This is a genomic window from Allobosea sp. GW821-FHT09G06 (assembly GCF_059416005.1).
The window spans coordinates 112658-168647 of sequence record NZ_JBWKOI010000001.1 but is presented as its reverse complement, the minus strand read 5'-3'; the positions used below and the strand labels follow the sequence as shown (position 1 = coordinate 168647).

Sequence of the window (55990 nt, the reverse complement as noted above, 5' to 3'; positions counted from 1 at the left end):
GGCTGGCCTGATCGTCGCCGCCGTGATTGCGGCGCTCGCGATCGGCGTCCGGCTCGATTCATCCAATACGCTCTATGCGATCTTCGTCGACCCGTTCCAGCAGATGGTCCAGGCGCCGGACCTGCTGGTGCAGACGGTCTGGGAAGGCCTCGTCTCCGGCGTGCTCTACGCGCTGATCGCGCTCGGCTTCGTGCTGATCTTCAAGGCGTCGGGCGTCTTCAACTTCGCTCAGGGCATCATGGTGGTGTTCGCGGCGCTGACGCTGGTCGGCCTCTACGAGAAGGGCGTTCCGGCCTTCCTCGCGGTCATCCTGACGCTCGGCGTGATGTTCGCGCTCGCCGTCACCATCGAGCGCGTGGTGCTGCGTCCGCTGGTCAACCAGCCCGACATCATCCTGTTCATGGCGACCTTCGGCATCACCTATTTCCTGATCGGCTTCGGCGAGTCGCTCTTCGGCGGCAATCCCAAGCAGATGATCGCCGAGCAGCTCTACCTGCCGAAAGGCGCCGTCGACCTGCAGATCCTCGGCGGGCTGGTCTCCTTGCAGAAGATCGACATCGCCGCCGCCCTCATCGCCTCGCTGATGATCGCCGCGCTCGCCGCCTTCTTCCAGTATACCCGCATCGGCCGCGCGTTGCGCGCCGTCGCCGACAGCCACAAGGCCGCGCTCTCGGTCGGCATCTCGCTCAACCAGATCTGGGTCATCGTCTGGTTCACCGCCGGCATTGTCGCCCTGATCACCGGCATCATGTGGGGCGCCCGCTCGGACGTGTCCTTCGCGCTGGAGATCGTGGCGCTGAAAGCGCTGCCGGTGCTGATCCTCGGCGGCTTCACCTCGATCCCCGGCGCCATCGTCGGCGGCCTGATCATCGGCATCGGCGAGAAGCTCGGCGAATTCTACTGGGGCCCGCTGATCGGCGGCGGCATCGAGAGCTGGCTCGCCTATTTCATCGCCCTGGGCTTCCTGCTGTTCCGGCCGCAGGGCCTGTTCGGCGACAAGATCATCGAACGTATCTGAGGAGCCGGACGACATGCTTTACCGCGAGGCCGGCCAATACAAATCCACCTATTCAGCCGACATGGCGGTCTTCCCCTTGAAGGAGGACCGGATCGGCATCGCCGTCATCTTGGCGATCGCTCTCGTCGCCATCCCCTTCCTGGGCAGCGACTTCTTCATCGCCTCGGTGATGATCCCTTTCCTCGTCTTCTCGCTGGCGGCGATCGGGCTCAATATCCTCACCGGCTATACCGGGTTGATCTCGCTCGGCACCGCCGCTTTCATGGGGGTCGGCGCCTATAGCTGCTACAAGCTGACCACCTTCTTTCCGGGCGTGAACATCATCGTCCTGATCCTTGTCTCGGGACTGTTCTCGGCCGGCATCGGCGTGCTTTTCGGCCTGCCCTCTTTGCGCATCAAGGGCTTCTACCTTGCGGTCGCCACGCTCGCCGCGCAGTTCTTCCTGCAATGGGCCTTCGTGCGCGTGCCGTGGTTGTTCAACTACAACGCCTCCGGCGCGATCGAGGTGCCGCAGCGCACGCTGTTCAACATCCCGCTGACGGGCGCGGCCGCGACGCCGGAGACGCGCTATTTCGTCTGCCTCGGCCTCGTCGTGGTACTGACCTGGTTCGCCTCCAATATCGTCCACGGCAAGCTCGGCCGTTCCTGGATGGCGGTGCGCGACATGGACATCGCCGCCGAGCTGATGGGCATCAAGCTGCTCAACGCCAAGCTCGCCGCTTTCGCCGTCTCCTCCTATTTCTGCGGCGTTGCCGGCGCGATGATGATCTTCCTCTGGTACGGCGGCGGCGAGGCGGCTGACGTGTTCTCGATCCGCCTATCCTTCAACATCCTGTTCATGGTCATCATCGGCGGCCTCGGCTCCCTGATCGGCTCCTTCTTCGGCGCGGCCTTCCTCTCGATCCTGCCGACGGCGCTGAAATTCGGCCTGCCGGCGCTGGGCATCCCGATCGCGGGCGCCGCCGCCGAGCACGTCACCTTCATGCTGGTCGGCGCGCTGATCATCACCTTCCTGATCGTCGAGCCGCACGGCCTCGCCAGGCTCTGGCAGATCGGGAAGCAGAAATTGCGGACGTGGCCCTTCCCCTATTGAGGCTTAAGGGATGAGCCCAAGAAACGACCGGCGACAGTGAAGCGCCGGCGGATAAAGACCGATCCGACAGCAGTCTGGTCGGGAGGAAACGAACGGAGGAAGTCCATGAAGACCAGCAATCTGTTGAAGGGCGCAGCGCTCGGAGCCCTGTTAGCCACCGGCACGCTTGCCCCGGCCCTAGCGCAGGACAGCGTCTATTTCGCCAACAACGCCTATCGCACCGGGCCGTTCTCGGGCTCAGGGATTCCGATCGGCGACGGCATGCGCGACTACATCACGATGATCAACGAGCGCGACGGCGGCGTGAACGGCGTCAAGGTCATCTACGAGGAGTGCGAGACCGGCTACGACACCAAGAAGTCGATCGAGTGCTACGAGCAGGCCAAGTCGAAGAATACCATCGTCTACTCACCCTGGTCGACTGGCGCGACGCTGGCCGCGATCCCGCGCGCCCATGTCGACAAGATCCCGATCCTGTCCATGGCCTACGGCCTATCCTCCTCGGCTGACGGCACGAACTTCCCCTGGGTCTTCATCCCGCCGTTGACCTACTGGGACGGCGCCTCGCTGATGGTGAAGCACATGGCGGCCGAGCTCGGCGGCATGGACAAGCTCAAGGGCAAGAAGCTTGGTCTGATCCACCTCGACGCCCCCTTCGGCAAGGAGCCGATCCCGGTTCTCGAGAACCTCGCCAAGAAATACGGCTTCGAGCTCAAGCTCTATCCGGTGGCCGCTGCCGACATGCAGAACCAGGGCTCGCTCTGGCTCTCGATCCGCCGCGATCGGCCGGACTTCCTCTACAACCAGGGTTGGGGCGCGATGAACCCGACCGCAGTGAAGGAAGCGATCAAGAACAACTTCCCGATCGGCAAGCTGGTCGGCGTCTGGTGGGCCGGCGGCGACGACGATGCGCGCGCGGGCGGGCCTGAGGCCAAGGGCTACAAGTCGTTGAACTTCAACGCCGCAGGTCAGAATTTCCCGGTGATCCAGGACATCCTCAAGCACGTTGTCGACAAGGGCAAGAGCACGACGCCGAAGGATAAGGTCGGCGAGAACCTCTATAATCGCGGCGTCTACAACTCGATGCTGGTCGTCGAGGCGGTCCGCACGGCGCAGAAGCTGACTGGCAAGAAGGTGATCACCTCCGAAGACATGCGCCGCGGCCTCGAGAGCCTCAATGTCGACGAGGCCAGGCTCAAGGAGATCGGCATGGCGGGCTTCGCCTCGCCTGTGAAGATCAGCTGCGCCGACCATTCCGGGCACCACAAGGCCTATGTCGCCGAGTGGGACGGCAGCAAGTGGACGCAGAAGGGCGATTGGATCGAGCCTCTGAAGGACGAGGTCCGGCCGCTGATCGAGTCCAACGCCAAGGACTATGTCGAGAAGGCCGGCAATTGGCCGAAGCGCACCGAAGCCTGCGAGAAGTCGTCCTGATCTGACGGCAGCCGGCGGCGGCTCCCGCCGCCGCTCTTCCTTCTCCCCTCGGGGGAGAAGGTGTCTGCGAAGCAGACGGATGAGGGCAGACCTGCTCAGCTCTCATCCGTCATTTCCCTCATCCGACCCGGCTGACGCCGGGCCACCTTCTCCCCCGAGGGGAGAAGGAAGGAGCGTGAGATGTCGACCGCCACCCTCGAAAAACAGGCCGCCACGACCGCGAGCGACACCATCCTGTCGCTCAACAATATCGAGGTCATCTACGACCATGTCGTGCTGGTGCTGAAGGGCGTCTCGCTCACCGTGCCGCGCGCGGGCATCGTCGCGATCCTCGGCGCCAACGGTGCCGGCAAGACCACGACGCTGAAGGCGATCTCCAACCTGCTCAAGGCCGAGCGCGGCGAGGTCACCAAGGGCTCGATCGTTTTCGACGGCGAGCGCGTCGACAAGATGTCCCCGAACGAGCTGGTCCGGCGCGGCTGCATCCAGGTCATGGAGGGCCGGCACTGCTTCGGCCATCTCTCGATCGAGGAGAACCTGCTGACCGGCGCCTTCACCCGCCGCGACGGCAATGCCGCGATCAAGCGCGACCTCGAGAAGATCTACACGCTGTTCCCGCGCCTGAAGCAGCGTCGCTCGTCGCAGGCCGGCTACACCTCCGGCGGTGAGCAGCAGATGTGCGCCATCGGCAGGGCGATGATGTCGAACCCCAAGATGATCCTGCTCGACGAGCCCTCGATGGGTCTCGCCCCGCAGATCGTCGAGGAGATCTTCGAGATCGTCCGCCAGCTCAATGCCGACGAGGGCGTCTCCTTCCTCGTCGCCGAGCAGAACACCAACATGGCGCTGCGCTACGCGACCTACGGCTACATCATGGAGACCGGCCGCGTCGTCATGGACGGCGAGGCCAGGATGCTGCGCGAGAACGAGGACGTGAAGGAATTCTATCTCGGCGTCGCCGAGGGCAACAAGAAGTCCTTCCGCGAGGTGAAGAGCTACAAGCGCCGCAAGCGCTGGCTGTCGTGACCCCAAGCGATCCGGCACCGCACCCCGACAGACGAGACCCTGCCATGACAGAGCACCACGACGCGCTCGAAACCCGCTCGCCTGCCGCGCGCGAGGCCGATCTCTTCGCCCGCCTGCCGGCGGTGCTGGCCGCGGCCCTGAAGGCACCGGCCTATGCCGAGCGGCTCGCCGGCATCGACCCCGCCGCGATCGTCGACCGCAAGGCGCTGGCCAGCCTGCCGATCCTGCGCAAGGCGGAACTGCCTGCGTTGCAGAAAGCCGCCCTGCCCTTCGGTGGCTTCGTCGCGGAGCCGCCCGGCTCCTTCGGCCGGCTCTTCACCTCTCCGGGCCCGATCTTCGAACCCGAGGGCACCGCGATCGACAGCTGGGGCGCCGCGCGCGGCCTCTTTGCCGCCGGCTTTCGGCCGGGCGATATCGTCCTGAACACGCTGAGCTACCACCTGACGCCCGGCGGCTTCATCATGGATTCGGCCGCCCGTGCGCTCGGCTGCGCCGTGATCCCGGCCGGCCCCGGCAATACCGAGCAGCAGATGGAGGTGATCTCCGCCTATCGCCCGAGCGCCTATGCCGGCACGCCCGATTTCCTGAAGATCCTGATCGAGGCGGCCGAGACGCGCGGCATCGACATCTCCTCGCTCAAGCGCGCGGTGGTTTCCGGCGCCGCCTTCCCGCCCTCGCTTCAGGCCTGGGTCCGAGAGCGCGGCATCGACGCCTACCAGCTCTATGCCACCGCCGATGTCGGCGTCATCGCCTATGAGACCCCGGCCCGCGAAGGCATGGTGCTGAACGAGAACCTGATCGTCGAGATCGTCCGGCCGGGCACCGGCGATCCCGTCCCGGAAGGTGAGGTCGGCGAGGTCGTGATCACCAATCTCGACCCGCATCATCCCCAGATCAGGCTCGCGGTCGGCGACCTCACCGCCGTGCTGCCGGGCGCGAGCGCCTGCGGGCGCAGCAACACCCGGATCAAGGGCTGGATGGGCCGCGCCGACCAGACCGCCAAGATCAAGGGCATGTTCGTGCGCCCCGAGCAGGTCGCCGAAATAGCCAAGCGCCATGCCGAGATCGCCAAGCTCCGCCTCGTCGTCGGCCGCGCCAACGAGACCGATACGATGACGCTGAAGGCGGAGATTTATGCCGAGCCTGCAGGCTTCGTCGACGCGGTCTCCTCGACCTTGCAGCAGGTGACGAAGCTGAAGGGGGCCGTGGAAATCCTGCCGCTCGGCGCGCTGCCGAACGACGGCAAGGTCATCGCCGACGAGCGACCTATCGGGTGAACCTGGCCGTCATTCTCGGGCGAAGCAGAGCTTCGACCCGAGAATCTCTTGCCGGGTAAGGCGCCTTTCCTGCACGAGATGCTCGGGTCAAGCCCGAGCATGACGCTAGTGCGCTTCACCACGCAATTGGCCTCTCCCCCTCCTCCTCCAGCCAGGCATTGGCCCGGCTGAACGGCTTCGAGCCGAAGAAACCGCGCCGTGCCGACAGGGGTGAGGGATGGGCGCTGGCGAAGACCAGATGCCGGCTCTCGTCGATCAGGGGGCGCTTCGCCTGCGCCGGATTGCCCCAGAGCAGGAAGGCGACATGCGGCCGCTCGCGCGAGACCGCCGCGATTACCGCATCCGTCACTGCGCCCCAGCCGAGCGACAGGTGCGAACCGGCCTTGCTCGCCCCTTCCCGCACCGTCAGCGCCGTGTTGAGCAGGAGAACGCCCTGCTTCGCCCAACGCGTCAGGTCGCCATCGGCAGGAGCCGGCTCATCCAGATCGGCTACCCGCTCCTTGTAGATATTCACCAGCGAGCGCGGCAGCGGCGGCGGCCCGACATAGGAAAAGGCGAGCCCGTTGGCATGGCCCGGCGTCGGATAGGGGTCCTGCCCAAGGATGACCGCCCTGACCGTATCGAGCGGCGTCAGCGCCAGCGCGGCGAAGACGCGCTCGGGAGCCGGCGCCACCACCTCGCCGGCCGCCCGCTCGGCATCGACGGCGGCGCAAGCGCGCCCGGCAACCCCATCGGCAGCGAAGACCGGCAAATCCCGCCAGCCCTCCGAAGCCGCGCTCGCCAGAAAGGCCGCGAGCGCCTCGCTGCAATTCACTTCAAGACCGCCCGACCCTCGACCTTGGCATCGACCGTGCCGAGCTTGCGAACATAGACCATCACCTCGTTCGCCATCAGCTTGCCGTCGGTCAGGCCGAGCAGCGTCTTGCCACGGCCGAGTGCCGTATAGCCGTCGCCGCCTTCCAGCATGAAGTTGTTGGACGCGACGGTGTACTTGGCCGCGGGATCGATCTGCTTGCCGTCGACCGTGACCGCCGTGACGCGCGAACCCTGCGGCTGCTTCAGATCGGCCTCGAACTTGAGCCCGGAGACGACGGGGAAGCGGCCGGCACCCTGCGGCGCGTCGCGCAACCCGTTCTCGATCGCATCCTTCACGTCCTTGCCGGTGATCTCCACCATCACGGTGGCATTGCCGAAGGGCAATTCGCTCAGCACGTCGCGCCGGGTCAGCTTATGCCCGGCGGCATATTGCTTGTTGGCGCGAATGCCGCCGGCATTGGTGATAGCGAGCTGGGCGCCGGTCGCGGAGCGGATCGCGTCGGCGATCAGGTTGCCGATCGCGGTTTCCTGCGTGCGGATGACACCGGTGCGGGAATCGAGCGGCGCGGCGAGCGTCGCGATATCGATGTCGAGCTCTTTCGAAAGCTCTGCCTCATAGCCCTTCACGATGGCGGCGACATCCGGATCGGGCGTCGCCGAGCGGGAATCGTTGACGCGGAAAGTCGGCGTCCACGAGACCTGCCGCGCCGCGCCCTCGCCCCGGACGCTGACGGCGATGTCGATGGCGGTGACGTAATTGCCCTCCTCGTTCGACTCGACCATCACCACCTTGCCATCATAGGCGATGGCGAGGTCGTGATCATGGCCGGTGAGCACGATATCGACCACGCGCGAGCGTACGATCTCGTAATCCATGGCGCGGTCGGCATGGACCACGGCGACGAGGATGTCGGCGCCCTGCCCCTTCAGCGCCTTGGCCTCGCGGCGCAGCGCCTCCATCGTCGAGGAGAATTTCAGGTCGCCGGGATTGGAAAGCTGCGGCGTCGGATCATAGGTCGTGCCGATGACGCCGACCTTGATGCCGCCGAGCTCGAAGACCTGCGAATCCTTGTGCTGCGGCAGCGTGTTGCCGACGGCATCGCGCAGGTTCGCGGCGAATGTCGGGTAATTCTGCGCCGCCGTCAGCTTGAGATAGTTGTCCTTGCCGAAATCGAACTCGTGATTGCCGGGCACGAAGACGTCGATGCCCATCTTGTTCTGCATCGCGACGATATGCGCGCCCTGGTCGAAGCCCGACATCAGCGAGGGCGAGTAGCAATCGCCGGCATGGCAGAACAACACCGGCACGCCCTTGGCCCGTTCGGCCTTGGCGATGCCGGAAGCGCGGGCGAAGCCGCCACGGCCCTTGTCGTCGCTCATCTTGTAGATGTCGTTGAGCAGCAGCAGCGTGAAGCTCGGTGCCGGCTGCTGCGCCATCGCCACGGGGGCGGTCGCTGCGAGCGTGGCAGGCGCCGCCAGGACGCCGAGAGCCTTGCGGCGGGTGAGCTTCGTCATCGGGGCGCCCTTATGTCTTGAGAACGGCTCCAGACTAGCAAGACTGTGGCCAAGCTGGCCAGAGGCAGCTGCACCGGAAGAAGCCGGAGGCGGCAGTGTCGCACCTCGACTTTCGGAGGGTTTCGAGGCTGGACGAAAGCGCGAACTCGTCTAAATCACGAGGGCAGAGCATCGGACCGAAAAGTGGATTGCACTTTTCGGAGAAATCCGATGCTCACGAAAGAGATAGATCGCCACCGCGCACCCGCCAGGGCGCGCGACGATCTAGGGAGAGCATGCGCTCATGACTGCTGACATCGCCGCCGCGCCAAGCCGCGAAGCCGCTTCCCTGCCGCCGGATCATCCCAAGGTGCGCTACGGGCGCATCGGCGTGCTCCTGATGAATCTCGGCACGCCCGAGGGCACCGGCTACTGGCCGATGCGCGCCTATCTCAAGGAGTTCCTCTCGGACCGCCGCGTCATCGAGGAGCCCCGCTGGAAATGGTGGCCGATCCTCAACCTGATCATCCTGTCGACCCGGCCGGGCCGAAAAGGCAAGGACTACGCCTCGATCTGGAACAACGAGCGCGACGAGGGCCCGCTCAAGACCATCACCCGCTCGCAGACCGAGCAGCTCACGGAGCGCCTGAAGCCGCTGGCCGGCGACCGCGTCGTCTTCGACTGGGCGATGCGCTACGGCTTTCCCGATGTGCAAAGCCGCTTGAAGGCGCTGCTCGACCAGGGTTGCGACCGCATCCTGCTGCTGCCGCTCTATCCGCAATATGCCGCGCCGACCTCGGCCACCGCCTGCGACCAGGCCTTTCGCGCGCTGATGCAGATGCGCTGGCAGCCTTCGGTGCGCGTCGCGCCGCCTTATCACGACGACCCCGTCTATATCGGCGCGCTCGCCCGCTCGATGCGCGCCTCGCTGGCGAAGCTCGATTTCGCGCCCGAGGTCATCCTCTGCTCCTTCCACGGCATGCCGAAGGAATACCTGCTGAAGGGCGACCCCTATTATTGCCAGTGCGTGAAGACCTGGCGCCTGCTGCGCGCCGAGCTCGGCCTCTCCGAGGAGCAGTTCCCGCTGACCTTCCAGTCGCGCTTCGGCCCGGACGAATGGCTCCAGCCCTATACCGACGAGACGGTGAAGGCGCTGGCGCAAGCCGGCAAGAAATCCATGGCCATCGTCGCGCCCGGCTTCTCGGCCGACTGCCTGGAGACGCTGGAAGAGCTCGACGGCGAGAACCGCGAGATCTTCCTGCACAATGGCGGCGAGAAATTCGCCTATCTGCCCTGCCTGAACGATTCCCGCGAAGGCATCGACGTCATCGCCGAGGTCGTCCAGCGCGAATTGATGGGCTGGCTCTAAGCTAGCCCGCGCCGACCACGAAGCGGGCCACGCTCTCGGCCACCGGCCGCGCCTTCAGGATGCGGCGGTGGCCGAGCCCCTCCGTCACCTCCAACCTGACGAACGGGCCGCTCTCGGCCAGCGCTTCGGCATGCTGGAAGCCGAGTTCGCGATCCTGCCGGTCATGGATCACCAGCGTCGGCAAACCGATCGCCTTGAGCTGAAGCGGCCCCTCGAAAGCCTCGACCGGATTGCCCGCGACGACATGGATGCGCCGCTCCAGCGCCGCCTGCCCGCGCCGGCCGAGGCCAAGGGCATCGCCGAACTGCCGGGTGATCCGGGTGACCGATGACGGCGCGGCGATCAATACCAGCCTGTCAGCGCTGACCACAGGCTGCCCTCTGACCGAGCCCGCCAGCGCCGCAAGCGTGATCGCCCCGCCGAAGGAATGTGTGACGATCGCGTGGAACGGCCCGAACACCCGCGACACCGCGGCAAGGCTCGCGACGCCGAGCGGAATATTGAGCTCGCGCCCGGTCGAGGCGCCATGACCGGGCAGGTCGAAGGCGACGACCCGAAAGCCCACCGCCAGCAGCGGCTCGACGAAATCTGTCATCGACGCCGCATCGCCGGTCCAGCCATGGACCAGCAGCACCGTCCGGGTCGGCGCATGATCCTCGGGCTCGAAGACATAGGCCTGCACGCTCCCGCAGGGGAAGGGAATCGCGCGCGGACTCGCTTGCCGCAATCGCGCCGGCAACACCTGCCCCCCCGTGCCGCCGTTTCCGTTTCGCTTTGCCGGCCTCGGCGGGGTACAGAAGAGGCGGAAGGCGAGGCGGCCGGCCGTGCGTGGAGCTATAAGGCTCGCCGCGCGGACCAGCGGGCGCATGTAACGGAGGGCGGAAGCGCTCATGGCGAATATCCGATTTTGTTCAACGCTGAACTATTATGTTCAGCCATGAACAAAAAGCAAGAGCTTTCCGAGACGCAGACCCTGCCCTGGGACCTGCCGCGCTTCCGCAACTGGGTCTCCATCGCCCGCGCCCATAACATGTGGGAGAAGGTGCTCACCGAGTCGTTGGCGCCACTCGGGATCCAGCTCGCGCATTACGACGTGCTCGCCAACATCTTCCACGTTCCCGGCCTCTCGCAGCAGGCCTTGGCCGAGAAGCTTCTGGTCGGCCGCAGCGCCATGAGCATGTTGCTGCCTGTGCTGGAGAAGCGCGGCCTGATCGAACGCCGCAACGACGAGGCTGACCGGCGCCTGCGCCGCCTCTGGCTGACGCCCGCCGGCGAGGCGATCACCCGAAAGGCGATGGCGATCCATGTCGCCGAGATCGAGGCGATGATGCAGGTCCTCACCGACGAGGAATGCAATGCCGCGGGCGAGGCGATGCGCCGCGTCGGCAAGGCGCTCGAGGCGCGCAGCGCAGCGGCGAAGGGCACTATTTGAAGGGCGTCATTCCGTGTCTGCGCAGCGGCATGTTAATGCCGCTGCGCAGACACGGGACCGTTTTCCGATAAGGGCGACTTCACATGCAGGAAGGCGCCCTTCCGCTTGAAGAGAACCTCCTCGTCGTGCGATCCCGTGTCTGCGCAGCAGCACTCGCGTGCCGCAGCGCGCACGGGAAGACACCCAGGCGCGAAGCTAACCCTCAGGCCGGCTTCTTTTCCTCGCCGAAGGCCGAGATACCGCCATGCTTGGCCGACCAGGTCGCGGGGTCGTTGAGGAAGCTCTCCACCTCGGCCAGGATCTTCGGCTCGAAATGGCCGCTGTCCTTGGCAACGGCGAGCACGTCCCACCACGTCGTGAGATAGTGCAGGTTGATGCCGATCTCGTTCATCAGCTCGCGGCTCTTCGGGAAGATGTCGTAGTAGAACAGCACGAAGCAGTGCTGCACATCGGCGCCGGCCGTGCGCAGCGCCTCGGCGAAATTGACCTTGCTGCGCCCGTCGGTGGCGAGGTCCTCGACCAGCAGCGTGCGCGCGCCCTCGACGACCGAGCCCTCGATCTGGGCGTTGCGGCCAAAACCCTTCGGCTTCTTGCGGACATACTGCATCGGCAGCGAGAGACGGTCAGAGATCCAGGCGGCGAAGGGAATGCCCGCCGTCTCGCCGCCGGCGATGATGTCGAGCGACTCGTAGCCGATGTCGCGCACGATCGTCGTCGCCGCGAAATCGATCAGGGTCGAGCGCAGGCGCGGGTAGGAGATGATCTTGCGGCAGTCGATATAGACCGGGCTCGCCCAGCCCGAGGTGAAGAAGAAGGGCTTGTCGCTGTAGAAGTGCACGGCCTTGATTTCGAGCAGCATCTTGGCCGCTTCGCGCGCGATCTCGGTCCTGTCGGTGGGGGTGAACAGGTTGGACATGGGCGCGGTCTCTCCGGGCTGAGCGACGCCGCTCGCCGGGGACGGCAAGGGCGCTGGGACTGGTCGAATTGGCAAACGGCCCCTTCTGATCGCCCTTGCCCGGCAGGTCAATCCCTCCGCGCGGCGATTTTCACGACGGTCTGCGGGCCAATTCCGCCGCTCACACCGCTTCTGGCGCCAGCCAGAGGGCAACAGGGCGGCTGCGTTGCCCAAAAACGACCATTGCAGCGTTTCCCACGGCATCCACAAGCTGGCCCGCGAGGGATCATTGCGCCGGCTCAGATCGCATGAGATGGCAAAATCATTCGAATTTGGGCGGTGCCGTGCCGGCATCGTCGCTCCGCGCTTGGCCGGAGCAGCAGCATGGGGCTTGAATCATGAGTGAACTGCGAATGGCTGCCGCGCCATCGGCACCGACTGAGGTGGACAGCAAGGCGCGCAAGGCCCTGTGGGGCGCCGCGATCGGCTACGCCATGGACGGGTTCGACCTCTTGATCCTCGGCTTCATGCTGCGTGCGATCTCGGCCGATCTCCAGCTCAGCCAGGCGCAGGCCGCCTCGCTGGTCACCGCGACCCTGGTCGGCGCGGTGCTCGGCGGTATCGGCTTCGGCATGCTCTCCGACCGCCTCGGCCGGGTCCGCGTCCTGACCTGGACGATCGTCCTCTTCGCCGTCTTCACCGGCATGTGCGCGCTCGCCCAGGGCTACTGGGACCTGCTGTTCTACCGCACCATCGCGGGCCTTGGCCTCGGCGGCGAGTTCGGCATCGGCATGGCGCTGGTCGCCGAAGCCTGGCCGGCCTCGAAGCGGGCGCGCGCCTCCTCCTATGTCGGTCTAGGCTGGCAGGTCGGCGTGCTGGCAGCGGCGCTCGCAACCCCGCTTCTGCTGCCCTCGATCGGCTGGCGCGGCATGTTCGCCATCGGCATCCTGCCGGCGGTCGTCGCCTATTTCATCCGCCACTCCCTGCACGAGCCCGACGTCTTCGTCGCCCGCTCCAAGGACCGGCCGAAGGAATCGGCGCTGCGCCTGCTGGTCAAGGACCGCGAGACCACGAAGCTCAGCCTCGGCATGGTGATCCTCTGCTCGGTCCAGAACTTCGGCTATTACGGCGTGATGATCTGGCTGCCGAACTACCTCGCCACGCGGTTCGGCTTCCAGCTCACCCAATCGGCCTTGTGGACCGCGGTGACCATCGCCGGCATGGCGCTCGGCATCTTCGCCTTCGGCCATATCGCTGACCGGATCGGCCGCCGCCCGGCTTTCTTCGGCTACATGATCGGCGCTGCCGTGATGGTCATGGTCTATTCGCGCCTGACCGATCCCATGCAATTGCTGGTCGGCGGCGCGGTCATGGGCTTCTTCGTCAACGGCATGCTCGGCGGCTACGGCGCGCTGATCAGCGAGCTCTTCCCGACGGCGGCGCGCGCCACCGCCCAGAACGTGCTGTTCAATATCGGCCGCGGCGTCGGCGGCTTCGGCCCGGTCGTCGTCGGCGCGATCGCCGCGACGCATGGCTTCCAGACCGCCATCGCGCTGCTCGCAGCCCTCTACGTCCTCGACCTGATCGCGATGTGGCTCCTCATTCCCGAGAAGCGCGGCGCCGAGCTGGAATGAACCTGCAGGACGAGAATTGCGGATGTGAATGCAGGGGGCGCCAAGGGGCGCCCTCTTGCGTTTGAAGATTGAGGCCTGCCGAAAATGGGAACGGCCCGCCCGAAAAGCGGCAAGCGCCGAACCGACCGTGCCCGAGCCAGATCCGCATCCGGGTGGCGAAACCATAGACAGCCTTCCTCCCGGCATGCTGAAAAAGCCTGCACCTGGCGTGCGTCCGTCAGAGGCAAAATGGCGATCCGGCCATTCTTCCGTCCCGGATGTCCGGAGAGGCGGGATTCCACTTTTTCGTCCGATCCTCTAAGGAGCACCCGCTGTCCGCAGCGATGCGGCGCCGGCCGAACGAAATCCAAAGGGTCACGAGCGGAGTAGGCGATGTCCGATTTTCAACGACGCGGGCCGGAAGAGACCATCAACAAGTCCAGCGAACGGCAGTTCGGACTGGTCATGGCCGGTTTCTTCGCCATCCTCGCGCTGCTCGCACTCTGGCGCGGCCACCCTGGTTTCGTACTCGGCTGGAGCAGCGCCTCGGCGGCGTTCGCTGGCGCGGCGCTGCTGGTTCCGGCGTTGCTGAAACCGTTGAACGCACTCTGGTTCCGCTTCGGCCTTCTGCTACACAAGATCATGACACCCCTGATCATGGGGGCCATGTTCTTCCTTGTCTTCACACCGATCGCGCTGATGATGCGCCTGCTCGGCAAGCGTCCGATTCCGACGAGCTTCGACCGCGGCGCACAAAGCTACTGGATCGCGCGCGATCCCGCCGGGCCCGGCCCAATGACCAAACAGTATTGAGAGCAGGAGCCGCGCCCTTGTCCTTCCTCCGCGAAATCACCGAGTTTCTGCTCGCTCGCAAGAAATACTGGCTTATCCCGATCGTGATGATGATGGTGGTAATGGGTGGGCTCGTCGTGCTCACCAAGGGCTCGGCCGTCGCTCCCTTCATCTACACGCTGTTCTGACGGACGCGATGCGCATCCTCGGCATTTCCGCATATTATCACGACTCAGCAGCTGCGCTGGTCATCGACGGCGTGCCGGTCGCGGCCGCACAGGAGGAGCGCTTCACGCGCATCAAACATGACGCGGGTTTCCCCGTGCACGCGATCGGTTATTGCCTAACGCAAGCCGGACTGAAGCTATCGCAGCTCGATGCGGTGGTCTTCTACGAGAAGCCCTTCGTCAAATTCGAGCGGCTACTCGAGACCTATCTCTCGGTGGCGCCCCGCGGGTTCCGGCAGTTTCTCACGGCGATGCCGCTCTGGCTGCGTGAGAAACTGTTCCAGAAGAGCCTCCTGAGCGACGAGCTGAAGGCGCTCGATGCCGAATTCGATCCGGCGAAACTCCTCTTCAGCGAGCACCATCTCAGCCACGCCGCCAGCGCGTTCTACCCGTCCCCTTTCGAGCGAGCCCTGGTGCTGACGCTCGACGGCGTCGGCGAATGGCCGACGACCTCGGTCGCACTTGGCAACGGGGCCGCGCTCGACATCGTCAAGGAGCTGCACTTCCCGCATTCGCTCGGGCTGCTCTATTCGGCCTTCACCCACTATGCCGGCTTCAAGGTCAATTCCGGCGAGTACAAGCTGATGGGGCTTGCCCCGTACGGCCGGCCCGTGCATGCGCAGACCATCCTCGACCATCTTGTGGATCTCAAGCCGGACGGCAGCTTCCGGCTCGACCAGCGCTATTTCGATTATATGGGCGGGTTCACCATGACCAATGCCCGATTCGAGGCGCTGTTCGGCGAGGCGGCGCGGGCGGGCGAGGCGCAGCTGACGCCGTTCCACATGGACATCGCCGCCTCGATCCAGGCCGTCACCGAGGAGATCGTCCTGCGCATGACGCGCTCGCTCGCGGCCGAAACCGGGGAGCGCAATCTCTGCCTGGCGGGCGGCGTCGCGCTGAACTGCGTCGCCAACGGCAAGATCCTGCGCGACGGCAGCTTCGCCGAGATCTGGGTGCAGCCCGCTTCGGGCGATGCCGGCGGAGCGCTCGGGGCGGCGCTCGCCGCCCATCACAGACAATTCGCGCAGCCGCGAACGGTCGCCGCGGGCCTCGATGGTATGGCGGGCTCCTATCTGGGGCCGGCCTTCGCGCCGGAGGAGATCGCCGGACGCCTGCGTGCCGTCGGCGCCGTCTTCGAGGAGCACGACGAAGCCGGCATGCAGGCGCAGACGGTCGAAGGGCTCGTCGCTGGCAAGGCGGTCGGCTGGTTCCAGGGCCGGATGGAGTTCGGCCCACGCGCCCTGGGCGGCCGCTCGATCCTCGGCGACCCGCGCAGCCCGAGCATGCAGAAGACCCTCAATCTGCGTGTGAAGTTCCGCGAATCCTTCCGCCCCTTCGCGCCGGCCGTACTGGCAGAGGATGTCGGCGACTGGTTCGAGCACGAGGGTGTCTCGCCCTACATGCTGATGGTCGCGGAGGTCCGGCGGGAACGCCGCCGCGCCATGACCGCCGCGGAGGAGGCGCTGTTCGGCATCGACAAGCTCAACGTTGCCCGCTCCGAGATTCCGGCCGTGACCCATGTCGACTATTCGGCACGGCTCCAGACCGTGCATGCCGAGACCAATCCGCGCTTCCACGCCCTGCTGAGCGGCTTCAAGGCGGCGACGGGTTGCCCGGTTCTGGTCAATACCAGCTTCAACGTCCGCGGCGAGCCGATCGTCTGCACGCCGGAGGATGCCTTCCGCTGCTTCATGGGCTCGGATATCGAGATGCTGGTGGTCGGCACCTGCGTCCTGCGCAAGGAAAAGCAGGACCCGGCGCTGGCGCTCGACTACACCTCGCGCTTCGAGCTGGATTGACGTCGATGGCCGCTCGTCCCCGCTCACGCCTGCGCGGTCTGCTCGTCAATCTCGCGGTGATGGCGGGAAGCGTCGTCATATTCCTCGCTGTCTGCGAATTCGTGGTCTTTCGCTTCGTGCTGCCGGGCTCGGACGTGCCACGCAACGCGTTCATCAATGAGCTGGTGCGCTACGCTCCCGGCCAGAGCGGGCATTGGCGGGTGCGCGACGACGTCGATGCGCCATTCTCGATCAATGGAGAGGGCTGGAATTCGCCGCTGCCGACCTATCCACGCGAGCGCCGGCCGGGCGTGCGGCGCATCGCCTTCGTCGGCGACAGCTTCGTCGAGGCGCTGCAGGTCCCCTTCGACCGCAGCTTCGCCGAGGTCACGGCGGAGGCGCTTGGCTCCACCGGCCCGGCCGAAGCCTACCGCTACGGCATCGCCGGAGCGCCGATGAGCCAATATGTCCAGATGATCCAGCAGGAAGTCGGGCAGGCGCAGCCGGATACGATCGTGGTCATGTTGGTCCACAATGATTTCGACGAGAGCTTCGTCTTCAGGCCGGGCCGCTATACGTCGAGCTTCCGCAAGCTCGACGTCCAGAACGGCAAAGTCATCGGCGAACTGCCGCCGACGCCCTGGCGTCCGGGGTCAGTCGAGTTCCTCAGACGGACGGCGACGAGCAGCTTCTTCCTCTATCGCTGGCAGGTGCGTCCGCAGGCGATCGTCGACGCCATCCTCGGCCCGGCCCGCGCTGCGGAAGGCAACTACGCGGCCAATGTCGAGATCGGCGCGGTGCTGGTTCGGGAGGCTGATGTAAAGGCGGCGACCGACCACGTCGTTGGCCGCCTCAAGGCGCTGGCACAAGCGGCCGGCGCCCGCCTGCAACTGGTGATGGACGGCGACCGCGCCGCGATCGAGGCCGGCCGCGGCGATAGCCCGGCCCTCAGGCTGAATGCCATCGCCGCTGCGGCCGCCGCGAGACATGGCGTGCCTTTCCTCGACCTGCATCCGGTCTTCGCGGCTGAGTGGGCGGCCAAGCGCAAGCCCTTCGCCTTCGCCTCGGACGCCCACTGGAACGCCTATGGCCATGCCGTAGCCGGCCGGGCGGTCGCTGCGGCCTTGGCCGCGCAGCACTAGGTTTCGAAAGCCTCCCCGATAATCAAACGCGCCCGCGACTTGGGGACACCAGGGCGCAGCGCAGGCAGGAGGCCGGTCGAGCGCTCTTGCTCAACATGTGGACTGGTCGAGTAGGACCGCCGCTGCGAGCCCACGATCGCCCGCATTCACATTGCTAGCGGTGGGATCGGGAGAGTTCCTTCGATGAGAGGGTGCCTGTGACCCACGGCCAGAGCAAACTCGAAACCAGCAGATAACCAGAGGCTTTCGAGGCATCTCGAAAAGGGCGTCGGATCATCCGCGCCCAAAAGCAAAAAGCGCCGGAAAATCCGACGCTTACATGCTTCTCAAGTCCTGAGATTGTCTGGAGCGGGCGAAGGGATTCGAACCCTCGACCCCAACCTTGGCAAGCGATTTATCCTTCAGTTCCAATATCTTGAGCGCGTTCAATGTTGGCGTCTCCGACGGCACTGCTGCGCCTAGGCTCAAATTGAACGGGTGAGCCAAACTCGTAGGCTTTCGCCGATCTCGAAGACCCGCGAACCGCTCAAACTGCAACCGCCGTGTAACCCTGCCGATTTTCGCTCGATTTCCCATCCAAGGCGCCCAGCATGTTTCCGTTCTCACAGCGATCAACGCAGTTGAAGGAAACACGCTGTGGAAGCCCAAGAAAGCGAGAAGCTGATCGCCCTGAAAGATTTTGGTTGGTCCGCGACAACCCCACCATTCACCCCACCGGCTAAAAGCGCTTGCCCTTTCGGGGGCTCAATGCTGGCGAAGCGTCCTCGTCTTCGCGCAAACATTCGAAAGAAGCATGGCGCGGCTACCAGTCGGTAGTTCAGCTTAGTCCGGAGAATCTACTCCCAACCCTCCGCGTCCTCGTGGCGCGCTTCCCACTTCTCGATCGCCTCGATAAGGCCGATCAGCTCCATCTCCTCTGGCGTGCCTGCTTCCGGGTTCCCGAGCTCAAGGACTCGCTGCGTCGCTCGTTCATAGTCATCGACGCATCGAACGATTGCCCGTTTGGGATCTATGTCGCCTGCTTGGGCTGGCGTGAGGAAGGAGAACACCCGTACCTCCTTATTGTTCGGCAGGCGTCATAAGGCTCGCTTCGTACGCCACCATGGCGGCCGAGAGATCGAGGAAAGCGCCTTCGTCGCGCTCTTCGTCGGGCAGGTCGGCCAGCGACTTCAATCGTGCGATAGCTCGCTGATACTGGTCCTCGTTCTCGATCGTCACGAGACGCTACTCCATGTGATTGATCAAACTGCTGATCGCCGCGACGCATCAGACGTCAGACTTTCGGTGGAAGGCCCGCTCTGTCGAACACTGGTATCGACTCCGTAGAGCCCTCGGGCCTCTGCCCCAGTGGCACATCCTCCGCTGCCTGCCGCACCGCCTCTTCCGACTCCGTCAGGCCATCTGGAGTGTTATTCGCGTCACTCCCTTCATCATGGACGTTTGTCCTCTCGCTTACTCGGCGCCCGGTCTGGATAGGGTCGGCGGCTAGAGGGCTTTCCCCTGGCGTGGCGGGCTCACGCTCGTCTTCCAAAATCGCCGGATTTTCACGTTGCTTTGGCATGGTTGACTCCTTTGAAGAGCAAGCCATGCAGCTCATGTTTGTTCCGGCCTTTAGGCCTTGAGCCTTGATTTGGTCATCTCGATCTCGACGACCAAGCCGGAGGGAAGCCAGGCGAAGTGCATGCGTGCGCCCAACTGTGATTTGACCGCTCGATCGACAAGAAGGCTGCCAAAGCCTCGCCTTTGAGGCTCGCCGTCGACCATGGGACCGCCGAACTCTCCCCAGCGCAAACGGACATCTTCACCCGATGCCTGGACTTTGATCTCCACCGTTCCTCCGGGAACAGAGAGGGAGCCGTGCTTCACAGCGTTCGTCGCCAGTTCGTGAAGCACCAGTGCGATTGCCGTAGAAGCGGACTGGCCAACCCCCACCCCGTCCCCATTCATCGTGATCAAAGGGGTTGCGCCCGCGTTGTAGGGTGCAATCAGTCGCCCGATGAGTTCCAGAAGGGTGTCGGGCGCTCGATCACTGCTTTTCAAGACGATGCCGTGCGCCCTGTTCAGCGATGCAATTCGTTCAACGATGCCTTCTGCGAACTCAGCAGAAGCAGGCTCTGTCCGAGCGGCCATTGAAATGAGGCTGCCGACAACGGCAAAGATATTGCCGATGCGGTGCTGCAACTCGCGAGCGATGAGTTCCCGCTGCTCTTCGGCAGTTCTTCTGGCGGTGATATCGATATGCGCCCCGATGAGCTTGACCGGCTTGCCCAACTCATCCCGCTGGATTTCAGCTTTGGCTAGGATCCAGCGCACAGCGCCGTCCGACGGGCGAACGATGCGATACTCGGCCTCATACTCGACATCGGTGCCAAACACGCTCCGATGGAAATGGCTGACGACCCGGTCTCGGTCTTCCGGGTGGATGCGAGCAACCCACGCCTCGTGGGTTTCGTTCTCTGACTCCGGGGGGAGTCCGTGGACTGCGAGATACTCGGGAGAGCGCTTGTTCCGAAAGGCGCCTTCACGGAGGTCGACTTCGAGGCCACCGATCTGGCCAATGCGCTGGACGCGGGCAAGTTCTTCCTCCCGCAATCGCAGCCTTTTTAGAGCCTCGTCTAACGGCAACTCTATGCCCCCCGGCAATGTCGAAAGCCGCGATCCTCTGCCGCGTCTCAGAACATCGATACTTGCTCAAGGCGATCTGGTTCCAAGGCTTGCATCGCTTTTTTTGTTTAGTGGCCATCACACCTCAGCGCTCAGTATCAAGCGGCTTTTTGCGCACAAAGGAACGATCGGATCGAACCGCGGTTGAGCCTGCATGGCACGCATTGTGATCCGCAACGAAGATCAACTGAACGAGGCTCTTGACCGAGCGATCCACCTCGCGGGCTCTGCGAAGGGCGGCGACGAGGAGCGTCAATTGAACGCGATCAACGCAGCGGTGGAACGGTACGAGCGGTCGCTGGCCGTCACGGCCGCCTCCGGCCGCAGTGAGCCGAAAACCAAAGACGATGTCCCGAGCGGCACCGGATCGGAGTGAGGCGATGCCGATCGAGAATTCACACCCGCCGAATGTCGCCAAGAAAGTCGGCATCCGCGTCGTGGCGATTATCGCATTCATCATCGTAGCGATATTCATCGGCTTCAATCTGAACCACCTGCAAACGCAGCGCGAACTACAATCCGGCCAGGTCGATCCGCGAAATGCTCCCAAGAGCCCGACGGATCTACAAGCACCAAGGCGCTGAAGTGGGTGAAGCCGATGCTCACTCCGCCGGCGTAAGCTACATATTTGTTTTGCCGTTCGGCGACTAAGATGCGCCCGATCGCGCAGAGTGCCGCAACGAGGGTTCGTAGCCGCTTATGGCGAAGCTGTCGGACTGCACGCGTCTCGCCTTTAGCCAGTCACCATTGCGTCCCAATCGATACGGAGCGGATCGTCGTTCGCGATGATGCCTTCCAAACCCAGTTCACAGGCGAGCTTGAGGAACGGCGCGCCCTCGGCATTGATCTCTTCACTGACGCCGATTGAGCTGTGAGGCCAGCACGTCAGTGAGCATTAGCCACGGGCAGTTCGTTCAACATCCTGCCAGGCTACACATCGGCGATAGCAAGCTCATAGAACACGAGATTCTGAACGCCCAATCCCGCTGAGCCCGCGGATATATCGCAGCTGAACCTTCCTTCAGCGCACGCGTTGTTCGTTGTGTCCGTCGCATCGGGAGGGTTCCAATGTTTCACTCAGTACCCGATCATGGCGTGTTGGTCCGGCAATGGCGCTCTCGCCCTCCCACCGGGCGGCAGATGAGCATGGCATTGTGCAGTTTCATGTCCCCCGAGGACGTGGAAGCCCACCTCGCCAGCGCAGCCAATCGATCAGTGACTTATGTGAGATGGTGCTTGGACAGCGACGCCATCGTCCCAGCGAGCTTATTGGCCGCAGCCCTTCGGGTCGGCGCCGACCTTCTGCCGCCACTCGTAAGCTACGAGCCCGCTTCGAAGCGAACGCAGATTAGATCACACCTTCGATGAGGCCCAGATTTTTGGCCTCATTGGCTTCGATATACCAGTTCTCTGGTGCGAGTTTGAGAACCTGCTCCATCGTCACCGACGATCCAGCGATGAGGTTCTGAAACCCCTCGTTTTGAATCTGAATGGAGTGTTCGATCTCGTTCAGCTTCGCCTTGAGATTGGCGATGCACATCGTCAACGGACCATCCAGAATGATGTTCGCCTGGATTTTGCGCTCATGCACCATCAGCCGCGTGCCGCGCGTGAGATAGCGGTTCGGGCGGGCAAAGAAGCTCATGAAGGTGGCGCCGGCGGAGTAGATCGCGGTCTTGCCCAGAAAGACGAACCGCCGTGCCGGCTCCTGCTCGCTATGGAAGCGAATATCCTCTCCCATCATGCGCGCGACCTCAGGATCACCCCCAAGTGTGCTCAGCTCGATGACGACGCTTCCCTCGCGGGGCGCCGTCATGAGCCTATCCCGGAAAAACGCATACATCAGATTGTCGACGACCCCCGCCAGTAGAATCGGGGGGTTTAGGAAATCGATGGCTTGCAGGGGACGAAACAGGTCGTTCGGGGCGTCATTGGCCGCGAGTGAGTGCGAGTTCATGCTTGGTCCAGAGGTGGTGGCGATACTCGCGGCTGAACGCGTGCTGGACGCCGTAGTTCCCCGCAGATCGGTTTAATCGCGCGCCCGATATTGTCGCAGCGTGTGGTCGACCAGATCATTCTCGTTCAGCGCCAGCATCACAAAAGACGCCAGAATGTAGGCAAGCCGCGTACGTCCCGGTTCGCGTTCTCCGTCATCGATCAGCGATTTGACCTGACGCCGTGCCGCATCGCGTGCGGACCTGGGCGCAGGCAAGATCGACCGGGTTCTGAAGCGATGAGAAGGCATGGAGCTCAGCCTAGAAGTTGCTCCCACAACTCCGTCCTGCTCAAGACAATGGCCCCGCCAGCCAAGCTGGCGGGGCCTCCATCACGGCGTTCTGTGTTGGAGCGATCACACGACAGGCGGGCGATAGGGGCCCGCGGTCTCGTCGAACCGCTCCCAGCCGCTGGCGCGATACTCAGCTTCCCGCGTCGTTCGATCGATCGGCGTGGCTCCGTCGAGAATGGCCTGAACCGCGGCTTCACGCTCGGGCTCGGTGCGGACCGAAACGACGGAACCGCCGCGGCGAACCGTCTCGGCATAGTAATCCGCTTCGTTCTTGTCGTGACCTTCCTTCACGAAGGAGCCGACGAGGCCGCCGGCCGCGGCGCCCGCAACGGCGCCGGCTGCGGTCGATGCAAGCCAGCCGGCCGCGACGACCGGACCGACGCCGGGGATCGCGAGCATGCCGATGCCGGCAAGGAGGCCGGCAGCGCCGCCGATGCCGGCGCCGATGCCGGCGCCTTCCGTGGCATTCGTCTCGTCCGACGTACCGGCGCTGCCGACAACACTGATGTCGTTGCTGGAAACGCCTGCGGCCTCTAGCTGCTCGACCACCGAGCGGGCCGTTTCGTAGTTGTCATAGGTGCGAGTCAGGGTGCGGGTCATGTTTGCCTCCAAGAGTTGGGCTTAAGGGTCGAGATCAGTTGCGGGTGATGTTGCCGCGATAGTCGACGGAGACATTGACCTGCGCGCCGGCATGCGTGGCCGTACCCTTCCAGACGCCGTTGTCGTCCTTCTTCAGCGCGCCAACACTGGAATAGCCGTTGGCTTCGAGGCGGCTCTTGGCCTGGCCCTCAGTGAAGCTGTTGGCGCCCGGCAGCGGGGCGTTCTTGTCGGCGTCGGCCTTGGGTGCCGGCATGGGAGATGTGGTGCTCGTCTGAGCGATCGCACCGAACGAAATCGTAGCTGCGACGAGCGAAACGAGGATTGTTGTTTTCATTGTCCGACACTCCTGATGGGGAGCGGCTCAAGGCCGCCGAGTGTGAATCGAACGGCCCGCAGTGTGATTCTGTTCCACGCTCGCTGGTGCTTCCCGGACCTGCCGGCGAAGAAATTGATGTGGCTGGATTGTTGGAGACCTGGAGGCTGAGATTGGCCCGTGAAGTGGCTCAGATGCCGGCGGAACATCCGAAGCTCGACGATGTTCACGGAGTCTGCTGTTAGGGCCGCGAACACACATATTGAGAGGCGACCATGGCGCCGCGAGCGATCTGGAAAGGCGTCCTCAAGGTCGCCGAAGTCACTTGCCCGGTGGCGCTCTACACCGCGGCCTCGACCAGCGAGCGCATCTCCTTCCACACGCTGAACCGCAAGACCGGCAATCGCGTCCATCGCCAGTTCATCGATGAGGTTACGGGCAAGCCGGTCGAGAAGGACGACCAAGTCAAGGGCTATGATCGCGGCGATGGCGACTACATCGTGCTGGAGCCCGATGAGATCGCCGAGGCTATCCCGGAAAGCGACAAGACCCTCGATGTCGCGACCTTCCTGCCTTGCGACGAGATCGATGATCTCTTCTTCGACCGGCCCTATTACGTGACGCCTAGCACGCCGGTCGCGGCTGAGGCCTTCGCTCTGATCCGCGACGTCATGGCGAACCGCGAGGCTGCAGCCCTGGCGCGCACCGTGATCTTCCGGCGGATGCGCTCGATCCTGATCCGGCCGCATGATGCGGGGATGATCGCGACGACGCTCAACTTCGACTACGAGGTGCGTCCGGTGGAGAGCGCCTTCGACGATATCCCGAAGCTGAAGATCGAGGGCGAGATGCTGGAACTCGCCGAGCACATCATCCGCACCAAGGCCGGCCGCTTCGACCCCAAGGCCTTCGACGACCGCTATGAGAACGTGCTGGCCGAGCTGGTCAAGGCGAAGATCGAAGGCCGCAAGATCAAGCCGGTGAAACGGCCGGAGCCGGCGAAGGTCGTCAATCTGCTCGACGCTCTCCGGCAGAGTGCCGAGGCGGGGAAAAGTGGGAAATCGGCCGACAAACCGGCGGCGAAGCGCAAATCCTCCCGCAAGACGGCGGCCAAGGCCGAACCGCGACGCAAGGCAGGCTGATCATTTCCGCGGTTCGAGGCTGCGCTTGAGCGCATCCATGATGCTGACGACATTGCCCTCGCTAGCGGCCGGCTTGGCCTTTTTGGCCGGCTTGCGGCCTTTCTGCTTGGCCTTGATGAGGTCCAGCAACTCGTCTTGGACGGGATCCTGCGCGAGCTCCGGCGACCAGTCCTTGGTGCGCGATGTGATCAGCTTCTCCATGAGCGCGCGCATGTCGGGCTCGGGTTTCGCCTTCTTGATATCCGCGAAATAGTCCTTCTCGTCGCGGACCTCGTCGCCATAGCGCAGCGTCCACAGCACGATGCCTCTGTCGCGCGGCTCGAGCAGCACGGCCCGCTCGCGCCGATAGAGCACGACGCGGGAGATGCCGACCGTCTTGGTTGATTTCATCGCCTCGCGGATGACGGAAAAGGCCTCGTCGCCGATCTTGCCGTCCGGCACGAGATAATGCGGCGTGTCGTACCAGATCCAGCCGACGGAGGAGCGCGGTGCGAACAGCTCGATATCGATGGTCCGCGTGCTCTCCAGCGCGACGGCGTCGAGCTCGTCATCCTCCAGCATGACGTAGTCGTCGTCGCCCTTGGGATAGCCCTTGACCTCATCGTCATCGGCGACCGGCTTGCCGGTGACGGCATCGACGAAGCGGCTCTGGATGCGGTGGCCGGTCTTGCGATTGAGCGTATGGAAGCGGACCTTCTCGCTCTCGGAGCGCGCCGGCATCATCGCGACCGGGCAGGTCACGAGCGAGAGCTTGAGATAGCCTTTCCAGAATGTCCGCTGGGCCATAGGCGCTTCTCCGATCGGACGCGAAACGCATCGGCCGCCGATCCGTTCCGATACCGCGGGGCGCCGATCAGGACCGGTCGAGCTTCCTGATCGCATCCGCCAAGGGCCGCTCGGCTTCGTCATAATCCGCCCAGGCCTTGCTTGCGGCCCGCAGCTTCGGAACCGTGCGGATGGTGTAGCGGGCGGGATCGAGCCCCGCCTTCACCTGCGACCAGGTCAGCGGCATCGAAGCATGCGCGCCGGACCTCGCGCGTGGCGATAAAGGCGCCACCGCCGTGGCCATGCGGTCGTTGCGGAGATAGTCGAGGAAGATCCGGCCCTGGCGCAGGCGCTTCGCCATGTTGACGACATAGCGCTCCGGCTCGTCGGCCGCGATCCCTGCGCAGACGCGGCGCGCGAAGTCCTTGGCTGCCGGCCAGTCCGGGCCGCCACGGCGGGGCTTCGCCAGCGGCGTCACGACATGAAGGCCCTTGCCGCCGGTGGTCTTGCAGAAGCTGACAAGGCCCAGCGCATCGAGCCGCTCCTTCATCGTCCGGGCTGCCGCGATCACGGCGTCGAAGGACACATCCGGCCCAGGGTCGAGATCGAAGACTAGCCGACCGGGAATCTCTAGCTCGCCGGGCCGGCAGTTCCACGGATGCAGTTCGATCCCGCCGATCTGGGCAGCGGCGATCAAAGCTTCGATCCGGTCGATCTGAAGATAAGATTTCTTGTCGCCGGAAATCTTCACTAGCTCGAACAGGCTGGAGGTGCCGAGGCCGGCATGGCGCTGGAAAAAGATTTCGCCCTCGATCCCGTCGGGCGCCCTGAGCAGCGAGCAGGGCCGGCCCTTGATATGCGGCAGCAGCCACTGGCCGACGGTCTCGAAATAATGCGCGAGGTCGAGCTTTGTCGCGGGCTTGCAGTCCTCGGCATCGGGCCAGAGCGGCTTGTCGGGTTTGGACAAGGGCACGCCGAGCACCTCGACACGCCCGCTGCGCGTCGGCGCCGGCTTCGGGAGGGCGGTTTCCGCAGGCTGCGCCGGCAATTCGGTCTCGACTTCGGCCGCCGGCTTGTCCTCGCGCAAGCCCTTGAAGGCGGCCTGCCGGACCATGCCGTCGCCGGTCCAGCCCGCGAATTCGATCTCGGCGACGAGGGCCGGCTCGACCCAGTGCACACCCGACGCTCGCCGTGGCGCGCCCTTGCCGGTGAAGGGCGAGGTCTTGGCTTCGCGCTCTTTCAGGCGCGGCAGCAGCTTCTCGACCTTGGCCGCGCCATAACCGGTGCCGACCCGGCCGATATAGATGAAATGCGGGCCGCGATGGACGCCGACGAGCAGCGAGCGGAATTTGCCGGCCGTGGTTGCCCAGCCGCCGATGACGACCTCATGGCCGGCGCGGCATTTCGCCTTGGTCCAGCTATCGCTGCGGCCGGAGACATAGGGCGCATCGCCGCGCTTCGAAACGATGCCCTCCAGCGACAGGCGACAGGCGGATTTCAGCACCGCATCGCCGCCTGTCTCGAAATGCTCGACATAGCGCAGCGTCACGCCATCGGCCGCGTCACGCAGCAGCGCCTCCAGCCTTTGCTTACGGGCGAAAAGCGGCTGCTCGCGCCAATCCGCGCCGTCGAGGAACAGTAAATCGAAGGCGAAGAAGACGAGGTTTTCGGTCTTTTCCTCGGATAGCGCTGCCTGCAACGCGGCGAAATCCGGCGCACCATGGTCGTCGAGCGCGACGACCTCGCCATCGACGATGCAGTCCGGCAGGCCCTTGAACGCCTTGGCCACGACCCCGAACCGCTTCGTCCAGTCGAGCCCCTTGCGCGTCTTCAGCGTGACCTTGCCGCCCGCGACACGCGCTTGGATGCGATAGCCGTCGAACTTGATTTCATGGAGCCAGCCGCTGCCTGCCGGTGGCCGCTCCACGCTCCGGCAAAGCTGAGGCGGTACGAACGCCGGGAGACCGGCCGCAGCGGCGGGGCCTGCTTTCGAGGCCCGGCCTGTCGTCTGTTTCGGCGCCGGCTTTTCGGCGCGTGCTTCGGCTGCCAAGCCCTCTTTGCTGTCCCAGACCGCATCGGCTTCGACGGCCTGCTCAGCCAGCAGGAAGGGCTCGGGCGAGCGGCCGCGCCCAGCCGCGATAGCTTTCATTGTCCGGCCCGAGGCCACCGAGGCGTCAGCCTTCAAGACTGCATCGCCATCGGAAGCGACCGCATGATCATCGCGATGCTTGATCAGCAGCCAGTTGGTGCGCTTGCCGCCATCGCGATCGTGCTTCATGCGCACCAAGACGAAGCTGCCCTGCAGTCGCTTGCCGTCGAGCGCGAACTTGAGGTCGCCCTTTTCGAGCTGTCGCTGCGGACTGAGCTTCCCCTCGGGCTCCCAATAACCCCGGTCCCAGAGTTGAACCGTGCCACCACCATATTGGCCCTTGGGAATCGTCCCCTCGAAATCGCCATAAGCGAGCGGATGGTCCTCGACCTCGACGGCGAGGCGCTTGTCGTCGGGGTCGAGCGAAGGCCCCCTAGTGACGGCCCAGGACTTAAAGATGCCACCCAGTTCCAGGCGAAGGTCGTAATGGAGCCGTGTCGCATCGTGCTTCTGAATGACGAAGCGCAGGCGTTTCGATGGAGCGACTGCGCTCGCGTCGTTAGGCTCCTTCGTCTTCCGGAAATCGCGCTTCGCGCGATAGGTCTTCAGCTTTTCCACGGAACACCTTCCAATGCGACTTCGCGGAGAGAAGGTGGATGAAGGTCAGCCAGTACCGGGGTCGATATGACGAACGGGCTTGGTTGGGGGCAGCGCGCCGGAACCCGGCGTTGCCTCCTTGTTCGTCTGCGACTCCTTCGCATGCGGACCGGCCGGAGGAGTGTCCTGGTCCTTCGCCCGCTGCTTCTGATTGCCCTCGGAGATGATCTTCGCGCCCTTCATCGCATCATCAGCAGCGTCGTCGCGCTTTTCGGGCGGGCGCTGGTTCGGCTCGGTCGGGCCGTTGGTGCTGCCATTTCGTTCGTGGTTCCGGTCGATCATCGCTTGCCCTTTCTGAAAGTGCTGCCGGAGCAACGCTGCGGCGATCCGATCGTTTCGACAGATCGCAAAAAAGCCCGGCTCCAGGCGGAGCCGGGCTTTCGCAGGCACGATCATTCAGAGCGTCGGGTCGACTAGGCTCGAAACCCAATTGGGATTGCCGGTTTTAGATTTGGCTAGCTGTTGGAGGTGTTCAGATGGCGAGGAAACGCGGGATTTATTGGCTTTCGGATATACGGTCGCGCTGCCGTAATATGAACGCGAGGATTTTCACCAGCTCTGGGAATTGGCACACGACCGCGTGGAGATGCCGTCGGATTATGACGCATGGCATCGAAATGCGCTGGAGGTGATGAACGCCTGGCTCGCCCGTGGCCGAGCCCTTCAGATCGTGACGGTGAGGCCAAGTGAATATCTCGCTTGGCTGCGAGTGAAAGGCCTGCCGAACACAGCCAAGACACGGCTTCAGTATGTCGAGCAAAAGGCCAGCCGAACCGGTAGCGAGCTGGGCGGGATCGGCATTGCCGCAAGCCCTAAAATTATATCCAGCGCGGCCGCATAATATCCGGGGAACACTGCGGCAGAGCCTCTCGTTGAGACGTTATAGATGCGTCGCATAAGGTGGACCAATGGTCGCGTTTCAAACTCCTGTCGAGACGTCCCGCCGCCAACAGAGCACACGTCGCGAGTTCTATCGTGAACTGTGCCAGGACGACGAGGGCAATCGCTTCACCGTTATCGTCTGGCAGAACAAGCCTGGCCTCTCGACGGTCTCCTATTCCCTCGAAGACGGGACGCCTGTTCACTACGAAGACGAGTGCTATTTCGCGCTGCCGTCCGGCAAAATGCTGACGCGGTGCGAGGATTTCTGAGCAAGAACGCTCGCGCATCGCTCTTCACTCGGTTATTTCAGAAGCGGCTTGCCTCTCGAGCAGGGCCGTCTCATGCTGCTTTGCGCGGCAACACCTTCTCAAGGTCACGAGCAGGCATCGGCCGACCAAAAAGATAGCCCTGGCCTTCCTGGCAGCCCAGCGCCCTCAGAAGCTCGGCCACCGTCTCGGTTTCGATGCCCTCGGCGATGATCGATTTCCCCAGGGCCTTGCCCAGCTCGATCGTGGCCGCGACAATCGCGGCATTCTCGCTGCCCGGCTCGAGGCTTCGAACGAAGGTCTGGTCGATCTTGATGGTATCGAGCGGGAAGTCCCTCAGCGAGGTCAAGCTGCCATAGCCCGTTCCGAAATCGTCGAACGCGATGTGAACACCGAGCTCGTGCAACGCCCCCAGGATCGCCCTGACGCGGCTGATGTCGTCGAGAATGATATCTTCCGTGACTTCGAGTTCGAGCCAGGCGGGATCAAGCGTGTTAACCTCAAGAAGGCGCGCGACCTCCGCAGCAAGCGTCCCTGCCGTGAACTGGGACTGTGCGAGATTGATGCCGACGCGCAATGGCGTTCCCTGATGCTGCCAGATGGCAGCCTGGCGGACCGCGGTTTCAAGAACCCAGGCGGAGACTCCGTCAGCGAGCGAGCTGCTGTTGATCACCGGCATGAATTCGCCGGGCGAGACGTAACCGCGCTCTGGGTGATGCCAGCGGATCAAGGCTTCCGCCCCGACGATCGCGCGGGTCTGAAGATCCAATTGCGGCTGGTAGAAAAGCTCGAATTCCCCCGCAGCGAGCGCCTGGCGCAGCCGATTTTCGAGGTCGATCCGCTTCTCAACCTCCTCGCGCATCTGCGGCGCGAAGCCGATGGCGATCTCGGCCTCCTGCCGCTGAGCTGATGCGAGCGCGAAGCGAGCATTGCCAAGCCACATCTCCGGATCGGCGGCCTCCTCGGAGCCGGCATGGCCGAGGACAATCGGCACGCGTACAGCGCGGCCGTCTGCTTCGAGCGGTTCATTGCGGAACGTCTCGATAAGCGACGCGGCGAGATGCTCGACTTGGTTTGCAGGCAACAGGATCGCGAATTCGTCGCTGTCGCTTCGTGATAGTATTATCCCCTGACCAAGCTTGGATCTCAGCCTTGCTGACGCGGCGCGAATGAGCGCATCCGCGAAGGTCTGTCCTTCGAGATCACGCATCCGACGAAAGTGCCACAGGCTCGCGAGCATGAGGCGTTGAGGCTCGTCGCGCTCGATGGCGTCGTTCAGGGCGGCAATCAGGCTGTTGTTGTTGGGAAGATCCGAGACGGGATCGGTTTCCGCGAGATATCGAATACGCTCCTGCTGACGGCGGCGCTCGGAGATGTCACGCAGCACGACCCCGTATTGCCGACCGGAGGGTGTCTCCCAGACGGACCAACTACATTCCAGCGGGAAGAGCTCGCCGTTGGCGCGCCGCCCCGTCTCCTCGTGAACCTGGGCATTGATGTTCGGAAAGGCGCCGGGGACTTTTACGGCAGTTTCGCCTGCCAGCAGCTCGGCGAATTGCAAGCTCTGCATCCGCGAGGCATCGAACCCGAAAATCCGGCTCGCAGCTTCGTTCGACATCGAGATCCGGCCGTCTCGGTCGATGCAAACAAGTCCATCCGACAGCGACATGGCGACGTTGTTGAAGCGCTTCTCCGCCGTGAGGCGAAGCAGGCCGCGAAGGTCCACCTCCTCGACGAGCGCAATCAGCGCGTAAGCGAAAGCCGCAACATGGAGCAGTGAGGTGTCTATCGCGACGGGATAGACAGACTGGATCGCAATTGCCGCTGCTTCTGCCGCGATTGCCGCAGAGATCACCGCGACTATCCTGTGCCGCGCGCGACGCCGCCTCAGCACGAAAGCCACGAGGAGCGGCACGAGCAGCAGTGCAAGCGAAAGCGCGAACGTGGTCGTTCGCAGGGTTCTGCCCTGCAGCATCGATTCCGCAGCAAGGACTTGCAGCAAGGCTCCGGGGATGATCTGCCCACCAGGCACCACGAAACGGTCACCGAGTTCTGCGGCCGTTCCGGCGACGATGACCTTCTTGCCGCGCAGGACGGCTCCGAGATCCCCGTTCCCGCGGAGAATGTCGATATAGGGCACGCCGCGCACAGCGCTGCCATCGATGCCGAAATCGATCCGGAAATCCGGTGTGGCGGGTTCGTGCAATCCGGCCAGCAGCGAAGCGATCGAGGGAATGAACTGGCCGTCGATCGTTGCGCCGAAATTGAAGTCGCGCGCGACGCCGTCCCGGTCCGGCGCTACGTTGACCATGCCGAGCCAGGCATCCGCTTCGAACATGGCGAGCGGGCGGTTCACATAGCCTTGCCGAGCGCTGCTGGCACCAGAGGCGACCTGTCTGAAGATCGGCAGTATAACGCTGCCGCCAGCACCCTTCAGGGCCTCCGAGAACCTCCTGTCCTCCGCATCGACCGACCGGGCGCTGAAGTCGACGTCGAAGGCGATGTCGGTCACGCCCAGTTCGGCGAGCTTGCCGACCAGTTCGGCATGAAGCGACCTGGGCCAGGGCCAGCGCCCGACAGCGGCAATCGAGCGCGGGTCGATCTCGACCATGGCGATGCTGCCGGACGGCGCCCGCTTGACCACGTGAAATCGCCCATCCAGCACCGTCTCACGCAGGCGGGTATGCGCTCCAGCCAGAACGACAAGCGCCACGGCCAGGAGGGCGAACAGATAAGACCGGAATGGGAGCAGCATCCTTCCAACCCTGGCCTTCCAACCACGTGCTGCCCCCCGGTTCCCTTGCACGGCCACTTTAATTCTTCTTGCCCAGGCCCAGTGCCTTGCCGATGCCGTTCCCGCCCAGCAGGCCGTAGGCATTGCCGCGGCCGCGATTGTCGATGAGAGCGTCGAGGCCGCCCGTGACCTGCCCGACCACGCCTAGCAGACCGCCGGACGAGGCTCCCGAATTACCGCTGGCGCCGCCACCCTGACCGTTCTGGCCGCCGACACCGCCGCCTGCCGTCGCAGCATTCGAGACGATGGCGCCGGCGGCAGTGGAGCCTGAGGTTACGGCCGTGGAAACGGCTGATCCTGACGATGCGCCATTGCCGTTCGGCCCGGCCGATCCGCTATTGTCCAGTCGGATATCGTTGCCGCCGTTGCCAGGCTGAAGTCTGCTCGACAAGCTCTTCATCTTCGAGCCCTCGGCGCTTTGGTTGCGCGCCATTCCGTTGGTGACTTCGCGGATGTTGAGGTGCAGCTCTCCGATCGGAGCAACGATACGCGCGCCGCCTCCCGGCGTACGGGCGATGACGGGCTGGCCGGAGCCTGGCATGCCCGCCGACGTCGTGGGTTGAGCGTTGTTGCGAAGGGGTACCGAGCCGGCATCGGGCTTCAGCCCGCCGGCCGGGACCGAAAGCGGCTGCACGCGCGGGACCTGCGCCGGTCCGCGCGTGACGGCGCCAAGCTCTCCGCTACCACCAAGCTTCAGGCCGGGCGCTCCGGCACTGGACGATCGCGCGAATTGCTGCGGGTTCACCAGCGTATAATCGCCGGAGCGGAAATCGGTGACCTGAACCTGGCCGCGCACGACATCGACTTTCGTCTGGCCTCCAGCGATCGAAACGCGGAAACGCGTCCCTTTCACCACCGCCGCGAGATAAGGCGTCTCGACCTCGAAATGCTGCACGTTCCGCTTTTCGACGTCCAGCATGATGGTGCCGGCCTGCTGGATGACCGTCGACAGGCCAGACCGCCCAGCCTCGGGCAGGCTGATCGCAGAGTTGGGCGACACCAGGATGGTTTCCTGACCACGTATGAGGAGAACGCGTCCGTTGCGCCCGGTCCGGATGGAATCGCCCGGGCGCAGTTCGCTCGTCTGCGTCAGCGAAGCGGGATGACTTGCGGAGCCTATCCAGGCCTCCCCGGACGTTTTCACGACCTTCCAGGTGTTATCCTGCGCCGCAGCGGGCAGGCCGCCGATGCAGATTAATGCGGCAGCGGCTGCGAGCCAGAACGCGAAACGGCCCGTCATGCACTCATTCCTTGAGGCGGGAAGCTTCCGTGCTGGAAGCGTAGGGAATTCCACCTAAGCACGAAGCGATGAAGAGAAACTTAGCCGTCGGCCGCGGAGCAATCCTTAATACTTACTCTTCATTAACCCTTTCCGTTCACTCCTCATTAAAGAATAAAATCGGTCGGGTAGGCGTTCACGAATGACCAAAGGCTCGCGCATCAAGCGCAAAGCGGCCGCCGCGATGGTCTTATCGCAGTTCATCGCCGTGCCGGTTTGCGCGCAAGCATTGCCTCCCACGACCCCATTGCGACCGGCACCCTTGGGTGTCGAGACGCAGGCGCAGCGACGCGAGGCGGAGGAGCGCCGCAGTCCCGTCGCGCTTCCGTCCCTCGGCTCTGAAACGCAGCCTGAGGATCGGACGCCGCTGTTCCGGCTCAAGAAGGTCGAGCTGCAGGGCGCGACCGCGTTACCTGCCAGCGAATTGGCGGCCTCCTATCGGCCTTATATCGATCGGGAACTATCTGCTCAGGATTTGGCTGCGATCGCAGCCGCTATAACCGCGCGATATCGCGCGGCGGGCTTTCATCTCAGCCGGGCCCTGATCCCGCCGCAGGACATGCGCTCGGGAATGCTGAAGGTAACCGTCGTCGAGGGCGTGATCGAGCAAGTGAGTGTCTCCGGAGCGAATGCCGCCTTCGGGCTGGAGCGCCTGCTTGCTCCACTCACGGAGGAGCGGCCGTCGAGCCTCGCATCCTTGGAGCGCCAACTACTCCTGATCAACGAGCGGCCGGGCATCAAGGTCGTGGACACGACACTCGACGAAACATCGCCCGGGTCGGGACGGTTTCGTCTCGGTGTCAAGACCGAGAGCTGGCGCCTCTATGGCGCCACCGCCATCGACAACATGGGTTCCTCTTCGTCGGGCCCGTGGCAGGCATCGGGCAGCGTCGCAATCAATTCCATGTTGATGCCGGGGGACAGCCTCACGGTCAGCGGATCGTTCGTCCCCGGCTCACCGCGGGAGATGCGGTACGGCAGGATTGCCTACGACCTCCCGCTCGGCTCCGACAGTTGGCGGATCGGCGTCGCGGCTTCGCATAGCGAAAACTGGCCGGGCGATCTTCGCCGATATCTGAGGAACCGCTCGCAGGCCGACACGGTCGAGGCCAAGATCTCCTACGCTCCGATCCTCAGCCAGATGCAGTCGCTATGGCTGACCGCTTCGCTCGGCGTGACGCGCGCCTCAGAGCGGGATTTCATCGGGCCGATCTTCGCCGACCGGATCGGCATTGCCAGCTTTACCGCCGACTACAAGCTGCATCTGCGCCCCAGTAGTTGGACCTATGTTTCCGCGACGGCCCGCAAGGGCCTCGGCCTCATCGACGGCCAGCCGGATAGCGTCGATTGGCTATCCCGTCATGACGCATCTCCACATTTCGCGCTGATCAACGGCTCGTTGACGCATTACGAAAATTTCAGCGAGAACTGGTCGATCAAGCTCGCGGCAGGTGGTCAGTTGGCGTCCGGCCCCCTCCTTGCATCGCAGCAATACGCCCTAGGTGGGCTTTCCTTCGGCCGCGGCTTCGACGCCGGCTGGATCTCGGGCGACGACGCGATCGCAGGCTCGGCCGAACTGCGTTACGACCAATCCCTGTCCCTCAAATTCCTCAAGGGCTATCAGCTCTTCACGTTCATCGAGGGCGGCGCCGCGCGGATCAAGCTTCCCGGCCATGACCTCGACCAGAGCTTTGCATCAGTCGGCGCGGGCGTGCGTCTCTTCCTGACGGAAGATCTCCACCTCTCAGTCGGCATCGCCAAGCCGGTCATGGTAAACTCTCCGTTCGAGCCGAAGAAGAACGCCCGCCTCCTCTTCTCGCTTTCGAATATACTGAAGCTGTAGAAACGAGCCGAAGTTTGCGCTTAGGCCCAGACTATATCTCGTCGAAAGAAATTCCGACAAAGGTCTTATCACGCCACCTAACATGGCCCGCTCGCTCTCGCCCCAGAATCGTAGCCGTAACCTGGACGCGACCTTGAATACAAGATCACTCGCTTTGAACGAAGAGTTCTGTCAGAGGGGATTCGATAAAGCCCTGGGCGCGATCGATTTCGGCGCCCATCTTGGCTAGTGGTCAATTCTCATCCCTGATTGAATGACACCCATTGGCGCGCTTAAAATCCTCATCAAGCGTTGAGGATAGCTGTCACCTCCCGATGATCCTTGTAACCGCGATGTAACCACGGGCTTTCGGAGGCTCAGGGGAATGGCCTCGAGACCCTCAGGCCCAAAAGCAAAAAGCGCCGGAAAACCCGACGCTTGCATGCTTCTCAAGTCCTGAGATTGTCTGGAGCGGGCGAAGGGATTCGAACCCTCGACCCCAACCTTGGCAAGGTTGTGCTCTACCCCTGAGCTACACCCGCATCCGAGACAGTCGCGCCGTGTTGGCGGCGCGGTCGGGTTATTGCCCCAAAGCACCGCGAAGCGCAAGCACCCCGGTGAAAGTTTTTTGCCGCCTTCCACAAAAGCCCGGATTCACCGGTCCGATCTTGCTGCCAGTGTCTCACGGGGCTAGGCATTTTACAGTCTGTTCTGCCGTTCCGGCAGACATTTTCAGTGTGCTCCCGAATCCTGCCCTGTCTCCTGCCGATCGCCTCGCCATGACCGCGCCCGTCTCGCCCGACCAGCTCTGCGCCTATCTCACCGAGAAGGGCATCGCCTTCCATCGCACCGATCACCCGGCCGTGTTCACCGTTGCCGAGACCGCGCCGCATCGCGACGAGATGGTCGGCCATCACACCAAGAACCTGTTCCTGAAGGACAAGAAGGGGCGGATCTTCCTGGTCTCAGCCGAGGCTCACGCGCGAATCGATCTGAAGCGCCTGCACGAGCGGATCGGCGCCAGCGGCCGGCTCTCCTTCGGCTCGGCCGAGCTGCTGCTGGAGAAGCTCGGCGTCACGCCGGGCTCGGTCACCGCCTTCGCCGTGATCAACGACCGTGCCGGCGACGTCACCATGGTGCTGGATTCAACCCTCGCGACCGGCGAGGACGTCAATTTCCACCCGCTGGTCAACACGGCGACACTGCGGGTCAGCCGCGACGATCTGCTGGCCTTCTTCCGGAGCACGGGGCATGAGCCGCTGATCGTCGATTTGCCCGTCCCGCCCGATGGACAGAACGGCTGAAGCACCCCATCTATGGCGCAACTGCGCGGGCGGCCGTAAGGGCACGCCTTCGCCTCCAGAACAGATCACGAAGGACGACCCATGCTGGTCAATGGCGAGGCAGCCGGGCAACCCGGCCTGATCAAGGACACCACGACCCAGGGCTTCCGCGAGGACGTCATTGCCGAATCGATGAAGCAGCCGGTGCTGATCGATTTCTGGGCGCCCTGGTGCGGCCCCTGCAAGCAGCTCACCCCCGTCATCGAGAAGGTGGTCAAGGCCGCCGGCGGCAAGGTCAAGCTCGTCAAGATGAATATCGACGAGCACCCGCAGATCCCCGGCCAGCTCGGCATCCAGTCGATTCCCGCCGTCATCGCCTTCAAGCAGGGCCAGCCGATCGACGGCTTCATGGGCGCCCAGCCCGAAGGCCAGATCAAGGCCTTCATCGAGCGCCTTGTCGGGCCGATGGGGCCGGGCGAGACGGCCGAGCTGATCGAGGCCGCTGCTGCCGCGATCGCGGCCGGCGATCCCGCCGGGGCGAGCGAGCTCTATGCCGGCGTGCTCGAGATCGAGCCCGACAACCTCGCCGCCATCGCGGGCTTGGCGCGGCTGCATCTCGACACTGGCGACATCGAGGGCGCCAAGGGCATTCTCGGCATGGCTCCGGCGGACAAGGCCAGCGACCCGGCGATCACAGCCATCCGCGCCGCGATCGAGCTCGCGGAGCAGGCTGCCTCGCTCGGCGACACGGCCGAGCTGGAAGCCAAGGTCGCCGCCGACCCGAAGGACCATCAGGCCCGTTTCGATCTGGCGCTGGCGCTCAACGCCCGCGACAGGCGCGAGGAGGCGGTCGATCATCTCGTCGCCATCATCAAGGCCGATAGGAAGTGGAACGACGACGGCGCGCGCAAGCAGCTGCTGCAGTTCTTCGAGGCCTGGGGCCCGATGGACGAGGCAAGCGTCAGCGGGCGCCGCAAGCTCTCGACCCTGCTGTTCTCCTGACCGGAACAAGGACTAGGCGCGCATGGGCATGAACGCCGTCTACGAGGGAGCCAAGGATTGCCCGGCGGCGATCCCGCTCTTTCCCCTGGGCGGCGCCCTGCTCCTGCCGCGCGGCCAGATGCCGCTGAATATCTTCGAGCCGCGCTATCTCGCAATGATCGATGACGCTCTCAAGGGCGAGCGCGTCATCGGTATCATCCAGCCCGAGCCGGAAAACGGCCGGCAGCCCGAGATCCCGCCGCTGCTCAAGGTGGGTTGCCTCGGCCGCATCACCCAGTTCTCCGAGACCGGCGACGGCCGCTACATCATCACCTTGACCGGGATCAGCCGCTTCCGGCTGCTCGACGAATTGGCGGTGACGACGCCCTATCGCCAGGGCCGCGTCAGCTATGACGCCTTCGCCGCCGATTTCGTCGCCCGCACCGGCGAGGAGGAGGTCGACCGCAAGGGCCTGCTCAAGGCGCTCCGCGACTTCGCCAAGGCCAACGACCTCAAGATTGACTGGAAGGGCGTCAACGAGGCGCCGAACGAGGCGCTGGTCAACGCGCTCTCGATGATGTGTCCGTTCGGGCCGCGCGAGAAGCAGGCGCTGCTGGAAGCATCGACGCTGAAGGATCGCGCCGAGGTCCTGGTCGCGATCACCGAGATCGAGCTCGCCCGCGGCGGCGGTGATCCGGACACGACCCTGCAGTGACGCCAACGACGCCGCCTGCCGAAGCGCCACCCGCCGTCTGGCCGCCGCGCCGCGCGGTCACCGCCTGGCTGTTCTTCGACTGGTCGGCACAGCCGTTCTTCACGCTGATCACCACCTTCGTCTTCGCGCCCTTCTTCGCCTCCGCGCTGGCGAAGGACGCCGCCGACGGCCAGGCGCTCTGGGGCTATGCCACGGGCTTCGCCGGCCTCTGCATCGCGCTGCTTTCGCCCCTGCTCGGCGGCATCGCCGACCGGACGGGTCCGCGCAAGCCCTGGATCGCCGCCTTCGGCGCGCTGCTGGTGATCGGCTCCGCGATGCTCTGGTTCGCCGTGCCGGGCGCTTCATCGGCGGTCCCGATCGCGCTCGCTGGCTTCATCATCGCGACGATCGGCGCTGAATTCGCCACCACCTTCAACAATGCGATGATGACGCGGCTGGTGCCGCCGGAGCGGCTCGGCTGGCTCTCCGGCACCGGCTGGGCGATCGGCTATCTCGGCGGCCTGCTCTCGCTGGCGATCACGCTCGGCCTCCTGGCGGCCGATCCGCAGACCGGCAAGACGCTCATCGGCATCGCGCCGATCCTCGGGCTCGACGCTGCCGCACGCGAGGGCGACCGGTTCTCGGGACCGCTGACGGCGCTCTGGTTCGTCGTCTTCGTCACGCCGATGTTCCTGCTCACCCCGGATTCGGGCAGGACGGGTCTGAGCCTTGCCGAGGCGGCCAAGGGCGGCGTCGGACGCCTGAAGGACACGCTCGCCGAACTGCCGAATCTGCCTTCGCTCGGCCGTTTCCTGCTCGCCAACATGATCTATCAGGATGCGCTGGTCGCGCTCTTCGCGTTCGGCGGCATCTACGCAGCCGGCGTCTTCGGCTGGCAGACGATCGAGCTCGGCATTTTCGGCATCCTGCTGACCGTCACTGGTACGCTCGGCGCCTGGCTCGGCGGCAAGCTCGACGATCGCATCGGCGGCAAGCCTGTGGTGCTCGGCGCGATCGCCTGCCTGCTCTTCGCCTGTATCGGCATCCTCTCGCTCAGTGCCGACCACATCCTGTTCGTGATCCCGGCCGCTCCGCCCGCGGCTGGAGACGGTCTCTTCGCCTCGCTGCCGGAGCGGGTCTATCTGGGCCTCGGCCTGCTGATCGGCCTCGTCGCCGGGCCGATGCAAGCGGCCTCGCGCAGCCTGATGGCGCGGCTGGCGCCTGAGGGACGCATCGGCGAGTTCTTCGGGCTGTTTGCGCTCTCGGGGAAGGTCACGTCCTTCATGGGGCCGACGCTGGTCGCACTGGCGACGACGATCTTCGCGAGCCAGCGCGCGGGTTTGGCCGTGCTGATCGTGTTCTTCCTGGCGGGTGCGGCGCTGCTAGCGGGCGTGAAGGTCACCCGCAAGTCCTAGGGTGTCTTCCCGTGTCTGCGCAGCAGCGTGAAACGCTGCTGCGCAGACACGGGACCGCGCGACGAGAAGGCGCTTACAAGCGAAAGGGCGCCCCCTGCATCGGAGAGCGCCCTTTCCTGAAAACGGTCCCGTGTCTGCGCCGCAGCACTATCGTGCCGCAGCGCGCACGGGATGACACCCTTCAAATGACAGCTGTCACCGAACCAGGATGTTCCGGAACTGCCAGGGATCGCTGGTGTCGATATCCTCCGGGAACAGGCCCGGGCGGCCATCGAGCGGCGTCCAGTCGGTGTAATAGCCCTTCACCGGACCGAGATAGGGCATCTGGATCGCAAGGCAGCGGTCGAGATCCATCTCCTCGACCTCGACGATGCCGGCCTTCGGGTTCTCCAGCGCCCAGACCATGCCGGCGAGCACGGCCGAGGTGACCTGCAGGCCGGTCGCCGTCTGGTAGGGGGCGAGCTTGCGGGCTTCCTCCGTCGAGAGCTGCGAGCCGAACCAATAGGCGCCCTTGTCGTGGCCGTAGAGCAGCACGCCGAGCTCGTCGATGCCGTCGACGACCTCGTCCTCCTCGAGGATATGGTGCTCCTCCTGCGGGCGGCCGCTGCCGAACATCTCGTGCAGCGAGAGCACCGCATCGTTCGCCGGGTGGTAGGCGTAGTGGCAGGTCGGCCGGTAGATCGCCTTGCCGGTCTCGTCGCGCACCGTGAAATAGTCGGCGAGCGAGATCGACTCGTTATGCGTCACCAGGAAGCCGTATTGCGGGCCGGGCGTCGGGCACCAGCTCCTGACCTTGGTCTCGGCGCCGGCCTGCATCAGGTAGATCGCGGCCTGCGAGCCCGTCTCATGGGTGCGGGCGTTCTCCGGCATCCATGTCTCATGGGTGCCCCAGCCCAGCTCGGCCGGCTGAACGCCCTCGGAGATGAAGCCCTCGACCGACCAGGTGTTGACGAAGACGCCCGGCGGCTTGGGGTTCTTCGAACGCTGCGTGTCGCGCTCGGCGATATGGATGCCCTTGACGCCCACCTGCTTCATCAGCCCGGCCCATTCCTCGCGGGTCTTCGGCTGCGGCACGTTGAGGCGCATGTCGGAGGCAATGTTCAGCAGCGCCTTCTTGGCGAGCCAGGAGGCCATGCCGGGATTGGCGCCGCAGCAGGAGACGGCCGTCGTCGAGCCCGGCTGGCGCGCGCGCTTGGCGGCCAGCGTCATCTCGCGCAAAGCATAGTTCGAGCGCTCGCCCGGCCCCTTGCTCTCGTCGAAATAGAAGCCGAGCCAAGGCTCGTTGACCGTGTCGATATAGAGCGCGCCGAGACTGGAGCAGAGTTCCATGATGTCGCGCGAGCCGGTATCGCAGGAGAGGTTGACGCAGAAGCCCTGCCCGCCGCCGGCGGTCAGCAGCGGCTCCAGCATCGTCTTGTAGTTTTCGATGGTGACGGCTTCCTGAATGAAGCGGATGCCGCGCTCGTCGAGCAGGTGGCGGTTGGAATCATCGGGAGCAATGACGACGAAGCGGCTCTTGTCGAACTTGAAGTGCCGTTCGAGCAGCGGCAGCGTACCGCGGCCGATCGAGCCGAAACCGATCATCACGATCGGGCCGGTGATCTCGCCGTAGACGGGCCAATTCGTCATTCTCTGTAACTCCTCGGTTCTGGGGGTAAAAAGGTCGAAAGGGTCGTATGAGCGCAAAATCGCGCCGTCAATCGCCGGGGACGCCTTCCACGCGGGTGAACGCATGGAAAGCGCCGGGCGATGACGGCGCGATGACGATGAGTCTGAAGGATCAGGCGGCCTGCGCCACCTCATCCGCTTCGAGGGCCGCAGGGATCACAGCACCGCTGGCAACCAGCACGCCGTGTGCGCCATCGAGCGCGCCGTCGCGCAATTCGATCGCGAGGAAGCGCTCGCGCTCGACCGGGCCGGGCATGGCGAGATCGCGCGTCAGCGCCGGATCGAAGCCGAACCGGGCGTAATAAGGCGCATCGCCGACGAGGATGACGGCGCCATGGCCACGGCAGGCCGCGCGCCAGAGCGCCTCGCGCATCATCGCCTTGCCGAGGCCCTCGCCCTGCAATTCGGGCTTCACGGCAAGCGGGCCGAGCAGCAGCGCCGGCACGCCATTGGCTTCCACATGCCAGAGGCGGACGGTCGCCAGCACTTCGCCGTCGCGCTCGGCCGTCAGGGCCAGGCCATCGGCCGGCAGACGGCCCTCGCGCAGGCGCTCGCTCGACTTGGCGGTGCGGCGCTCGCCCAGGCAACGGTCGAGCAGCGCCTCGCGGGCGGGAATGTCGTTGGCGATCTCGTCGCGGATCGTGATCATGACGCACCTCCTGCCGGAGCGCCTGCATTCACGCAGACCTTCCAGGCGCCGCGCGGACGCGGCCACCGCAGCGGACCGAAAAGTGGAACCCACTTTTCGGAATAATCCGATGCGATACCAATAGGTTAGATCATCTTTACCGCGTCCGTTAGGACGCGGGATGATCTAGCGGATGAGTTGTGTGGAAGGGGGTCCGGCGGGAGCCACGCCCGCATCTCCGTTCTGGAGATACGAACGCTCCGCCCGTTTGACCGGGCAGCCTGCTGTCTCAGACAGGGCGCTTCGCCGGACCCGATGGGATCAGGAGGGAACTCGCGTTCCCTCCGACGTCAGATGACGTACTGCTTCAGCGGCGGGAAGCCGTTGAAGGCGACGGCCGAATAGGTCGTCGTATAGGCGCCCGTGCCCTCGATCAGCACCTTGTCGCCGATCTCCAGCGAGAAGGGCAGCATGTACGGGGTCTTCTCGTACATGACATCGACCGAGTCGCAGGTCGGCCCGGCGAGCACGCAGGGAACCGTCGCATCGCCATCGCGCACGGTGCGGATGGGGTAGCGGATCGCCTCGTCCATGGTCTCGGCGAGACCGTTGAACTTGCCGATATCGAGATAGACCCAGCGGACCTCGTCCGTTTCGGCCTTCTTCGAGATCAGCACGACCTCGGCCTCGATCAGGCCGGCTTCGCCGACCATGCCGCGGCCCGGCTCGATGATCGTCTCGGGCAGCTGGTTGCCGAAATGCTTCGACAGCGCCCGGAAGATCGCGTCGCCATAGGACGGCACGCCCGGAATCGGCTTCAGGTAACGCGCCGGGAAGCCGCCGCCGAGGTTGACCATCGACAGCGAGATGCCGCGGGTGGCGCATTCCTTGAAGATCGCCGAGGCCGAAGCCAGGGCCGAATCCCAAGCGTTCACGTTGGCCTGCTGCGAGCCGACATGGAACGAGATGCCATAGGCCAGGAGGCCCATGCGATGGCCGTGCTCAAGCACGTCCGCGGCCATTTCGGGCACGCAGCCGAACTTGCGCGAGAGCGGCCAGTCGGCGCCGGCACCGTCGCAGAGGATGCGGCAGAAGATGCGCGCGTCGGTCGTGCCGGTCTTCTCGGCGGAACGGGCGACCTTCTCGACCTCGGCCGTGCAGTCGACGGCGAACAGGCGCACGCCGAGCTCCATGGCGCGCACGACGTCGCGCTCCTTCTTGATGGTGTTGCCGAAGGAGATGCGATCGGCCGTGGCGCCGGCCGCGAGCGCGAGCTCGATCTCGACGACCGAGGCGCAATCGAAGCAGGAGCCGAGCTTGGCGAGCAGGGCGAGCACCTCCGGCGCCGGGTTGGCCTTCACCGCGTAGAAGACGCGGGTGTCGGGCAACGCACGGGCGAAGGCATGATAGTTGGCGCGCACGACTTCGGTGTCGATGACGACGCAGGGCCCGTCCTCGCGGCGGGTACGAAGAAACTCACGGATGCGGTCGGTCATGAGACGCGACTCCCCTACGACGCAAGCGGCGTCGATGCGATGTATCGCCGGAGTGAATCGTCGCTGTCGCGCGGCGCTGTGGAGACGCCTGCTACAACGGACGAGCCGTCCGGACCCGAAACACCGTTCGATTGGGGAAGACCCCGCACGGCCGGCAATGAAGGACAAGCCTCTTCGGTGCCGGCCTGTGGAAAGCCGGCGAGACCAAAAAAGCCCGCTCCGTCGTTGCTTTAAGCTGCGTCCCCCGTGGAGATTCGGGGTTCGCCGGTTTTGCCTCCGGCTGCCGGTCTGTGTCGGGGAACGGCCTCCTTGCGGAAACCGGGAGGCGTGATTTGAGGGATGTCCATCCCCTCCATCCGTCCTCCAACCCCTGGCGGCTGTCCGGCCTCTTGTCCGGATGCCCACCGACCAGCACGCGGCCACAGGCACGTGCGAATTGGGTGAACGCGATATACGGATGCTCGCCCCCGACCACAAGTGTTTTGTGCACCCGCAGCCGCATTTTTTTGCAGGGCCGATCCGCGTCCATTCGGGAACGGGCTAACCGCGGAAAGCGCTTTGCCGGCTACGACTTAACTGGGGTCGATGCGGGAGCGGCGGCACCTTGCGATATGTTCATCTGCCGTCAATGCCGGATGCCCTAGACCGGCCCCATTCGATGGCCTTAACTCTCGCTAGCCGCCTATCTTGAAAAGCCCGGGCAACGGGGAAGACGGAACACGCATGACCACGACAGACCGCCGCCGCGTCCTGGGCGGACTTTCAGCCGCGCTTTGCCTCTCAGTGGCGCCTTCCGTCCTGCTCGCGCAACAGCCGCGCCCCCAGCCTCAGCCGCAAGGCCAGCCGCAGACGCCGCCCCCCCAGAACGCCGCGCCGCAGCCGCGCTTCGGCTTCGAGGACGTGCAGCGCCGCGCCCGCGAGATCGCCGCCGTTCCCTATGAGCCGATCGCGCCGCTGCCGGAGGCTTTGGCCAAGCTCGACTACGATTCCTGGCGCGACATCCGCTTCCGCCCCGACCGCGCCTTGCTGCAGCAGAACGGCTCGCCCTTCCGCATGCAGATGTTCCATCCGGGCTTCCTCTTCACCCGCCCGGTCACGGTGAACGTCGTGCGCGACGGCGTGCCCATGCCGGTGCCCTATGCCGCGAACCTGTTCGATTACGGCAAGGTCAAGTTCGAGAAACCGCTGCCGGTCAATCTCGGCTTCGCCGGCTTCCGTCTGCACTACCCGCTCAACGACCCCCGTGTTTACGACGAGCTGATCTCCTTTATCGGGGCGAGCTATTTCCGGGTGCTCGGCCGCGGCCAGCGCTACGGCCTGTCAGCTCGCGGCCTGTCCATCGGTGCGGGCACGGCTGCCGAGGAATTCCCGGTCTTCCGCGAATTCTGGATCGAGCAGCCGGCGGCCAATGCCGAGCGCGTCATCATCCATACCCTGCTCGATTCGCCGGCGGTGACCGGCGCCTACCGCTTCACCATCTATCCCGATCTGGACACGGTGGTGGAGGTCGCGGCGACGCTCTATCCGCGCACGACCATCGAGAAGCTCGGCCTTGCGCCGCTGACCTCGATGTTCTTCACCGGCGAGAACGACCGGCGCTTCTTCGACGATTTCCGCAGCGAACTGCACGATTCGGATGGGCTGATGATCCATTCCGGCAGCGGCGAGTGGATCTGGCGCCCACTGCGCAATCCCAAGCAGCAGGCCGTCTCCTCCTTCGTCGAGCGCAGCATCCGCGGCTTCGGCCTGATGCAGCGCGACCGCACCTTCGAGCACTATCAGGATCTCGACCTGAACTATGAGCTGCGGCCCTCCTACTGGATCGAGCCGCAGGGCGACTGGGGCGAGGGCGTCGTCGAGCTGATCGAGATGCCGACGACCGACGAAACCAACGACAACATCGTCGCACTCTGGGCACCGAAGACCCCGCTGGAGCCGGGCAAGGAATTCTCCTTCGGCTACAAGCTGATCTCGATGCTCGATTCCGGCGATCTCCACCCGGGCGGGCGCGTGGTCAACACCTACCAGGCCAAGCCGAAGGCGCTGGGCTCGGGCGAGCCGGTCACCGAGGGCTCGCGCCGCTTCATCATCGACTTTGCCGGCGGCGATCTCGACTATTACCTGAAGCAGCCGGAGAAGGTGGAGATCGTGCCCTCGATCGCCTATGGCCGGATCGACCGCGCCTTCATCGTACCGAACCGCAAGACCGAGGGCTTCCGCGCCTTCGTCGATGTCGTGGTCGAGCCGGGCCAGCTCGCCGAGATGCGCGCCTTCCTCCGCAGCGGCGGCAAGACGCTGACCGAAACCTGGAGCTATCCCTGGCGCGCCGAAGCGCAGGGGTGATCTGAAGGAGCCTCAATCATGGACGTCGTCGAGAACCCCGGGCAGAACCGCTTCGAACTGACGCTCGACGGCGGCACCGCGCTCGTCGCCTATCGCCGCGATGGCGAGCGTCTGGTGCTGGTCCATACCGAGGTGCCCACGCAATTCGCCGGCCAAGGCATAGGCTCAAGACTGGCGAAGGGCGTCTTCGAATTGCTGCGCGCAAGCGGGCGCAAGGCCGTGGTGCGCTGCGAGTTCCTCAAGGGCTGGATCGCGAAGCACCCCGAGTACAACGACGTCGTCGACGGCTGAGCCGCGACCTCACGAGGTCTTGCGGCCACCCCGGCGCGCCGGCTGCTTCTTGCGACCGTAGAGCTCGAGGCGATGGCGGACGAGCTCATAGCCGAGCTCCGCCGCGATCCGGCGCTGCAGCTCCTCGATCGCGTCCGAGGAGAACTCGATCACCTCGCCCGAATCGACATCGATCAGGTGGTCGTGATGCTCCTGGTCGGCATGCTCGTAACGCGAGATGCCGTCCTCGAAGGCGTGGCGCTCGATCGCACCTTGCGATTCCAGCACCTTCATCGTCCGGTAGACGGTCGAGAGCGACAGCGTCGGATCATGTGCGAAGGCGCGGGTGAAAATCCCCTTCGCATCGGGGTGATCGTCGGCTTCGGCCAGCACGCGCAGGATCAACCGTCGCTGCTGCGTCATGCGCAGCCCGGCCCCCTTCAGCTGGCTCTCGAAAACGGCAATGCGCCGGTCAGTCTCGGTCATGCCTTGCCATAGCAATGCCGTCAGCCAATTGCAAAAGCGGCTAAAAGAAAATCATTCTCATTTGCAATATAAATGCAAATGACTTTCAATATTATTAAAGCTGCGGTGGCACTGCTGCCCGCTGGCAGCAGCCAGCTTCGTCAGGGCGAAAGCCTTATCGCCCGAGTTCGCTCGCGATCCCGGCCACGAGTTCGAACGAGCGCTTGCGCTTGTCATGGTCGAAGATCGGCGCGGTGATCATGATCTCGTCCGCACGGGTCTCGCGCACGAAGGCGCCGAGGGTCCGCTTCAGCGTCTCCGGCGAGCCGATGAAGGCGTAGCGCAGCATCCCCGAGACATGCGCCTTCTCGGCCGGCGACCAGTACTGCTCGATATCGTCGATCGGCGGCTGGAGCTTGCCCCGCGCGCCACGGACCATGCCGACGAAGCGCTGCTGCAGCGAGGTCGCGAGATAGCGCGCCTCTTCGTCGGTATCGGCCGCCACGACATTGATGCCCGGCATCGCATGCGGCGCCGCCAGTTGCTCGGACGGCTTGAACCGTTCGCGATAGACAGCGAGCGCCTGCATCAACGCATCCGGCGCGAAATGCGAGGCGAAGCTGTAGGGCAGCCCAAGCTCGGCTGCGAGCTGCGCGCCGAACAGGCTCGACCCGAGAATCCAGAGCGGGACGTTCAGCCCCTCGCCCGGCACAGCGCGGATCGCCTGGTTCGGCCCGGCCGGCGCGAACAGCGCCTGCAATTCGAGCACGTCCTGCGGGAAGCTGTCGGAAGACATCGGGTTGCGGCGCAGCGCCCGGAGCGTCAGCTGGTCGGTCCCCGGCGCGCGGCCGAGGCCGAGATCGATACGCCCCGGAAACAGCGCCTCCAGCGTGCCGAACTGCTCGGCGATGACGAGCGGCGCATGGTTCGGCAGCATGATGCCACCGGCGCCGACGCGGATCGTGCTGGTCGCGGCGGCGAGCTGCCCGATCACCACCGAGGTCGCCGCGCTGGCGATGCCGACCATGTTGTGATGCTCGGCCACCCAGTAGCGGGTGTAGCCGAGCCGCTCGGCATGGCGGATCAGGTCCGTGGATTTCAGCAGCGCCTCGCGCGGCCCCTCCCCTTCGACGACGGGAACGAGATCGAGGACGGAGATCGCGACCATGACGGCCCCTGCTGGCTGGCGTCGGGATAGGCCCGGCGGAACGACGTAGCTTCACCAGATGGGAAGGCTGGCCGGCCCGGTCCAGAGGGCGGCCCGCTTCGTCATGGCGCGCCTGCGCTGGCGTTCTGGCGGAACGGCTGTGCCCCTGCCGCGTTCCCTCTCCGAGATAGCCACACCGAAGGGAGTGACCATGACCGCCACCGCCAATCCCGCCAAGGAAAGCCTGCGCCAGGAGCAGAAGGAGCAGCGCAAGGCCGCGCGCGAGCACGGCAAGGATGCCGAACTCAACCGGGCCCTGAAGGACACCTTCCCCGCCAGCGACCCCGTGGCGACGCAGACGCCGATCAAGCCCGGCGCCAAGGCCAAGAAGGCCTGAGGCTCAGTCGCGCTGGTAGAGCAGGCGCGCGCGGATCGTGCCGTCGAGGACACGGATTTCGCGCAGGATGTCGCGCGCCTCGTTGCTCGACACGCCGTCCGCTTCCATCACGACATAACCGACCTCGCCATCGGTCTGGTAGTTCTGAGCGGCGATATTGACCTGCCGGTTGGCGAAGACGTCGTTCAGCCGTCGCAGCATGCCCGGCACGTTGCGCTGGACATGGATGAAGCGCGTGCCGATCGGGCGCGCCGGCAATTGCACCTGCGGGAAATTGACCGCGCCGACGGTCGAGCCGACATCGGAATAATCGACGAGCTTGCGCGCGACCTCGGCGCCGATGCGCTCCTGCGCTTCCTCGGTCGAGCCGCCGATATGCGGCGTCAGGATCACGTTGGAGAGGCCCTGCAGCGGTGTGACGAAGCGCTCGGCATTGGAGGCCGGCTCGATCGGAAAGACGTCGACCGCCGCGCCCGCCAGATGGCCGCTCTTCAGTGCGGCCGCGACCGCGTCGAGATCGACGACAGTGCCGCGCGAATTGTTGATGAGATAGGCGCCCTTCTTCATCGCCGCGATCTGCGCCGCGCCGATCATCCCCGCCGTCTGCGCCGTCTCCGGCACATGCAGCGAGACGATATCGGCGGCGCCCAGCAGGGCGTTGAGGCTGATGGTCGGCTCGGTATTGCCGTGGCGCAGGCGGTCGGTGTGATCGTAATAGATCACGCGCATGCCCATCGCCTCGGCCAGCGTCGAAAGCTGGCTGCCGATATTGCCATAGCCGACGATGCCGAGCGTCTTGCCGCGCACCTCGAAGGAGCCGTTGGCCGACTTGTCCCAGCCGCCCTGATGGGCATCGCGCGAGCGGTCCGGAATGCGCCGGAGCAGCATGACGATCTCGCCGATGGTGAGCTCCGCGACGCTGCGCGTATTCGAGAACGGCGCGTTGAACACCGGCACGCCGCGCAGGCGCGCGGCCTCCAGATCGACCTGATTGGTGCCCACCGAGAAGCAGCCGACGGCGAAGAGCCGGTCGGCCCCGGCGAAGATCTCCGGCGTCAGCTGGGTGCGCGAGCGGATGCCGAGCACGTGCACGCCCTGGATCGCCTTGAGCAGCGCCTCGCGATCGAGCGCCTTCGGCAGTCTTTCGAGATTGCTGTAGCCGGCCTGCTCCAGGAGCTCGACGGCGGAATCGTTGATACCTTCCAGCAGCAGGACCTTGATGCGGTCCTTCGGAAGGGAAAGGCGTTCGCTGGCGGTGGTCATGGAGGTCACGCTCATGGAGGAGCGGTTGCTATAGTCCTCGCAACGCAGGAGGCCAACGTCCTGAACGCAACGCTGCTACGAAAAACCGCGCAGCCGATGCAAAAACCTCATGACGGGCTTCAGGCCTTCTCGACGACCAGCGTCGAGCCCTCGACCCTGACGACCTTGACCTCGGCTCCAGCCAGCAGTTCCGGGCCGACGATGCGCCAGGACGAATCGCCGACGCGCACGCGCCCCTCGCCGCCCGCCATCGTCGTCTCCAGCCGGAAGACCTTGCCGATCAGCTGGCGGCCGCGATCATTGAGCCCCGTCGCGGCATCCGGCTCCTCGGCCTTGCGGCGGGTGAGCAGCCGTCCTGCGGCGACGCATGCGATGGCGAGAATCGCAAAGACGATACAGGCCGCCTGCCAGCCGAGCCCGAAGAGACCGACGACCGCACCCGTGACGAGCGCCGCCAACCCGAGCCAGATCAGAAAGACACCCGGCGCCAGCATCTCGCCGCCGATCAGTACGAGACCGAGAATGGCCCAGCTCCAGCCGCCCAAATTCGCAAGTCCTTCGAGCACGTCGGCCTCCGCTCACGCGCCCGGACGGCCGGAGGTCGGAACCGAGCCGGTCCCGCCACGACGCTGCGCCGTCGCATCTTCGCCGAAGACGGCCTTGGTGAGCTGCGCGATGCCGCCGACCGTGCCGGCGAGCGACGCGGCTTCGATCGGCACGATCACAACCTTGCTGTTCTGGCTCGACGCGATCGCTTTCAGCGCGTCGGTATAGCGCTCCGCGATCAGGAAGTTGGCGGCCTGGATGTCACCGCGACTGATCGCTTCCGAAACCATGGCCGTCGCCGCCGCTTCGGCCTGCGCCAGCCGCTCGCGGGCCTCGGCATCACGCAGCGCCGCTTCCTTGCGGCCTTCGGCGGCAAGGATCTGCGACTGCTTCTGACCCTCGGCCTTCAGGATCTCCGCCTGCCGCAAACCTTCGGCTTCGAGCACGGCGGCGCGCTTCTCGCGCTCGGCCTTCATCTGCCGGTTCATCGCGCCGGCGATATCGGCCGGCGGCAGGATATCCCTGATCTCGATGCGCGTGACCTTGACGCCCCAGGGCGAGGCGGCGGCATCCATCACGCGCAGCAGACGTTCGTTGATCTCGTCGCGATGCGACAGGAGCTGGTCGAGGTCCATCGAGCCGACGACGGTGCGGATATTGGTCATGGTCAGGACCATCAGCGCGTCGTTGAGCGAGGCGACCTCGTAACAGGCCTTGGCCGCGTCGAGCACCTGGAAGAAGGCGGCGGCATCGATGCGCACGCCGGCATTGTCCTTGGTGATCGCCTCCTGCGAGGGAATGTCGAGCACCTGCTCCATGACATTCACCTTGTGCCCGATGCGGTCGATCCAGGGCCAGATCAGGCCGAGACCGGCACCCAGCGTGCGCGAATAGCGGCCGAAGCGCTCGACGGTGTAATTATAGCCCTGCGGGACGGTGCGGACGCCGAGGCCGATCGCCATGACGATCACCACGACGATGACGATCACGGAGATATTGAAGCCCGACAAATCCATCGCGTCCCCCAGCGGCGCGGTGCGCCGTCCTGCTCATCTAGTTCTCAAACTGGCGTTTGCGAGGGCCGTATGCAAGCGCGGGTAGCGCAGGGCGAGCCATCCGCAACGACGGCTCGCCCCGAAACCGACGTCAGCTCTGCGTCGCGTTGGTATCGCAGCGGGCCAGCATGCGCGACGCAGCGGTCACGCCCGCGAGCGAGAACTGATAGGTCGTGACGTTGCCGCGCAGCGAGCGCGCTTCGAGCGTCATGGTGCTGCCCGCGCGCATCGCGGCCAGCAGCGCCGGCTCCCGCTCCAGCCGCTCGAGCCAGGCATTGCTGCCCTCGGTCAGCATGCGGAAGCTGTCATCGCCGATCGTGACGGTGACCACCGAGTCCCGGGCGAAGTCATAGCCCGTCTGGAAGCTCGATTCCGTATCCGAGGCCTTATCGCCGGTCTGGACAAAGAAAAAGACTTCGCCATGACGCAAATTCGACGGCTCCTCCGACGAGGGTTTGCTCATGATGAAGCAACGCGCCAGATCACCCTTTGCGTAAGTGGCAGCATTCCAGTTGCCGAACTGACCCAATGACTGGGGGCTCGCCGCCTGTACGCCCGTGCCCGCCAGGATGGTGAGGCAGGCGGCCGAAAGCGCTGTCTTGAACATGGTCTCATCTCCTTTCATCGCGGCCAACTTGGAAAGGAGAGTGTTACCGAGGCGTAAATAGGGCTCGGATAATTGATGCGTCGATCCAGCGCAGGACGAGCCGGGCAGACCGCGAGGGCTTGTCGATTGTCCTCGGAATCACGTCGTCATCCCGGGCTTGACCCGGAATCCATCGTAAGGCTCCGGAGCTCTATGATGGATCCCGGATCAGCGCCGCTTCGCGGCTTGTCCGGATGACGATGCGGTTTCATCGACAATCGAATGCCCCAAAACGACGATGCCCGGCACAGGGCCGGGCATCGAACGCATTCAGGACGGCAGTGCCTCAGGCGAACTGGCCGTGGCAGTGCTTGAACTTCTTGCCGGAGCCGCAGGGACAAGGCTCGTTGCGGCCGACCTTGCCCCAGCTCTTGGGGTCTTCCGGGTTCCGGTCCAGCACGGCGGTATCGGCATCGGTCGCGGCGTACTGCACGCCGGTCGCGCCATAATCGCCGAAGCCCGAGCCCGCGCCGTCCTGCGCCTGCGTCGGCGCCTGGTCCTCGGGCTGGTCGAAGCGCACCTCGATGCGCGAGAGATGGCCGGTGACCTGCTGGCGCAGATGGCCGATCAGCCCGTCGAACAGCTCGAAGGCCTCCTGCTTGTACTCCTGCAGCGGGTCGCGCTGGGCAAGCCCGCGCCAGCCGATGACCTGGCGGAGATGGTCGAGCGTGACCAGATGCTCGCGCCAGAGGTGGTCGAGCGACTGCAGCAGCACCTGCTTCTCGACATAGGTCATGACCTCGTCGGTATTGCGCTCGATGCGGCCGGCATAGTCCTCGTCGGCGAGCTTGCGGATGCGCTCGCGGATCTCGCTGTCGGCGATGCCTTCTTCCTTGGCCCAGTCCTCGATCGGCAGATCGAGATTGAGATGCTGGATCACCTCCTGCTTGAGGCCGGCGCTGTCCCACTGCTCGGGATAGGCCTCCTCGGGGATGTGGCGGGCGACGACATCCTCGACAACGCCATGGCGCATGTCGTCGATGGTCTCGCGCACGCTCGCCTGCTTCATGAAATCGCGGCGCTGCTCGAACACGACCTTGCGCTGGTCGTTCATGACGTCGTCGTATTTCAGGATGTTCTTGCGGATGTCGAAATTGCGCGCCTCGACCTTGCCCTGCGCCTTCTCGACCGCCTTGTTGATCCAGGGATGGACGATCGCCTCGTCCTCCTTGAGGCCGAGCTTGGTCAGCATGCCGTCCATCCGGTCGGAACCGAAAATGCGCATCAGGTCGTCCTGCAGCGACAGGAAGAACTTCGAGCGGCCGGGATCGCCCTGGCGGCCGGCGCGGCCGCGCAGCTGGTTGTCGATGCGCCGGCTCTCATGGCGCTCGGTGCCGACGATGTAGAGGCCGCCGGACTTGAGCACGCGCTGCTTGAAATCGGCGACCTCGGCGCGGATGGCTGCCGCCTTCGCGTCGCGCTCCGGGCCCTCTTCGATGCCGGCGAGGTCGTGGGAAATCCGCATGTCGGCATTGCCACCAAGCTGGATGTCAGTGCCGCGGCCGGCCATGTTGGTGGCGATGGTGATCGCGCCGGGCACGCCGGCCTGCGCGACGATATAGGCTTCCTGCTCGTGGAAGCGCGCGTTCAGCACGGCGAAGGCCTTGATCGTCCGGCCCTCGCGCGCCGCCTGATAGATCGGCTCCAGCGCCTTGGGATCGGTGAAGTCGAGGAGCTTGTAGCCCTCCTTCTCCAGCATCTCGGCGATCAGCTCGGAGCGCTCGATCGAGGTGGTGCCGACCAGCAGCGGCTGGCCGTTGGCCTGCGCGGCCTGGATCTCGCGGATGACGCCGCGCACCTTCTCCTCGAAGGTACGGTAGACCTCGTCATCCTCGTCCCTGCGGGCGATCGGGACATTGGTCGGGATCTCGACGACCTCGAGCTTGTAGATCTGGAAGAACTCGTCAGCCTCGGTCGCCGCCGTGCCGGTCATGCCGGCGAGCTTCTTGTAGAGGCGGAAATAGTTCTGGAAGGTGATCGAGGCCAGCGTCGCGTTCTCGGGCTGGACGGTGACATGCTCCTTGGCTTCCAGCGCCTGGTGCAGGCCTTCCGAATAACGCCGGCCCGGCATCATGCGGCCGGTGAACTCGTCGATGATCACGACCTCGTCGCCGCGGACGATATAGTCCTTGTCGCGGGTGAACAGCGAATGCGCGCGCAGCGCCTGGTTGACGTGGTGGACCAGCGTGACGTTGTGGGCGTCATAGAGGTCGCCCTCTTTCAGGAGCCCGGCCTCGCGCAGCAATTCCTCGATATGGTCGTTGCCGGCCTCGGTCAGCGCCACCGTGCGCTGTTTCTCGTCGACCTCGTAATCGGCGGGGACGAGACCTGGCAGCACCTTGTCGATCGAGACATAGAGCTCCGACTTGTCGTCGAGCGGACCGGAGATGATCAGCGGCGTGCGGGCCTCGTCGACCAGGATCGAGTCGACCTCGTCGACGATCGCGAAATGGTGGCCGCGCTGGCTCATCTGCGCGACGTCGTATTTCATGTTGTCGCGGAGATAGTCGAAGCCGAACTCGTTGTTCGTGCCGTAGGTGATGTCGCAGGCATAGGCGCGCTGGCGCTCCTCGTCGTCGAGGCCGTGCACGATGATGCCGACGGTCAGGCCGAGGAAATTGTAGAGCTTCGCCATCCACTCGGCGTCGCGCCGGGCGAGGTAGTCGTTGACGGTGACGACATGGACGCCCTTGCCTTCAAGCGCGTTGAGATAGGTCGGCAGGGTCGCGACCAGCGTCTTGCCTTCGCCGGTCTTCATCTCGGCGATGGCGCCCTCGTGCAGCACCATGCCGCCGATGAGCTGCACGTCATAGGGGCGCTGGCCGAGCACGCGCTTGGCCGCCTCGCGCACCGTGGCGAAGGCCGGCACGAGCAGGTCGTCGAGCTTCTTGCCCTCCGTGATCTGCTTCTTGAATTCCTCGGTGCGCGCCTTCAGGGCCTCGTCGCTCAGCGCGGCGATCTCTGTCTCCAGCGCGTTGATCGCGGCGACGCGGGGCTGATAGCCCTTGACGCGGCGGTCATTCGACGAGCCGAAGAGTTTCTTTGCGAGCGCGCCAAGCATGTTGGGCCTTTCAGGTGATGCGTTGAGCCCCCGGCCGGCGCGTATCGTCAAAGTCGCGCGCGAACCGGAGGTTCGGTATTCTCGAAATGCGACCGCGTGTTTAGACGCGAGCGCGGGCAGGGTCCAGCGTGCGTTTCGACCAATAGGCAGCGAAACGGCAAGTGAATTCGGCTCCCGATGTGGGGTTTTTCCGCCCCGCTTCCAAGAGCCCCGGCCAAGATCATCGGACGCTGCGGCATCCGGGCCGGTGCAAAGCGGCGTGATCGGCCGGCCGCAATCGCCTGAACCGCCTTGCCTTTGCCGCGTTCATCGGGCAGTGCAGCCGTCAAATCGCCTCGGTTTCCGCGAAAGGCCGTCATTCATGAACTCAGCCCGTTTCATTGCCGTCCTCGGCTTCGCGCTGCTGGCGGGCCCGGCCTTCGCCCAGGCCGACAAGGTTGTCGCCAAGGTCGACGGCATCGCCATCACCGAGAAGGACATCCAGCTCGCGAGCGAGGATCTCGGCGAGCGCCTTGCCCAGCTCCCCGAGGAGCGCAAGCGCGACGAAGTCATCAACTATCTCGTCGATCTCAAGCTCGGCGCCAAGGCCGCGGCCGAGGCCAAGATCGGCGATACTCCCGATTTCGCCGCCCGCCTCGCCTATTACCGCGAGAAGGTGCTGCTCGACGAATACCTGACCCGCGAGGGCAAGAAGGCCGTCACCGCTGAGGCCGCCAAGAAGCTCTTCGACGACACCACCAAGGCGATGACGCCCGAGGAAGAGGCTCATGCCCGCCACATCCTCGTCGAGGACGAGGCGCAGGCCAAGGCTGCGGTCGAGCGGCTGAAGAAGGGCGAGGACTTCGCCAAGGTCGCGGCCGAACTCTCCAAAGACCCGGGCTCGGGCAAGGAAGGTGGCGATCTCGGCTGGTTCACCAAGGACCGCATGGTGCCGGAATTCGCCGAAGCCGCCTTCAAGCTGAAGAAGGGCGAGGTTTCCGAGCCGGTGAAGAGCCAGTTCGGCTGGCATATCATCAAGCTCGAGGACAAGCGCTCGAAGCCGCTGCCGGATTTCGCCGCGGTGAAGCCGCAGATCGACCAGTATCTCGAGCGCAAGGCCCAGCAGGACCTCGTCCTGGCCATGCGCGAGAAGGCCAAGGTCGAGCGCCTCGACAAGCCGGCTGCGGACGCCGCCAAGCCGGCCGAGCCGAAGAAGAACTGATTTAGGGCCGTCATTCTCGGGCTAAGCGCAGCGCAGACCCGAGAATCTCTACCCGGAGATGCTCGGGTCGAGCCCGAGCATGACGGAGATCTTCATTTTATAGGGCGGCCCTTGCGGCCGCCCTTCTTGTTTTCGTCATCGGCCTGCGGCAGAGGGGCTCTCGAACGAGACGCGCTGCCCGGCGAACGCACGATTCGCCGGTCCTCCAGCAGCGCTCCGCAGGAGGAAGCCCGATGGCCGGCAAGGATGTCCCCGTTTCCCCGCTCGCGCCGAAGCGCCAGCCCAAGGTTCCGCCGATCCCGGGCGTGCGCTTCGCCACGGCCGAGGCCGGCATCCGTTACAAGGGTCGCCAGGACGTCTGGTTCGCGTTGCTCGACGAGGGCACGCAGGTCGCCGGCGTCTTTACCCGCTCGAAATGCCCTTCCGCTCCGGTCGACTGGTGCCGCGAGAACCTGAAGCAAG

Annotated in this window: 53 protein-coding genes and 1 tRNA gene (1 of these 54 only partly in view); 27 read left to right on the top strand and 27 right to left on the bottom strand. The window is 64.8% G+C overall.

Annotated elements, in window-relative coordinates; translation table 11 throughout:
* Positions 1-103: 103 nt before the first annotated feature.
* The 5 genes from AC07NY_RS00780 to AC07NY_RS00760 all read left to right on the top strand — a co-directional run bounded on the left by AC07NY_RS00780 (position 104) and on the right by AC07NY_RS00760 (position 5848).
* The gene (locus AC07NY_RS00780) at positions 104-1018 is read left to right on the top strand and encodes a branched-chain amino acid ABC transporter permease (protein ID WP_336810493.1); all 915 of its coding nucleotides are present in this window, start codon (positions 104-106) and stop codon (positions 1016-1018) included.
* A gap of 13 nt (positions 1019-1031) precedes the next feature.
* On the top strand, positions 1032-2111 hold the full coding sequence (locus AC07NY_RS00775) for a branched-chain amino acid ABC transporter permease (RefSeq protein WP_494581038.1): 1080 nt from the start codon (positions 1032-1034) through the stop codon (positions 2109-2111).
* Positions 2112-2216: 105 nt separating this feature from the next.
* On the top strand, positions 2217-3545 hold the full coding sequence (locus AC07NY_RS00770; protein WP_494581036.1) for an ABC transporter substrate-binding protein: 1329 nt from the start codon (positions 2217-2219) through the stop codon (positions 3543-3545).
* A gap of 180 nt (positions 3546-3725) precedes the next feature.
* Positions 3726-4571, top strand: coding sequence for an ABC transporter ATP-binding protein (locus AC07NY_RS00765; RefSeq protein ID WP_494581034.1), 846 nt, complete (start codon positions 3726-3728; stop codon positions 4569-4571).
* Positions 4572-4615: 44 nt separating this feature from the next.
* Complete coding sequence (locus AC07NY_RS00760; protein ID WP_494581033.1) at positions 4616-5848, top strand: phenylacetate--CoA ligase family protein; 1233 nt, start codon at positions 4616-4618, stop codon at positions 5846-5848.
* Between the two features lie 115 nt (positions 5849-5963).
* On the opposite strand, the gene ung is transcribed toward AC07NY_RS00760, so the two are convergent.
* Entirely contained in the window at positions 5964-6662 is a 699-nt protein-coding gene (ung, locus tag AC07NY_RS00755; protein WP_494581032.1) for a uracil-DNA glycosylase, read from the bottom strand.
* On the bottom strand, positions 6659-8179 hold the full coding sequence (locus AC07NY_RS00750) for a bifunctional metallophosphatase/5'-nucleotidase (protein WP_494581030.1): 1521 nt from the start codon (positions 8177-8179) through the stop codon (positions 6659-6661). Before AC07NY_RS00750 ends, ung begins: the two co-directional genes overlap by 4 nt.
* Positions 8180-8462: 283 nt before the next feature.
* Between AC07NY_RS00750 and hemH the strand changes: the two genes are divergently transcribed.
* Complete coding sequence (gene hemH / locus AC07NY_RS00745) at positions 8463-9527, top strand: ferrochelatase (protein ID WP_494581029.1); 1065 nt, start codon at positions 8463-8465, stop codon at positions 9525-9527.
* Between the two features lies 1 nt (position 9528).
* Here the strand turns inward: hemH and AC07NY_RS00740 are convergent, their stop codons facing one another.
* Positions 9529-10209 carry an alpha/beta fold hydrolase gene (locus tag AC07NY_RS00740; protein ID WP_492285907.1) on the bottom strand — a complete coding sequence of 227 codons (681 nt, stop codon included), beginning with the start codon at positions 10207-10209 and terminating at the stop codon, positions 9529-9531.
* Between the two features lie 255 nt (positions 10210-10464).
* Here AC07NY_RS00740 and AC07NY_RS00735 point away from each other — a divergent pair, with 255 nt between their 5' ends.
* Positions 10465-10959 carry a MarR family winged helix-turn-helix transcriptional regulator gene (locus tag AC07NY_RS00735; RefSeq protein WP_492285908.1) on the top strand — a complete coding sequence of 165 codons (495 nt, stop codon included), beginning with the start codon at positions 10465-10467 and terminating at the stop codon, positions 10957-10959.
* A gap of 202 nt (positions 10960-11161) precedes the next feature.
* Here the strand turns inward: AC07NY_RS00735 and AC07NY_RS00730 are convergent, their stop codons facing one another.
* On the bottom strand, positions 11162-11875 hold the full coding sequence (locus AC07NY_RS00730; RefSeq protein ID WP_494581026.1) for an orotate phosphoribosyltransferase: 714 nt from the start codon (positions 11873-11875) through the stop codon (positions 11162-11164).
* A gap of 377 nt (positions 11876-12252) precedes the next feature.
* On the opposite strand from AC07NY_RS00730, the gene AC07NY_RS00725 reads away from it, so the two are divergent.
* The 5 genes from AC07NY_RS00725 (at position 12253) to AC07NY_RS00705 (ending at position 17409) form a co-directional block, all read left to right on the top strand.
* Positions 12253-13488 carry an MFS transporter gene (locus AC07NY_RS00725; RefSeq protein ID WP_494581025.1) on the top strand — a complete coding sequence of 412 codons (1236 nt, stop codon included), beginning with the start codon at positions 12253-12255 and terminating at the stop codon, positions 13486-13488.
* A gap of 372 nt (positions 13489-13860) precedes the next feature.
* On the top strand, positions 13861-14280 hold the full coding sequence (locus AC07NY_RS00720) for an SxtJ family membrane protein (RefSeq protein WP_492285911.1): 420 nt from the start codon (positions 13861-13863) through the stop codon (positions 14278-14280).
* 17 nt (positions 14281-14297) lie between these two features.
* Complete coding sequence (locus tag AC07NY_RS00715) at positions 14298-14447, top strand: DUF5989 family protein (protein ID WP_492285912.1); 150 nt, start codon at positions 14298-14300, stop codon at positions 14445-14447.
* A gap of 8 nt (positions 14448-14455) precedes the next feature.
* Positions 14456-16288 (top strand): carbamoyltransferase family protein, encoded by a 1833-nt coding sequence (locus AC07NY_RS00710; protein ID WP_494581023.1) that lies wholly within the window; start codon positions 14456-14458, stop codon positions 16286-16288.
* Between the two features lie 5 nt (positions 16289-16293).
* Entirely contained in the window at positions 16294-17409 is a 1116-nt protein-coding gene (locus AC07NY_RS00705) for an SGNH/GDSL hydrolase family protein (protein WP_494581021.1), read from the top strand.
* An 836-nt stretch (positions 17410-18245) separates the two neighbouring features.
* On the opposite strand, the gene AC07NY_RS00700 is transcribed toward AC07NY_RS00705, so the two are convergent.
* From AC07NY_RS00700 to AC07NY_RS00690, 3 genes are all read right to left on the bottom strand, one after another.
* On the bottom strand, positions 18246-18458 hold the full coding sequence (locus tag AC07NY_RS00700; RefSeq protein ID WP_494581019.1) for a hypothetical protein: 213 nt from the start codon (positions 18456-18458) through the stop codon (positions 18246-18248).
* A gap of 10 nt (positions 18459-18468) precedes the next feature.
* Positions 18469-18627, bottom strand: coding sequence for a hypothetical protein (locus AC07NY_RS00695; RefSeq protein ID WP_494581017.1), 159 nt, complete (start codon positions 18625-18627; stop codon positions 18469-18471).
* Between the two features lie 393 nt (positions 18628-19020).
* The gene (locus tag AC07NY_RS00690; protein ID WP_494581015.1) at positions 19021-20001 is read right to left on the bottom strand and encodes a PAS domain-containing protein; all 981 of its coding nucleotides are present in this window, start codon (positions 19999-20001) and stop codon (positions 19021-19023) included.
* 226 nt (positions 20002-20227) lie between these two features.
* On the opposite strand from AC07NY_RS00690, the gene AC07NY_RS00685 reads away from it, so the two are divergent.
* Positions 20228-20449: a hypothetical protein gene (locus AC07NY_RS00685; RefSeq protein ID WP_494581013.1), complete on the top strand. Its 222-nt coding sequence runs from the start codon at positions 20228-20230 to the stop codon at positions 20447-20449.
* Between the two features lie 4 nt (positions 20450-20453).
* Positions 20454-20657 (top strand): hypothetical protein, encoded by a 204-nt coding sequence (locus tag AC07NY_RS00680; protein ID WP_494581012.1) that lies wholly within the window; start codon positions 20454-20456, stop codon positions 20655-20657.
* Between the two features lie 764 nt (positions 20658-21421).
* Here AC07NY_RS00680 and AC07NY_RS00675 read toward each other — a convergent pair.
* The 4 genes from AC07NY_RS00675 to AC07NY_RS00660 all read right to left on the bottom strand — a co-directional run bounded on the left by AC07NY_RS00675 (position 21422) and on the right by AC07NY_RS00660 (position 23294).
* On the bottom strand, positions 21422-22030 hold the full coding sequence (locus tag AC07NY_RS00675) for a peptidase S14 (RefSeq protein WP_494581010.1): 609 nt from the start codon (positions 22028-22030) through the stop codon (positions 21422-21424).
* Positions 22031-22102: 72 nt separating this feature from the next.
* Positions 22103-22318 (bottom strand): hypothetical protein, encoded by a 216-nt coding sequence (locus tag AC07NY_RS00670; RefSeq protein WP_494581008.1) that lies wholly within the window; start codon positions 22316-22318, stop codon positions 22103-22105.
* Between the two features lie 105 nt (positions 22319-22423).
* The gene (locus tag AC07NY_RS00665; RefSeq protein WP_494581006.1) at positions 22424-22960 is read right to left on the bottom strand and encodes a hypothetical protein; all 537 of its coding nucleotides are present in this window, start codon (positions 22958-22960) and stop codon (positions 22424-22426) included.
* 34 nt (positions 22961-22994) lie between these two features.
* The gene (locus tag AC07NY_RS00660; protein WP_257735723.1) at positions 22995-23294 is read right to left on the bottom strand and encodes a PepSY domain-containing protein; all 300 of its coding nucleotides are present in this window, start codon (positions 23292-23294) and stop codon (positions 22995-22997) included.
* Between the two features lie 254 nt (positions 23295-23548).
* Here AC07NY_RS00660 and ku (AC07NY_RS00655) point away from each other — a divergent pair, with 254 nt between their 5' ends.
* A complete protein-coding gene (gene ku / locus AC07NY_RS00655; protein WP_494581004.1) occupies positions 23549-24415 on the top strand; it encodes a non-homologous end joining protein Ku in 867 nt (288 codons plus the stop codon).
* Here the strand turns inward: ku (AC07NY_RS00655) and ku (AC07NY_RS00650) are convergent, their stop codons facing one another.
* From ku (AC07NY_RS00650) to AC07NY_RS00640, 3 genes are all read right to left on the bottom strand, one after another.
* Positions 24416-25201 (bottom strand): non-homologous end joining protein Ku, encoded by a 786-nt coding sequence (gene ku / locus AC07NY_RS00650; protein ID WP_494581002.1) that lies wholly within the window; start codon positions 25199-25201, stop codon positions 24416-24418.
* A gap of 67 nt (positions 25202-25268) precedes the next feature.
* Positions 25269-27887, bottom strand: coding sequence for a DNA ligase D (gene ligD, locus AC07NY_RS00645; RefSeq protein WP_494581001.1), 2619 nt, complete (start codon positions 27885-27887; stop codon positions 25269-25271).
* A 45-nt stretch (positions 27888-27932) separates the two neighbouring features.
* A complete protein-coding gene (locus AC07NY_RS00640; RefSeq protein ID WP_494581000.1) occupies positions 27933-28322 on the bottom strand; it encodes a hypothetical protein in 390 nt (129 codons plus the stop codon).
* A gap of 190 nt (positions 28323-28512) precedes the next feature.
* Here AC07NY_RS00640 and AC07NY_RS00635 point away from each other — a divergent pair, with 190 nt between their 5' ends.
* Entirely contained in the window at positions 28513-28767 is a 255-nt protein-coding gene (locus AC07NY_RS00635; RefSeq protein WP_494580998.1) for a hypothetical protein, read from the top strand.
* A gap of 67 nt (positions 28768-28834) precedes the next feature.
* Positions 28835-29077, top strand: coding sequence for a hypothetical protein (locus AC07NY_RS00630; protein ID WP_494580996.1), 243 nt, complete (start codon positions 28835-28837; stop codon positions 29075-29077).
* 70 nt (positions 29078-29147) lie between these two features.
* Here AC07NY_RS00630 and AC07NY_RS00625 read toward each other — a convergent pair whose 3' ends face one another.
* On the bottom strand, positions 29148-31829 hold the full coding sequence (locus tag AC07NY_RS00625) for an EAL domain-containing protein (protein ID WP_494580995.1): 2682 nt from the start codon (positions 31827-31829) through the stop codon (positions 29148-29150).
* Positions 31830-31887: 58 nt separating this feature from the next.
* On the bottom strand, positions 31888-33108 hold the full coding sequence (locus AC07NY_RS00620; protein WP_494580993.1) for a FecR domain-containing protein: 1221 nt from the start codon (positions 33106-33108) through the stop codon (positions 31888-31890).
* Between the two features lie 181 nt (positions 33109-33289).
* On the opposite strand from AC07NY_RS00620, the gene AC07NY_RS00615 reads away from it, so the two are divergent.
* Positions 33290-34990 (top strand): ShlB/FhaC/HecB family hemolysin secretion/activation protein, encoded by a 1701-nt coding sequence (locus AC07NY_RS00615; protein WP_494580992.1) that lies wholly within the window; start codon positions 33290-33292, stop codon positions 34988-34990.
* A gap of 446 nt (positions 34991-35436) precedes the next feature.
* Here the strand turns inward: AC07NY_RS00615 and AC07NY_RS00610 are convergent.
* Positions 35437-35511: transfer RNA gene (locus AC07NY_RS00610), tRNA-Gly, on the bottom strand.
* A gap of 237 nt (positions 35512-35748) precedes the next feature.
* Between AC07NY_RS00610 and AC07NY_RS00605 the strand changes: the two genes are divergently transcribed.
* The 4 genes from AC07NY_RS00605 to AC07NY_RS00590 all read left to right on the top strand — a co-directional run bounded on the left by AC07NY_RS00605 (position 35749) and on the right by AC07NY_RS00590 (position 39342).
* The gene (locus tag AC07NY_RS00605) at positions 35749-36273 is read left to right on the top strand and encodes a prolyl-tRNA synthetase associated domain-containing protein (RefSeq protein WP_494580990.1); all 525 of its coding nucleotides are present in this window, start codon (positions 35749-35751) and stop codon (positions 36271-36273) included.
* 81 nt (positions 36274-36354) lie between these two features.
* On the top strand, positions 36355-37254 hold the full coding sequence (trxA, locus tag AC07NY_RS00600; RefSeq protein ID WP_494580989.1) for a thioredoxin: 900 nt from the start codon (positions 36355-36357) through the stop codon (positions 37252-37254).
* Positions 37255-37276: 22 nt separating this feature from the next.
* Positions 37277-37948, top strand: a complete 672-nt coding sequence (locus AC07NY_RS00595; RefSeq protein ID WP_492285963.1) for an LON peptidase substrate-binding domain-containing protein — start codon at positions 37277-37279, stop codon at positions 37946-37948.
* A complete protein-coding gene (locus AC07NY_RS00590) occupies positions 37945-39342 on the top strand; it encodes an MFS transporter (RefSeq protein WP_494580987.1) in 1398 nt (465 codons plus the stop codon). Before AC07NY_RS00595 ends, AC07NY_RS00590 begins: the two co-directional genes overlap by 4 nt.
* 195 nt (positions 39343-39537) lie before the next feature.
* Here AC07NY_RS00590 and AC07NY_RS00585 read toward each other — a convergent pair whose 3' ends face one another.
* The 3 genes from AC07NY_RS00585 to AC07NY_RS00575 all read right to left on the bottom strand — a co-directional run bounded on the left by AC07NY_RS00585 (position 39538) and on the right by AC07NY_RS00575 (position 43134).
* Complete coding sequence (locus AC07NY_RS00585) at positions 39538-40971, bottom strand: homospermidine synthase (protein WP_494580986.1); 1434 nt, start codon at positions 40969-40971, stop codon at positions 39538-39540.
* Positions 40972-41122: 151 nt separating this feature from the next.
* Positions 41123-41659, bottom strand: a complete 537-nt coding sequence (locus tag AC07NY_RS00580; RefSeq protein WP_494580984.1) for a GNAT family N-acetyltransferase — start codon at positions 41657-41659, stop codon at positions 41123-41125.
* Positions 41660-41988: 329 nt separating this feature from the next.
* Positions 41989-43134, bottom strand: a complete 1146-nt coding sequence (locus AC07NY_RS00575; protein WP_257733579.1) for a type III PLP-dependent enzyme — start codon at positions 43132-43134, stop codon at positions 41989-41991.
* A 723-nt stretch (positions 43135-43857) separates the two neighbouring features.
* On the opposite strand from AC07NY_RS00575, the gene AC07NY_RS00570 reads away from it, so the two are divergent.
* On the top strand, positions 43858-45477 hold the full coding sequence (locus tag AC07NY_RS00570; protein ID WP_494580982.1) for an OpgD/OpgG family glucan biosynthesis protein: 1620 nt from the start codon (positions 43858-43860) through the stop codon (positions 45475-45477).
* Positions 45478-45495: 18 nt separating this feature from the next.
* Positions 45496-45768: a GNAT family N-acetyltransferase gene (locus tag AC07NY_RS00565; RefSeq protein ID WP_494580980.1), complete on the top strand. Its 273-nt coding sequence runs from the start codon at positions 45496-45498 to the stop codon at positions 45766-45768.
* 9 nt (positions 45769-45777) lie between these two features.
* On the opposite strand, the gene AC07NY_RS00560 is transcribed toward AC07NY_RS00565, so the two are convergent.
* Together AC07NY_RS00560 and AC07NY_RS00555 are read right to left on the bottom strand one after the other, a co-directional pair.
* A complete protein-coding gene (locus tag AC07NY_RS00560; RefSeq protein ID WP_257733573.1) occupies positions 45778-46233 on the bottom strand; it encodes a Fur family transcriptional regulator in 456 nt (151 codons plus the stop codon).
* Between the two features lie 154 nt (positions 46234-46387).
* Entirely contained in the window at positions 46388-47380 is a 993-nt protein-coding gene (locus AC07NY_RS00555; RefSeq protein WP_494580977.1) for an LLM class flavin-dependent oxidoreductase, read from the bottom strand.
* A gap of 190 nt (positions 47381-47570) precedes the next feature.
* Here AC07NY_RS00555 and AC07NY_RS00550 point away from each other — a divergent pair, with 190 nt between their 5' ends.
* Positions 47571-47756, top strand: a complete 186-nt coding sequence (locus AC07NY_RS00550) for a hypothetical protein (RefSeq protein ID WP_492285971.1) — start codon at positions 47571-47573, stop codon at positions 47754-47756.
* Between the two features lie 3 nt (positions 47757-47759).
* Here AC07NY_RS00550 and serA read toward each other — a convergent pair whose 3' ends face one another.
* The 5 genes from serA to secA form a co-directional block, all read right to left on the bottom strand.
* Positions 47760-49019, bottom strand: coding sequence for a phosphoglycerate dehydrogenase (gene serA, locus AC07NY_RS00545; RefSeq protein ID WP_494580975.1), 1260 nt, complete (start codon positions 49017-49019; stop codon positions 47760-47762).
* 119 nt (positions 49020-49138) lie between these two features.
* Entirely contained in the window at positions 49139-49585 is a 447-nt protein-coding gene (locus AC07NY_RS00540; RefSeq protein ID WP_494580974.1) for an NfeD family protein, read from the bottom strand.
* 12 nt (positions 49586-49597) lie between these two features.
* Complete coding sequence (locus AC07NY_RS00535; RefSeq protein WP_494580973.1) at positions 49598-50581, bottom strand: SPFH domain-containing protein; 984 nt, start codon at positions 50579-50581, stop codon at positions 49598-49600.
* A 130-nt stretch (positions 50582-50711) separates the two neighbouring features.
* A complete protein-coding gene (locus tag AC07NY_RS00530) occupies positions 50712-51227 on the bottom strand; it encodes an invasion associated locus B family protein (protein WP_492285975.1) in 516 nt (171 codons plus the stop codon).
* Positions 51228-51552: 325 nt separating this feature from the next.
* Positions 51553-54327 carry a preprotein translocase subunit SecA gene (secA, locus tag AC07NY_RS00525; protein ID WP_494580971.1) on the bottom strand — a complete coding sequence of 925 codons (2775 nt, stop codon included), beginning with the start codon at positions 54325-54327 and terminating at the stop codon, positions 51553-51555.
* Positions 54328-54688: 361 nt separating this feature from the next.
* Here secA and AC07NY_RS00520 point away from each other — a divergent pair, with 361 nt between their 5' ends.
* Positions 54689-55528 (top strand): peptidylprolyl isomerase, encoded by an 840-nt coding sequence (locus tag AC07NY_RS00520; RefSeq protein WP_492285977.1) that lies wholly within the window; start codon positions 54689-54691, stop codon positions 55526-55528.
* 233 nt (positions 55529-55761) lie between these two features.
* Positions 55762-55990, top strand: partial view of a bifunctional glutamate N-acetyltransferase/amino-acid acetyltransferase ArgJ gene (argJ, locus tag AC07NY_RS00515; protein ID WP_494580968.1) — the start only. Its footprint extends 1022 nt past the window's final position; 229 of the gene's 1251 nt are visible here — the first part of the coding sequence; it begins with the start codon at positions 55762-55764; the stop codon falls past the right edge of the window.

What these genes read in the sequence shown, in the direction of transcription:
- AC07NY_RS00665 (WP_494581006.1), bottom strand. Translation starts at nt 22,960, where the DNA reads ATGACCCGCACCCTGACTCGCACCTATGACAACTACGAAACGGCCCGC.
- AC07NY_RS00570 (WP_494580982.1), top strand. Translation starts at nt 43,858, where the DNA reads ATGACCACGACAGACCGCCGCCGCGTCCTGGGCGGACTTTCAGCCGCG.
- AC07NY_RS00560 (WP_257733573.1), bottom strand. Translation starts at nt 46,233, where the DNA reads ATGACCGAGACTGACCGGCGCATTGCCGTTTTCGAGAGCCAGCTGAAG.
- AC07NY_RS00580 (WP_494580984.1), bottom strand. Translation starts at nt 41,659, where the DNA reads ATGATCACGATCCGCGACGAGATCGCCAACGACATTCCCGCCCGCGAG.
- AC07NY_RS00710 (WP_494581023.1), top strand. Translation starts at nt 14,456, where the DNA reads ATGCGCATCCTCGGCATTTCCGCATATTATCACGACTCAGCAGCTGCG.
- AC07NY_RS00770 (WP_494581036.1), top strand. Translation starts at nt 2,217, where the DNA reads ATGAAGACCAGCAATCTGTTGAAGGGCGCAGCGCTCGGAGCCCTGTTA.
- secA (WP_494580971.1), bottom strand. Translation starts at nt 54,327, where the DNA reads ATGCTTGGCGCGCTCGCAAAGAAACTCTTCGGCTCGTCGAATGACCGC.
- AC07NY_RS00635 (WP_494580998.1), top strand. Translation starts at nt 28,513, where the DNA reads ATGCCGTCGGATTATGACGCATGGCATCGAAATGCGCTGGAGGTGATG.
- AC07NY_RS00585 (WP_494580986.1), bottom strand. Translation starts at nt 40,971, where the DNA reads ATGACGAATTGGCCCGTCTACGGCGAGATCACCGGCCCGATCGTGATG.
- ku (WP_494581004.1), top strand. Translation starts at nt 23,549, where the DNA reads ATGGCGCCGCGAGCGATCTGGAAAGGCGTCCTCAAGGTCGCCGAAGTC.
- AC07NY_RS00565 (WP_494580980.1), top strand. Translation starts at nt 45,496, where the DNA reads ATGGACGTCGTCGAGAACCCCGGGCAGAACCGCTTCGAACTGACGCTC.
- AC07NY_RS00765 (WP_494581034.1), top strand. Translation starts at nt 3,726, where the DNA reads ATGTCGACCGCCACCCTCGAAAAACAGGCCGCCACGACCGCGAGCGAC.
- serA (WP_494580975.1), bottom strand. Translation starts at nt 49,019, where the DNA reads ATGACCACCGCCAGCGAACGCCTTTCCCTTCCGAAGGACCGCATCAAG.
- AC07NY_RS00780 (WP_336810493.1), top strand. Translation starts at nt 104, where the DNA reads ATGGTCCAGGCGCCGGACCTGCTGGTGCAGACGGTCTGGGAAGGCCTC.
- AC07NY_RS00550 (WP_492285971.1), top strand. Translation starts at nt 47,571, where the DNA reads ATGACCGCCACCGCCAATCCCGCCAAGGAAAGCCTGCGCCAGGAGCAG.
- AC07NY_RS00520 (WP_492285977.1), top strand. Translation starts at nt 54,689, where the DNA reads ATGAACTCAGCCCGTTTCATTGCCGTCCTCGGCTTCGCGCTGCTGGCG.
- AC07NY_RS00730 (WP_494581026.1), bottom strand. Translation starts at nt 11,875, where the DNA reads ATGTCCAACCTGTTCACCCCCACCGACAGGACCGAGATCGCGCGCGAA.
- AC07NY_RS00555 (WP_494580977.1), bottom strand. Translation starts at nt 47,380, where the DNA reads ATGGTCGCGATCTCCGTCCTCGATCTCGTTCCCGTCGTCGAAGGGGAG.
- AC07NY_RS00735 (WP_492285908.1), top strand. Translation starts at nt 10,465, where the DNA reads ATGAACAAAAAGCAAGAGCTTTCCGAGACGCAGACCCTGCCCTGGGAC.
- AC07NY_RS00575 (WP_257733579.1), bottom strand. Translation starts at nt 43,134, where the DNA reads ATGACCGACCGCATCCGTGAGTTTCTTCGTACCCGCCGCGAGGACGGG.
- AC07NY_RS00625 (WP_494580995.1), bottom strand. Translation starts at nt 31,829, where the DNA reads ATGCTGCTCCCATTCCGGTCTTATCTGTTCGCCCTCCTGGCCGTGGCG.
- ku (WP_494581002.1), bottom strand. Translation starts at nt 25,201, where the DNA reads ATGGCCCAGCGGACATTCTGGAAAGGCTATCTCAAGCTCTCGCTCGTG.
- AC07NY_RS00680 (WP_494581012.1), top strand. Translation starts at nt 20,454, where the DNA reads ATGCCGATCGAGAATTCACACCCGCCGAATGTCGCCAAGAAAGTCGGC.
- AC07NY_RS00640 (WP_494581000.1), bottom strand. Translation starts at nt 28,322, where the DNA reads ATGATCGTGCCTGCGAAAGCCCGGCTCCGCCTGGAGCCGGGCTTTTTT.
- AC07NY_RS00535 (WP_494580973.1), bottom strand. Translation starts at nt 50,581, where the DNA reads ATGGATTTGTCGGGCTTCAATATCTCCGTGATCGTCATCGTCGTGGTG.
- AC07NY_RS00750 (WP_494581030.1), bottom strand. Translation starts at nt 8,179, where the DNA reads ATGACGAAGCTCACCCGCCGCAAGGCTCTCGGCGTCCTGGCGGCGCCT.
- AC07NY_RS00605 (WP_494580990.1), top strand. Translation starts at nt 35,749, where the DNA reads ATGACCGCGCCCGTCTCGCCCGACCAGCTCTGCGCCTATCTCACCGAG.
- AC07NY_RS00615 (WP_494580992.1), top strand. Translation starts at nt 33,290, where the DNA reads ATGACCAAAGGCTCGCGCATCAAGCGCAAAGCGGCCGCCGCGATGGTC.
- AC07NY_RS00595 (WP_492285963.1), top strand. Translation starts at nt 37,277, where the DNA reads ATGGGCATGAACGCCGTCTACGAGGGAGCCAAGGATTGCCCGGCGGCG.
- hemH (WP_494581029.1), top strand. Translation starts at nt 8,463, where the DNA reads ATGACTGCTGACATCGCCGCCGCGCCAAGCCGCGAAGCCGCTTCCCTG.
- AC07NY_RS00685 (WP_494581013.1), top strand. Translation starts at nt 20,228, where the DNA reads ATGGCACGCATTGTGATCCGCAACGAAGATCAACTGAACGAGGCTCTT.
- AC07NY_RS00675 (WP_494581010.1), bottom strand. Translation starts at nt 22,030, where the DNA reads ATGAACTCGCACTCACTCGCGGCCAATGACGCCCCGAACGACCTGTTT.
- AC07NY_RS00660 (WP_257735723.1), bottom strand. Translation starts at nt 23,294, where the DNA reads ATGAAAACAACAATCCTCGTTTCGCTCGTCGCAGCTACGATTTCGTTC.
- AC07NY_RS00760 (WP_494581033.1), top strand. Translation starts at nt 4,616, where the DNA reads ATGACAGAGCACCACGACGCGCTCGAAACCCGCTCGCCTGCCGCGCGC.
- AC07NY_RS00530 (WP_492285975.1), bottom strand. Translation starts at nt 51,227, where the DNA reads ATGTTCAAGACAGCGCTTTCGGCCGCCTGCCTCACCATCCTGGCGGGC.
- AC07NY_RS00630 (WP_494580996.1), top strand. Translation starts at nt 28,835, where the DNA reads ATGGTCGCGTTTCAAACTCCTGTCGAGACGTCCCGCCGCCAACAGAGC.
- trxA (WP_494580989.1), top strand. Translation starts at nt 36,355, where the DNA reads ATGCTGGTCAATGGCGAGGCAGCCGGGCAACCCGGCCTGATCAAGGAC.
- AC07NY_RS00725 (WP_494581025.1), top strand. Translation starts at nt 12,253, where the DNA reads ATGAGTGAACTGCGAATGGCTGCCGCGCCATCGGCACCGACTGAGGTG.
- AC07NY_RS00670 (WP_494581008.1), bottom strand. Translation starts at nt 22,318, where the DNA reads ATGCCTTCTCATCGCTTCAGAACCCGGTCGATCTTGCCTGCGCCCAGG.
- AC07NY_RS00775 (WP_494581038.1), top strand. Translation starts at nt 1,032, where the DNA reads ATGCTTTACCGCGAGGCCGGCCAATACAAATCCACCTATTCAGCCGAC.
- AC07NY_RS00705 (WP_494581021.1), top strand. Translation starts at nt 16,294, where the DNA reads ATGGCCGCTCGTCCCCGCTCACGCCTGCGCGGTCTGCTCGTCAATCTC.
- AC07NY_RS00720 (WP_492285911.1), top strand. Translation starts at nt 13,861, where the DNA reads ATGTCCGATTTTCAACGACGCGGGCCGGAAGAGACCATCAACAAGTCC.
- AC07NY_RS00620 (WP_494580993.1), bottom strand. Translation starts at nt 33,108, where the DNA reads ATGACGGGCCGTTTCGCGTTCTGGCTCGCAGCCGCTGCCGCATTAATC.